Raw genomic sequence first — 56,189 nt, forward strand, 5'->3', positions numbered from 1 at the left:
CGTACGGCGGACAGAGCGATTGCCTCGTTTGATGGCGTTAGGATCGTTATCCGCCGCGGAAAGCCGATCAGGTAACCGTGGGCTTTCAGAATGCGCCAGAAGAACGAATGATAGGTATCGACCTCGATCCTCCGTCGCTCCTCACGTGCGATCGCAGCCTCCTCGTCGATCGCCTCCAGCACGCGCGAAACGGTCGCGCGGGCGAAACTGAGGAAAAGGATGCGCTGGCCGGGCTTCAGCGCCTCACATGCAATTTTCGCGGCCTTGAGAATCGAGACGGTTGTTTTTCCAGAGCCGGGCCCACCGGTCACGAGGTGATGCCCGACGGTCCGAATGACTTTCTTTTGAGCCTCGGTCAGCTCGACCATGACACATCCACCTAGCTGAGAGGGTCGACAGCGTCTTCTTCGTCACCTTCGCCAGCCGGCGGTGGCGGTACATCGCAGAGCGCTTTCAGGGTGATGCAAGCCTCACGCAACCACTGCGGGATCTCGGCCTCGCAGCACTGCGCTAGGAATTCTGCGATCCCCCAGTTTCCTTTCGACCAGCTGAAATAGTCCTTGAGCGCCACTACCACCTGTATCTTTGGGTTCGGGTATTTAGTCTGCAGGTGGGGCGGCCAATCCAGCAAGTCCGCAAACCGTTCGAGCGCAGCCTGGGTCGTATTCTTGAGGATCAGATCCTCGATGCCCTTCTCCTCATGCATGAACAGCCGCTCAACCTGGGCTTCGATAGTCGCCTTGGCCGGACCGGTTTGCTTGTCGCATAGGGCGAAGGTTCGCTTTCCCAAGCTTTTATACAGAGCGCCGAGATCGGCGATTTGGGTTTCAGTCCCTGCGTCGATGACGCACACGCCCAGGGCCTCCAAAGACGCGTATATCGTCGGGTTCAACTCCGACAAGCGGCGCGCGGCGACTGGGAAAGACGTCGCCTCCGTTGCGCCCTCGGCGATCAGGACGCGACGTGAGAGCAGCCCCTCGCAAAACCGAGTCCGAAACTCCTGGCGATAACGCTTATGCTTGACGCTTTCCGGCAGCTCGATCTTTGCCTGGGCCAGTTTGCCATTGCCCGTTCGCGAAAGGGTGACGGTCTCATCGAGGCTGAACTCCTCGAGGATGTACGGCGAGTGCGATGTAAAGAGCGACTGAGCCGAAAGCTTGCGTAATTCGTGGACAATTCGCTTTTGCGCATATGGCGGGATCGCCGTTTCGGCTTCTTCCATGGCAAAAATGACGTTCTGCTTATCCTCGGCGATCTGCGACAGCATCGCGAGTACCAGCATATTGATTGTCCCCGTTCCCTGCCGGAAGAAGGGCGCCGCATGGTCGCCCGTGCCGGTGGCTATGAACGCAGTAACCACCTTTCGGAGATGCTCACGTGTCAGGTTTGACACTTTAAGGTGCGGCTTCACTCCCCACTCGCGCGGCACGTAATTCTTCAGCGACTTGTCGATGCTTTCGAGCACGCCCGAGATGCCAAGGACAGGATCGCTCGCAACGTCGAAACCGGCAAGCGTTCCGATCGTCCCTTCCCACATCTGAGGCCGGATCTCCTTGAGCCGCAGGATAATGTCCAGCAGGCTGCCGTGTTCGAGACTGAGCGCGCGAGATCCGGTCCTCAACGATCGCAAGAAGAGAAAGCCGCAGTGCTGCTTATCCTTCTTAGAAAAGGAGGTCGGGGTCTCGTCCTCCGACAGGCTGCGTGTGAAGTAGGTATTGCCGACGAAGTCGTCTTCGTCAGGGTCATATTCGCCGATGAATGTGACCCGGAGCGCCGCCTTGATCTCAGCAACATCGACACCCGCTAGACTAGCCTCCTGATAGAACTCGCCGGTGCTTGTATTCAGCCACTCGACGGCGGCGCCGAAGCGCGCCTCCTGTTCTGACGACAAGTTGGTGATCGTGACCTCGACCTTGATCTTCGGGGCCGGGACAAGCTCCGCCCCTTCGGGGGCCCTGGGGTTCGCGAGAGGAAGATAGTTGCCCTCATAGAAATCGTGCTCATCAACGGGCGGCCGTCGACTGAGCCGGTCAGGCCCCAATGCGAGATCGATCGCCTCAAGTACCGACGATTTGCCGGTGTTATTGTCGCCGATCAGGACGGCATGATCAGGCAGCACGAGCTTTGCGGAGCGAATGCCTCGAAAATTTTCTATCTCAACGGAAAATATCTTCACGACTCCCCCCAGAGCCACGCGGCCTTATTGAGCCTGCGTTATCTCATAAGTTGAGTCGGCACAAAACACTCGTCTTAAACGGCGGACGTGCTTCGAAGCCGATCGCGCCGCAACAGATCCCCACCATTGGGGTGCTGCCGGTATGAATGGGTGAAAATCACTCCCACTCGATCGTCCCCGGCGGCTTACTGGTCACGTCGTACACCACCCGGTTCACGCCCTTCACCTCGTTAATGATGCGCGTGGCGGTCTCGCCCAAGAACTTCATGTCGAACGGGTAAAAGTCGGCGGTCATGCCGTCGGTGGAGGTGACGGCGCGCAGGCCGACGACGTAGTCGTAGGTGCGGCCGTCGCCCATGACGCCGACGGTCTTGACGGGGAGCAGCACGGCAAAGGCCTGCCAGATCACGTCGTAGAGGCCGTGCTTCCTGATCTGATCGATGTAGACGGCGTCGGCCTTGCGCAGGATGTCGAGCTTGTCTTTGGTGATTTCGCCGGGGCAGCGGATGGCGAGGCCCGGGCCCGGGAACGGGTGTCGGCCAACGAAGATTTCGGGCAGGCCGAGCTCGCGCCCGAGCTTGCGCACCTCGTCCTTGAACAGCTCGCGCAGCGGCTCGACGAGCTTCATGTTCATGCGCTCAGGGAGGCCACCGACATTGTGGTGCGACTTGATCGTCACCGAAGGGCCGCCGGTGAAGGAGACGCTCTCGATCACATCAGGGTAGAGCGTGCCTTGCGCGAGGAAGTCGGCGCCGCCGATCTTCTTGGCTTCCTCTTCGAACACCTCGATGAAGAGGCGGCCGATGGTCTTGCGCTTGGTCTCCGGATCGGTAACGCCTTCGAGCTCGCCCAAAAACTGTTTTGAGGCATCCACGTGCACGAGCGGGATGTTGTAGTGGTGGCGGAACAGGTCGACCACGGTCTTGGCTTCGTCGAGACGCAAAAGGCCATGATCGACGAACACGCAGGTGAGCTGGTCGCCGATCGCCTCGTGAATCAGCACGGCCGCGACCGCTGAATCGACGCCGCCGGAAAGGCCGCAGATCACCTTGCCTTTGCCGACCTGCTGGCGGATTTTTTGGATCTCCTCCTCGCGGAAGGCGCGCATGGTCCAGTCGCCGGAAAGGCCGGCGATCTTGCGCACGAAGTTGCGGATCAGTTTGGCGCCGTCGGGCGTGTGCACCACTTCCGGGTGGAACATCAGGCCGTAATATTTGCGCGTCTCGTCCTGGATGATCGCGAAGGGCGCGTTCGGCGAGGTGCCGGCCACCGAGAAGCCCGGCGGCATCCTGGTGATGCGATCGCCATGGCTCATCCAGACCTGATTCCTGCCGCCTGGTGACCAGACGTCCTCGAACAGCTTGCTCGGCGCCTTCACCTCGACATCGGCGCGGCCGAATTCGCGGTGATGGCCGCCCTCGACCTCGCCGCCGAGTTGGGCTGCCATGGTCATCTGGCCGTAGCAGATGCCCATTACCGGCACGCCGGAATCGAAGATCGCTTGCGGGGCGCGGGGCGAGCCGGCCTCATGCACCGACTCAGGCCCGCCGGAGAGGATCACCGCCTTCGGCTTCATCTCGTTGAAGGCAGCTTCGGCCTTGTTGAACGGAACGATCTCGCAATAGACGCCATCCTCGCGCACGCGGCGCGCGATCAGTTGCGTCACCTGGCTGCCGAAGTCGACGATGAGAATCTTGTCGTGCGCCGAGGCCACCGAGGGCGTCGACGCGGAGCGGTCGTTTTGTGCTGCTGTCATGGCCAGCAGATACGCGACACGGGAGCTGCCCGCAACCGCGCGGGCGCGCGCCCCACATCCTTCTTTGGGCATGGACAAAACCATATAGGTCAGTAATATTGACCTATTATGTCCTCCTCTCAAACAGGGGGCCGAACAGGGAGAACGCCATGTCACAGCACCATCAGCCATCAACGCTCGCCGCGCTCGGCCGGACCTGGGTCGAGGCCTGGAATGCGCGCGACCTCGAACGCGTGCTCACGCTCTATGACGAGGCGGCCGTGATGACGTCGGACCGCATCCCCGTCATGGGGTTCGATGCCAGCGGCACCGTGCGCGGCAAGGACGCGCTCCGCGCCTATTGGGGCAAGGCGCTCGGGCTTTTGCCGAACCTGCATTTTTCGTTGATCGATGTGTTCGTCAGCCCGGACAGCGTGGTTGTGTTCTACGAGAACGAGCGGGGCAAGCGAATCTGCGAATATCTGCGGGTGAACGCCGAAGGGCTGATCGTGCAGGGGTCGGCGAATCATTTGGCGGCATAGGCCGGTTCCGGAAGGCCGCCCCACCCTCGCCGCGGCTTCTCGGCTCGATCATTGCCGCCTCTGGAATACTGGATCGCCCGCCCCAGTGCGCAAGTGCGCACAAGGCGGGCGATGACAGCGTGAACGAGGAAGGTTCGTGACCCCCACACGCAGTGACGGAGAACGCGGTGTACGCTAACAACACTGCCGACACCGATTGGACCTCCGCCATGAAACTCCCGGCATCCCCGTTCACCGTCACCGACTGGAGCCAGGTCGAGCCCACCACGCATCCCGGCGAGACCGGCGAGGCCAAGTGGCGGACGCTCAACATCGGCGAACTCCGGGTGCGGATGGTCGAGTATTCGCCGGGCTACCTCGCCGATCATTGGTGCGATCGCGGTCACGTGCTCTACGTGCTGAAGGGCGAGCTCGACTCGGAGCTGCGCGACGGGCGCAAGTTCAAGCTGACGGCGGGGATGAGCTACCAGGTCTCGGATTTCGGCGACGCCGCGCACCGGTCCTCGACGGCGGTGGGTGCGACGCTCTTCATCGTCGATTGAGAGGCGCGAGGGCGGCCAATTTGCACCGCAAAATAGCAAGCGCGCGCGACATGCCGAGCCACGGGTGGTGCCTTGAACTGGCCCCAAATTCTCGCTATATTGTGATCATCGATACTTGGCCGAACGACTGGGCCGCTTCGCTTCGTTGCTGACGGGCGCGCACGCTTCAGATGAATTCTCCAAACATCGACTCATCAGGGACTATGGGCGCAATGCTGCGTACCGGTCTGCGTGCGTATCCTCTCTAACTAACTAAAGGACAATCCCATGGCTATGGGCACCGTGAAGTGGTTCAACACCCAAAAGGGTTATGGTTTCATTCAGCCGGACGACGGCCAAAAGGACGTATTCGTGCACATCAGCGCCGTCGAGCGCGCTGGCCTCTCCTCCCTCAACGAGGGCCAGAAGGTCTCGTTCGACATCGTCGCCGACCGCCGCAGCGGCAAGTCCTCGGCTGACAATCTCCGCGTCGGCTAACGCCGGCGCAAGGCGCTTCTGACCACCGACGTACCGGTCAGAAGCGGTTAGCGAACACAGGCCCCGCGACCGGATTCGGTTCGCGGGGCTTTGTTTTGGGCGCCGCTGGCGCGGTCAGCCCGATTTCCTCAGCACCGAAACGAAGAACCCGTCCGTCCCGGTCCGCCGCGGCGTCATCAGCCAGCCTTCATCCGATTGCAGTGCGGCCTCGCCAAAAGCCTCCGCCTTGTCCCAGAGCACGCTCGCGGTTTGCTCAGGCGGGACGACCGTGAACTCGGGATGGCGGGCGACGAACGCCCTGACCTGCTCACCGTTCTCTTCCGGCAGCACCGAGCAGGTGATGTAGGCGATGCGGCCACCCGGCTTCACCAGCGGAACCGCGCGCTCCAGCACCTCGGCCTGGTCGCGCAGGCGAATCTCCAGCGCGCCCGGCCGCATGCGCCATTTGGCGTCAGGGTTGCGGCGCCAAGTACCGGTTCCCGTGCAGGGTGCGTCGATCACGACCAGATCGGCGGTGCTGCGGATGTCGGCAAGCGGATCGGCGTCGCCCTTGGGCGTGCGGACATCGGCATTGTGGACACCGGCGCGCGACAGCCGCTCGTGGATCGGGGCGAGCTGGCGCTTGTCACGGTCGGTGGCGATCAGCCGGCCCTTGCCCTGCATCAGGGCGGCGAGCGCCAGCGTCTTGCCGCCGGCGCCGGCGCAGAGGTCGATCACCTGCTCGCCGGGTTTTGCCGCAGTGAATTGGGCTGCAAGCTGCGATCCCTCATCCTGCACCTCAATGGCGCCCTTGATGAAATCCTCCTCGGCCTGGATGCCCGGGTTGCGCGCATCGGCCGAAAGCTCGATGCGGAGGCCGGTTGCGGACCAAGGCGTCGGTTTTGCATGAAGATGAGCAAGTGCACGCAGCACCTTGTCCCGATTGGATTTTAGCGTGTTGACGCGCAGGTCGAGCGGGGCCCGGCTCGCCATCGCCGCGGCCTCGGCGGCACGGTCCTCGCCGAACACTTTTCCAAGGTGGGGATCAAGCCAGTCTGGATAGTCGCCGGCCACGGCGGCGGGCGCATCTTTCAGGGAACGCGAGGCGAGCGCGGCCTGCTCGGCTTCCGTCAGCGGCTCTGGCGCAAACCGGCTGCCGTCGAACATCGCGGCCATGGTGGCCGTATCCATGTTTCGCTCGAGGCGGAGCATGCCGATCAGCCGCGCCCGCGCGGTATCGGCATCCATCAGGTACGCGCTCGAGGCGTAACGGCGCAGCACGTCCCAGACCAGGCCGGCGATGGCGGCGCGGTCGCCGGAACCGGCGAAGCGGTGCGCGGTGCCCCACTCCTTCAGCGCCTTGGCCGCAGGCACGCGGTCCTTCTCGATGGTGTCGATCAGTTCGATGGCTGCGGACAGCCGGGCAGCGGGCGTCATTTCAAATCTTTCAAAAAAGATTGGCGCACAAGCGCCTAGATCAGCAAGAGCAGCTTCAGCGCGAAATAGATCCACATCGCCAACAGCACCAGCACGCCGGCGAGCCAGACCGTGGAGCGCCGGCCGAGATCGTTGGAGGAGACGAAAACGCCGGCATGGGCAAAGCGCGTCACCACGAACACCCAGGACATCAGCACGATGAAGAGATCGGCACGGCGCAGCGGCAGCGCCAGTGCGATCAGGACGTAGAACAGCACCGGCAGCTCGAACTGGTTGCGGTAGCAATTGGCGATTTGTGTGGCGCCCTTGGGCCAGTTCGGCTCGCCCAGCGCAATGTCGCGGATCTTGGTCTCGCCCGAGACCAGCGTCTTGCGGCGCGCGACAACCATGCCGATCAGGAGCGCGAAGGTGAGAGCGACCTGCACGAAGACCGGCAGCAGGACCATTTGAACGGACATCGGAACTTTCCCGGGAGGCGAAATGCCGCCGACCGTCATTAGCTGCGACTTTTGGCGCTGACAATGAACGACTTGAACCGGCGTTCCCGCTCTCGCGATCAAAGGTCGATCGTTAAAGCGATTTCGGCCCCCGCGGGCCGCGAGGCGAGAGACCGCCATGCCGACCGCATCGCCTCGCCGCTCGCCGGCGCCCTCGCCCGCAGGACGGCTATACGATCCGCTATCGCGCGCTTTAAACTTTGTTCGTGCGACGCATGCCCGCACCGTCATCGTTCCGACGCGTGACAACGGGTATGATGAACGCATGTCCGAATTTCGCCTCACGCAGATTTCCGACACCCATCTCGGCCGGCGCTTTCCCGGCCTGATCGCCAACTTCCACCGCCTCAGCGAGCACATCGACGCCAACAGGCCCGATCTCGTCATCAATACCGGCGATGTCTCGTTCGACGGCCCGACCAGCGTGGATGACGTCGCATTCGCGAAAAGCCTGCACGATGCCCTGCCCATCGCCTGCCGCTATCTCCCCGGCAATCACGACATCGGCGACAATCCAACCATGATTGGACCGGCGCCGAAGCCGCCGGTCAGCGAGGCGCACCGCCGACAATTCTGCGACATCATCGGCGAGGACCATTGGGCGTTCGAGGCTGCCGGCTGGTGCTTCATCGGCCTCGATTCACTTGTCATGAATGCAGGGCTCGCCTTCGAGGCCGAACAATTCGACTGGCTGGCCCGCGAGATCGCGCGCACCACGGGAAAGCCGGTCGCGCTGTTCCTGCACAAGCCGCTGTTTCTCAACCTGCCGGACGATCCCGAAACGCCGGAAACCGCGATCCGCTACGTGCCGCAGCCGGCCCGGGCGCGACTGATCGAGATGTTCGAGCGCGTCGATCTCCGGCTCATCGCCAGCGGTCATGTGCACCAGCGGCGCGACTTCACCTATCGCCTCACCCGCCATGTCTGGGCGCCGTCGGCCGGCTTCGTCATCAACGATGCGCGCCAGGACCGGATCGCGATCAAGGAAGTCGGGCTCGTCGAGTATCGTTTCCAGCCCGACAGTTTTGAGGTCCGCCACATCAGGGCCGCGGGCCAGGTCGATGTCGACATCGAAGAGCTCCTTGCCCTAATGGGCGACGAGCACTAATGCCTGCTTGACGGCTCGGGCGACGCTCTTGAGATCCTGCTGGATCGCAGCCAGCAAGGATTGCAGCGCCTCGCTGTTGACCGGCTTGGCCGTGGGATCCTTGGTAGGCTGGACCTTGGCCGGCTGGGCGGCTTGGACCGGACGCTTCGGGAATGGCGGCGGCGGCGGCATCGAGGGACCAACGACATCGCCCTCCTCGTCGACATGCACGAACTTGCCATGGATGACGTCGTTACGCCGGCCCATGACGAACATGGTCGCCCAATAGCCGGCTGCCAGCAGCATTACGCAGAAAATACCAATCTCTAACATCGCAGCACCTAAAATATGCGCGATGATTCAATGCCTTCACCTCGGGGTCAATGAACACGGGTCACACCTGCGGCTTTTGCCTCAAGGTGTGACCATTTGGTGACTCTTTCTTAACCATACCCGCCGGCGTGTGGCCCCGGCGCAGCTAGACTTTGTCAGGTCCGACCCGCACCAGCTGCTTGCCGAAATTGGCGCCCTTCAAGAGGCCCATGAAGGCGCCGGGCGCGCTCTCCAGGCCCTCGGTGACGAACTCCTTGTATTTCACCTTGCCCTCCCGGACCCAGGCCGATATGTCGCGCAAGAAATCGCCATGGCGCGCGGCGAAGTCGGAGACGATAAAGCCGCGGAAGGTCAGACGCTTGGTGAGGATGTTGCGCATCAAGGATGCGGCCCATTTCGGCGGCTTGGCCTCGGTGTCGTTGTAATGCGCGATCAGGCCGCAGACCGGCACGCGCGCGAAGGGGTTGAGCAGCGGGAACACCGCCTCGAACACCGCGCCGCCGACATTCTCGAAATAGACGTCGATGCCACCAGGGCAGGCATCCTTGAGCTTTGCCGCGAGATCGGGGCTGCGGTGATCGATGCAGGCATCGAAGCCGAGTTCCTTGACGACGTAATCACACTTGTCCTTGCCGCCAGCGATGCCGACCGCGCGCGCGCCCTTGATCTGCGCGATCTGGCCGACGGCCGAACCGACCGCACCGGAGGCGCCGGCGACGACGACGGTCTCGCCCGGTTGCGGCTTGCCGATGTCGAGCAGGCCCGTATAGGCCGTCATGCCGGGCATGCCGAGCACGCCGATCGAGGTCGAGATCGGGCCGAGCTTGGGATCGACCTTGATCAATCCTTTGCCGTTCGAGATCGCGTGGGTCTGCCAGCCGGAGCGGATGCGCACGATATCGCCGACCGCGAAATCAGGATTGTTGGACGCCGCGACCTCGCTGACCGCCTCGCCTTCCATCACGCCGCCAATCGGCACCGGTGCGGCGTAGGATGGCCCCTCGCTCATGCGCCCGCGCATATAGGGATCTAGCGACAGCCAAATCGTGCGCAACAGGACCTCGCCTGCCGCCGGCGTCGGCACCGCGAATTCCTCCAGACGAAAATCAGACGGCTTGGGTTCGCCGACGGGACGCGCGGCGAGAACGATGCGTTTGCCTTGGGACATGATGGCTTCCTCCGGAGTTTCTTCGTTGCAAGCGAAGCGGAGGGAGCGAGGCGCGTCAATACAAAAGCAGTGGAGAGGGTAGTCGGGCAGGCATGCGCCGTTCTCGTGTCCCGGACGCGCCGCAGCGCTCTTGCGCTGCTGCGCAGAGCCGGGACCCACGCAGCACGGATGATTGCCCAGTATGGAAGAACGCTGGGCCCCGGCTCTGCAGCGCACCCGCTGAAAGAGCGCTGCGCTGCGTCCGGGGCACGAGAGCGAAAACGACTAACCGCCGCCCGGATAGTTCGGCGCTTCGCGCGTAATGGTGACGTCGTGGACGTGGCTTTCGCGCAGGCCCGCGCCGGTGATGCGGACGAACTGGGCCTTCTGGTGCAGCTCCTTCATGTCGCGCGCACCGACATAGCCCATCGCGGCGCGCAAGCCGCCGGCGAGCTGGTGCATGACGTTACCGACCGGGCCCTTGTAGGGTACCTGGCCCTCGATGCCCTCAGGCACGAGCTTGAGCGCGTCCTTGATGTCCTGCTGGAAGTAGCGATCGGCCGAGCCGCGCGCCATCGCGCCGACCGAGCCCATGCCGCGATAGGCCTTGTAGGAGCGGCCCTGCCACAAAAACACTTCGCCCGGCGTCTCGTCGGTGCCGGCGAGCAGCGAGCCGACCATGGCGATGTCGGCGCCGGCGGCAAGCGCCTTGGCGAGATCGCCGGAGAACTTGATGCCACCGTCGGCGATCACTGGAACGTCGGACTTCTTCGCGGCTTCCACCGCATCCATGATCGCGGTGAGCTGCGGCACGCCGACGCCGGCGACGATGCGCGTGGTGCAGATCGAGCCCGGGCCGATGCCGACCTTGATGCAATCCGCACCCGCGTCGATCAGTGCCTGCGCGCCTTCGGTGGTGGCAATGTTGCCGGCAACGACCTGCACGGAATTGGAGAGACGCTTGATGCGGTTGACGGCGTGCAGCACGTGGCGCGAATGGCCGTGCGCGGTGTCGACGACGACGAGGTCGACGCCGGCATCGATCAGGCGCTCGGTGCGCTCGAAGCCGGTGTCGCCGACAGTGGTGGCAGCAGCAACGCGCAGGCGGCCCTGCGCATCCTTGCAGGCGAGCGGATGGGCGACCGCCTTTTCCATGTCCTTTACGGTGATGAGGCCGACGCAGCGATATTGCTCGTCGACCACCAGCAGCTTCTCGATGCGATGCTGGTGCAGCATCCGCCGCGCCTCGTCCTGGCTGACATTCTCGCGCACCGTGACGAGATTTTCGTGCGTCATCAGCTCGGAGATTTTCTGCTGCCGGTTGGTCGCAAACCGCACGTCGCGGTTGGTGAGAATGCCGACCAGCTTGCCCGGCGTGGACTTGCCGGCGCCGGTGACGACGGGAATGCCGGAGATGCCGTGATCGCTCATCAGCTTGAGTGCGTCGTCGAGCGTCGCCTCGGGGCTGATGGTGAGCGGGTTCACCACCATACCCGACTCGTAGCGCTTGACCTGCCGCACCTGGGCAGCCTGCCCGTCGGGGTCGAAATTGCGATGGATGACGCCGAGGCCGCCGGCCTGCGCCATGGCGATCGCCATACGCGCCTCCGTGACGGTGTCCATGGCGGAGGCCATGATCGGGATGTTGAGCGGAATGGCGCGGGTGACGCGGGAACGGATGTCGACCTCGCCCGGCATGACGTCCGACAGGCCAGGCTTCAACAGCACGTCGTCGAACGTGAAGGCTTCGCGAATGCCTTGAAGTTGCACCGTGGCCATCTGCCAACTCCTTCCTGCGGCCCTGCCGCAAATAGCTATGGATGAGCGCCGCCCTCGGCGTGCCTTGCGGCATCGCCGGAGAATCGGAGCCCATCGGTGGGGTTGACGCGGGTCGATAGCACGGCCGCGTGACGAATCAAAGCAATTCGGACCGCCGGACAGCCATGCACAGGCTTTTTGGGCAGATTCAGCGGGGATAGCCTGTGCGCGCCCCCACCCACCGTCATTCCGGGCTGGCGCCAGAAGGGGCGCCCGGCAATGACGAGGGAGCGAGACTCCCCGGGGTGCAACCGTTGAAGCGGGTCACACCGTTACGCGGCATTTAGGTGCTATGCGTTGTTGCGCAATGGTCCCGGCCTGACGGGGGTGATAAGCCGCAAGTCCACTCTTCCTTCCGATTTTCATTACCATTCCGTCATGGTCGACAAGCAACGCGTCATTCCGCTGATCGTGGCCACTGCTCTCTTCATGGAGAACATGGACTCGACGGTGATCGCCACCTCGCTGCCGGCGATCGCGGCCGACATCGGCACCAGTCCCCTGACGCTGAAGCTCGCGATCACCTCCTATCTGCTGTCGCTGGCCGTGTTCATCCCGGCGAGCGGCTGGACCGCCGACCGCTTCGGCGCGCGCATGGTGTTCGCAATCGCGGTCGGCGTGTTCATGGTCGGTTCGGTCGGCTGCGCGCTCTCGACCTCGGTCACCGATTTCGTGTTCGCGCGCATCCTGCAAGGAATGGGCGGGGCCATGATGACGCCTGTTGGGCGTCTCGTGCTGCTGCGTTCGGTCGACAAGAGCGCGCTGGTCAACGCGATGGCCTGGGTGACGGTCCCTGCCCTGATCGGCCCGGTGATCGGCCCGCCGCTCGGCGGCTTCATCACCACCTACGCCTCCTGGCACTGGATCTTCCTGATCAACATCCCGATCGGGCTGCTCGGCATCTTCATGGCGCTGCGCTTCATCGATCCCATCAAGAGCGAGACTCAGGAACCATTCGACCTCTACGGCATGATGCTGGCGGGCATCGGACTGGCCGGCATCGCGTTTGGTCTCTCCGTCGCCGGGCTCAACCTGCTGCCCTGGAGCACGGTTGCCGCGCTGGTGGTGGGCGGCGCGATCTCGATGGCGCTCTACGTCATCCACGCAAGGCGGACGGGATCGCCGGTGCTGGATTTTTCGCTGCTGAAGCTGCCGACGCTACGCGCGGCCGTGCTCGGCGGCTTCATGTTCCGGCTCGGCATCGGCGCGCTGCCCTTCCTGCTGCCGCTCCTGATGCAGATCGGCTTCGGCCTGTCGCCGTTCCACTCCGGCCTCGTCACCTTTGCCTCCTCGCTCGGCGCCATGGGCATGAAGACGCTGGCGGCGCGCATCATCCGCGCCTTTGGCTTCCGCAATCTGATGACGGTGAACGCGATCATCAGCGCATTCTTCCTCGGCGTCTGCGCGCTGTTCACGGTGACGACGCCGCTGCTCATCATCATGGTGATCCTGGTGGTCGGCGGCTTCTTCCGCTCGCTGGAGTTCACCGCCATTAACACAGTCGCCTATGCCGATGTCGAGACCGCCCAGATGAGCCGGGCCACCACGCTGGTCAGCGTCAACCAGCAGCTCGCGGTCTCCGCCGGCGTCGCCGTCGGCGCGGCCTGCGTCGAGACGACCATGTGGTTCAGTCATGTCAGCGAGCTCGACGCCACCGTGTTCGCGCCGGCCTTTGTCGTGGTCGCGCTGACCTCGGCGGCCTCTAGCTGGTTCTTCTGGCAGATGCCCGCTGACGCCGGTCACGAGATCTCCGGCCGCAAGGCGGCGGAGATCGCAAGCCGCAAAGGTGCCGGCAAGGGCGCAGAGAAGGCAGCGCTCAAGGCAGCGAGCGAGGATACCCAGGACGTGCGGGATCAGCGGCTGGGGTGAGTTCCTTCGGTCATTCGGGGCGATGCGGAGCATCGAGCCTGGAATCTCCGGAATCTATTGTGCCGCGGAGCGCGAGGAGAAATGGATTCCCGGCTCGCCTCTTCGAGGCGCCCCGGAATGACAGCGCTTGTGGTTACGCCTTCGCCTCGCCCCGAAAGCCCGTCGCCAGCACGTAGCGTTCCGAGGAATCCTGGCGGCTCGCGGCCGGCTTGACGTGACGCACGGCGGTGAAATCGCGCTTGAGCTGGGCGAGCAGATCGGCGTCGGCACCGCTCTGGAAAGTCTTTGCCAGGAACGTGCCGCCGGGCTTGAGCACGTCGCAGGCAAAGGCCGCCGCGGTCTCGATGAGACCGACGATGCGGAGCTGGTCGGTCTTGCGATGGCCGGTGGTGTTGGCCGCCATGTCCGACATCACGACGTCGGCGCCGCCGCCCAGCATCGCGGTGAGCTTTTCGGGGGCGTCATTGTCCATGAAGTCGAGCTGCGCGAAATCGACGCCCGGGATCTCAGGCATCTCCAGCAGGTCGATCGCGACGACTTTGCCCTTGCCTTCCGTGGAGCCGACGCGCTTGGCGGCAATCTGGCTCCAGCCGCCGGGCGCTGCACCGAGGTCCACCACAGCCATGCCTGGCTTGAGAAGACGGAACTTGTCGTCGATCTCCAAGAGCTTGAACGCCGCGCGCGAGCGATAGCCCGCCGCCTTGGCTTTCGCGACATAGGGATCGTTGAGCTGCCGCTCCAGCCACAGCTTCGACGAGAGCTTGCGCTTGCCGCCGGTCTTGACCTTGGTCTTGACTTGGACGTGCAAGCGGCCGGTGGTGTCCTTGGCCATCTCACCAGCTCCTGAGGATGCCGTCCTCGCGCATCATCTCGACCAGCATGCCTTCGCGTAAGCCCCGATCGGCGACGCGCAGACGCGGCAGCGGAAAGGCGCGCCTAATAGCATCGAGAATGGCGCAGCCGGCGAGCACGAGATCGGCACGCTCGATGCTGATGCAGCTGTTGCCGGCACGCTCCTCGTAGCTCATGCCGAGCAGCTTGTTGATGGTCGCGGTGATGTCGGAATCGTTCATCCAGATGCTGTCGATGCGACGGCGGTCGTAGCGCGCGAGGTTGAGATGGATGCCGGCGAGCGTGGTTACCGTGCCGGAGGTGCCCAAAAGATGCATGTCGGCGAGATCGCCGCCATGCTGCCCCGCAAACGGCGCGACGTGGCTCGCAACCTCCTGCTCCATCGCGGCATAGATCTCCGACGTCACGTCGCGGCCGCCGAACTGCTCGGCGAGGGTGACGACGCCAAGCGGGATCGACATCCAGGCTTTTATGCGCGGCTCGGGATTTTCCGGATCGCGCTCGATCCGCACCAGTTCGGTCGAGCCGCCGCCGATATCGAACAGGATCGCACCGCGTCCTCTGGGGTCCACCAGCGGCGAACAGCCGAGCACGGCGAGCGCCGCCTCCGTCTCGCGGTCGATCACCTCCAGCTCGATGCCGGTCTCGGCCGCGACACGGCTGCGGAAACCTTGCGCATTCGAGGCTGCGCGGCAGGCCTCGGTCGCGATCAGGCGCAGCCGCCGCGCCTTGCGCAAATTGATCTTGTCGCGGCAGATGCTGAGCGCCGCGATGGCGCGCTCGATCGCCGCCTCGCTGATGCATCCCGTTGCCGAGACGCCCTCGCCGAGCCGGATGATGCGCGAGAAGGAATCGACTACGCGAAAGCCGTCCTGGGTCGGACAGGCGATCAGGAGTCGGCAATTGTTGGTGCCGAGGTCCAGCGCCGCATAGACGCCGGTTCCCGGCGCCTGCGCGCCGACGGCCGGTACAGTGGCCAACGCCACCGCCGCCATCGACCCCTCCAGCTCACCGTGCAGCCCAAGGCCATCGCGGAGCCGCGTGTGGTCATTCATACAAACTGTCTTTCCGCGACCCATCGGGCCGATCTGGAATTGCTTTTCGCCTGAAACATTAGCAGCGCAGCAGGTCTGCGCAACATCGCATCACATGGGACCATGCCCATTCGTGCGTTGTCGTGAACGGGGCCGTGGGGTATTTCAGTGAGGTCCGGTCTCCCGCTGCCGCGAAAATGCGCAAATACCGGCTTTTCAGGTCACTCCATGCAAGAACATACCAAATCGTCCGCGCTCGAAAACGCTATTGCACTGCAAAAATATGGCGTCGGGCAGCCCGTCCGACGTAAGGAGGACGACACGCTGGTGCGCGGCAAAGGCCGCTATACCGACGATTTCAACCTGCCCGGCCAGGCCTATGCCGTTGTCGTCCGCTCCACCCACGCCCATGGCATCATCCGCCGCATCGGCATTGATGCCGCCAAGGCGATGCCGGGCGTACTGGGGGTGTGGACCGGCACCGATCTCGATGCAGCCGGCTACGGCCCCTTCACCTGCGGCCTGCCGCTGAAGAGCCGCGACGGCTCGCCCCTGCTTCAGACTAACCGTCAGCCGCTGGCGACCGACAAGGTCCGCTTCGTCGGCGATCCCGTCGCCTTCGTGGTGGCAGAGACGCTGGCCCAGGCGCGCGATGCGGCCGACGCCGTCGAGCTCGACATCGAGCCGCTGCCGGCAGTGACGGACCCCGAGGAAGCGGCCAAGCCCGGCGCGCCGCAGCTCTACGACCATATCCCGAACAACGTCGCGCTCGACTACCACTATGGCGACATGGAGAAGGTGAACGCGGCGTTTGCCAGCGCCGCCCACGTCACCAAGCTCGACATCGAGAATACCCGCGTCGCCGTGGTCTCGATGGAGCCGCGCGTGGGGCTTGCCTCCTACGACAAGAAGACCGAGCGCTACACGCTTCAGGTGCCGACGCAGGGTGTCGCCGGCAACCGGGCCAATCTCGCCAAGAACCTGAAAGTGCCGAACGAGAAGGTACGCATCCTCACCGCCAATGTCGGCGGCTCCTTCGGCATGAAGAACATCAACTATCCCGAGTACATGTGCATCCTGTACGCGGCGAAGGCGCTGGAGCGGCCGGTGAAATGGCTGGACGAGCGCTCCACCAGCTTTCTCTCCGACAGCCACGGCCGTGCACAAAAAATCCATGCCGAGCTCGCACTCGATGCCGAGGGGCATTTCCTCGCGGCCAAGCTCTCCGGCTACGGCAATCTTGGCGCCTATATAACCGGCGTTGCGCCGGGGCCGCTCTCGCTCAATATCGGCAAGAATTTTTCCAGCGTCTATCGCACGCCGCTGATGGCGGTCGACATCAAGACGGTTTTGACCAACACCACGCTGATGGGCGCCTATCGCGGCGCCGGTCGGCCCGAGGCGAACTATTACATGGAGCGGCTGATCGACCGCGCCGCCGACGAGATGGGCATCAACCGGCTGACCTTGCGCAAGCGCAACTTCATCAAGCCGGACCAGATGCCGTTCGCGGCCTCCTCCGGCGTCACGTATGACAGCGGCGACTTCCAGGCCGTGTTCAACAAGGCGCTCGAAATCTCCGACTACGATAATTTTGCGAAGCGCAAGAAGGAGAGCAAAAAGGCCGGCAAGCTGCGCGGCATCGCGGTCGGCTCCTATCTGGAGGTCACGGCGCCGCCGAGCCCCGAGCTCGGCAAGATCGTGTTCGACCCTGACGGCACCGTGCAGCTCGTCACCGGCACGCTCGATTACGGCCAGGGCCATGCGACGCCGTTTGCGCAAGTTTTGAGCGAGCAGCTCGGGGTGCCCTTCGAGCGCGTCAAGCTCGTCCAGGGCGACAGCGACATCGTGCACACCGGCAACGGCACCGGCGGTTCGCGCTCGATCACCGCGAGCGGCATGGCGATCGTGGGAGCCGCCAAGCTCGTGATCGAAAAGGGCAAGCGCGCCGCCGCGCACATGCTGGAGGCGTCCGAGGCCGACATCGAGTTCGAAGGCGGCCGCTTCACCATCGCTGGCACCGATCGCAGCATCGATATCATGGAGCTGGCGCAGCGCCTGCATGGTGGCAAGGTGCCGGAGGGCGTGCCTGACAGCCTCGACGTCGACCACACCAGCGAGCCGGTGCCGTCGGCCTTCCCGAACGGCTGCCACGTCGCCGAGGTCGAGATCGATCCGGAGACCGGCGTGGTGCAGATCGTGCGCTACAGCGCGGTCAACGATTTCGGCACGGTGATCAATCCGATGCTGGTCGCGGGCCAGCTCCATGGCGGCGTCGTCCAGGGCATCGGTCAGGCGCTGATGGAGCAGATCCGCTACGACGACAGCGGCCAGCCGATCACGGGCTCACTGATGGACTACGCGCTGCCGCGCGCCGAGGACGTGCCGAACATGACGGTCGGCGATCATCCGGTGCCGGCCACGACCAATCCGCTCGGCAGCAAGGGCTGCGGCGAAGCCGGCTGCGCCGGCAGCCTGTCGACGGTGGTGAACGCGGTACTTGACGCGCTTTCAGAGTACGGCATCAACCACATCGACATGCCGCTCACGCCGGAGCGGGTGTGGCGGGCGATCCAAGAGGCGAAGGCCAAGGCGGCGTAAGGGCCTCTCTCGCAGAGCGATCACCTGCCGTTTCCACGCGCAAACTGTCATCGCCCGGCTTGCCGCCTTCGCCAAGGCTTCGGCGGGCCGAGCACTCCTGTGGGCCTCGGCGTAGCCTTGGCGGAGCCGGGACCGGGCGATCCAGTACTCCGAGACGGTTGTGGTTTTCTTGATGGCCGCGGCGTACTGGGTTCCCCGCCTTCGCGGGGAATGACAGCGAATGTGAGGACGCGCCGTGCGCCTTCCCTACGCCGCAGCCTGCTCGCGTGGCTGATAGATCGCGGTGTGCTGGCAATGCGCCAGCGGCGTGGTGCCGTTGGCAACAACCAGCGCGTCGAGCTCGACGAAGCGGTGGCCCTTCTTCTCGTAATTCGCGGTGACTTTTGCCCGCGCGGTGATCTCGTCGCCAGCGCGCGCGGCCGCCAGCAATTGCATACGGCTACCGACGTGAATCCACGGACCCAGAATGGTGTTGTCGACCAGCACGCGGTTGATGACGCGCTGGATCAGGCCGGGATGGCCGAGCCTCTCGCGTGCGAAGATCGGATCGGTCTCCCTGATATCGGCGAGATAGTCGGCCGCATCCTGTTCAGCCCAGCGGCGCGGAAGCGTGCCCAGCCATTTCCCCGTTTCGAACGTCGCCGGACTGACTGGCGTGCGCTCGCCAACAACAGGCACCTCGACATAGTCGCTCAGCGAAATCGTCGGCGCCGCCGCTGGCAGCGTGGCCGTGCCCGTCGCACAAAGCTCGGTGCGACTGAACACCTCGATCGTCAGCAGGCCATTGTGCTCGGTGGCATCGACATCGGCGGTCTCGCCGTCATAGACCGGCTTGATGAAGCGCGCCTCGACCAGTCCACGGGTGAGGAAATCGCGGCCCCAGCGGGCAATCGGCACGTGCATCATGTAGGCGAAGACATCGACGCCCGGCACCAGCCCGCCGGAAAAGCCGAAACGGCGCGCCACCGTGTCGTCGTGCATCTTGTTCTCGGACTGCTTTGCAGTGTTGTAGGCCTGGACGCGATAGGTTTCGAGCCGGTCCGGCATGGCTGGCGTTCCCGTTCTTGTTGTTTCGGAGCTGATCGTAGAGCCCAGGGAACACCGGTCAATCCCCTCGCCTTTGCGGCCCGAATGGGGTACCACGCGGCCAATGACTGACACCCCCACTCGCATCTATATCGATGCCGACGCCTGTCCGGTGAAGGACGAGATCTACCGCGTCGCGCTCCGCCACGGCGTGCCCGTGAGCGTGGTTGCCGGCAATTTCATCCGCGTGCCCCAAGATCCCCTGATCGAGCGCATCGCCGCCGGTCCGGGCATGGACGCGGCCGACGACTGGATCGCGGAGCGCGCCAAGCCCGGCGATGTTGTCGTGACATCAGACATTCCGCTGGCCAGCCGTTGCGTCAAGGCGGGCGCCGACGTGATCGCACCAAACGGCAAGCCGTTCACGGAGGAATCGATCGGCATGACGTTGGCGGTGCGCAACCTCATGACGGATCTGCGTTCGGCCGGCGAAGTCACCGGCGGCCCGCGCTCGTTCGCGCCGCGCGACCGTTCCGCATTCCTCTCGGCGCTGGACCAGACGCTGCGCCGGATTCAGCGCCGCCGCGCTGATGCGGCCGCAACCAGTCAGAGCTGACCATGGCGCCGCCGCTGATCCAACTGAAAGACATCAGGCTGACGTTTGGCGGCACGCCGCTTTTGAGCGGCGTCGAGCTCAATGTCGCGCCAAGCGAGCGCGTCTGCCTGATCGGCCGTAACGGCTCCGGCAAGTCGACGCTGCTCAGGATCGCCGCCGGCCTGGTCGAACCCGATGGCGGCACGCGCTTCGTGCAGCCTGGCGCTACCGTGCGCTATCTGCCGCAGGAGCCGGACTTCGGCGAGCACAAGACCACGCTCGCTTATGTCGAGGCAGGCCTCGCGCCCGGCGACGACCTGCACCAGGCGCGTTATCTCTTGGAACAGCTCGGTCTCACCGGCGAGGAGAACCCGCATAACCTCTCTGGCGGCGAGGCCCGTCGTGCCGCGCTCGCCCGCGTGCTGGCGCCCTCGCCCGACATCTTGCTGCTTGACGAGCCGACCAACCATCTCGATCTCTCCACCATCGAGTGGCTGGAAAAGGAGCTCGACAGCCGGCGCAGTGCGCTGGTGCTGATCAGCCACGACCGCCGCTTCCTCACCAACCTGTCGCGCTCCACCGCCTGGCTCGACCGCGGCAAAATCAAGCAGATCGACCGCGGCTTTGCCTCGTTCGAGGCTTGGCGCGACGAGGTGCTGGCGGAGGAAGAGCGCGACCAGCACAAGCTCGACCGCAAGATCGTCGACGAGGAGCACTGGCTGCGCCACGGCGTCTCCGGCCGGCGCAAGCGCAACGTCAAGCGCCTCGCCAATCTGCATGCGCTGCGCGACCAGCGTCGCAATTATCGCGGCAGCGCCGGCAGCGCCAATCTGGCACCCGCGGAAGCCGAGCAGTCCGGCAAGCTGGTGATCGAGGCCAAGGGCATCACCAAGGCCTATGGCGAGCGCAAGATCGTCGAAAACTTCTCCACCCGCATTCAGCGCGGCGATCGGCTCGGCATCATCGGGCCGAACGGCGCCGGCAAGACCACCCTGGTCAACCTGCTCACCGGCGGCACGCAGCCGGATTCCGGCATTGTGCGGCTCGGGGCCAATCTCGAGATGGCAACGCTCGACCAGCACCGTGAAAGCCTCGATCCGAAGTCGACGCTGGCTGAAGCGCTGACCGGTGGCCGCGGCGATCACATCATGGTCGGCGGCAAGCCGAAGCATGTCGTCGGCTACATGAAGGACTTTCTGTTCGCACAGGAACAGCGCGGCACGCCGCTTGAGGTGCTCTCCGGCGGCGAGCGTGGCCGGCTGATGCTGGCCCGCGCGCTGGCAAAGCCCTCGAACCTCCTGGTGCTGGACGAGCCGACCAACGATCTCGATCTCGACACCCTCGACGTGCTCGAGGAGATGCTCGGCGATTACGAGGGCACGGTAATCCTGATCAGCCACGACCGCGATTTCCTCGATCGCGTCGTCACCTCCGTGATCGCGCCCGAGGGTAACGGCAAATGGATCGAATATGCCGGCGGCTACAGCGACATGCTGGCGCAGCGCGGCGCGGACCTCAAACGTGATACGGCAAAGGTGCAGGCCTCGGCGGAGAAGAAAGAGGAACGGCCAGCTGCTCCCGCTGCCGCACCAAAGCGGCGCCTGAGCTTCAACGAGAAGCACGCGCTGGAAACGCTGCCGAAGAAGATGGAAGCGTTGCAGGCCGATATCGCCAAGCTGCAACGCGTGCTCGACGATCCCAACCTCTACACCAAGGATCGTAAGAAGTTCGACGACACCTCCGCCGCCATCGCCAAGGCGCATGAAGAATTGTCTGCTGCCGAAGAGCGCTGGCTCGAACTTGAAATGCTCCGCGAAGAGATTGAACAGGCATAGCGCGTATTCCGCAAAAGTGGGCACCGGTTTGCGATTGGAACACGCGCCAACGAAAGGACTTCCATGACCACCCCCCTCGCCGCAAAAATCGCCCGCGAATACGGCACGCCCTGCGCTGTCATCGACATGGACAGGGTCGAGCGCAACATCGCGCGCATCCAGAAGGCCTGCGATGATGCCGGGATCGCCAATCGTCCCCACATCAAGACACACAAGAACCCGACGATTGCAAAAATGCAGGTTGCGGCCGGCGCCAAGGGGATCACCTGCCAGAAGCTCGGCGAAGCCGAGATCATGGCCAATGCCGGCATCGACGATATCCTGATCAGCTACAATCTCCTGGGCGAGGAGAAGATGGCGCGGCTCGGAGCGCTCCAGGCGAAGGCCAACATGACCGTGGCCGCCGACAATTCGACGGTCGTCGCAGGGCTCCCCAAGGCAGCCGCCGCATCAGGCCGCCCGCTCTCGGTCGTGGTCGAATGCGACACGGGCCGCAAGCGCGCCGGTGTCGAGACGCCGGCCGAAGCAATCGCTTTGGCGCGGGAGATTGCCGCGTCCAAAGGACTGCAGTTCGCCGGCTTCCTGATGTATCCGACCGAGACCGGCTGGGCGGAGGCGCAAAAATTCTACGACGAGGCGCTAGCTGGCGTGCGCGCGCACGCGCTGGACGCGAAGATCGTCTCCACTGGCGGTACGCCGAACCTGAAGAACCTCGGCAAGCTCAAGGGCGGCACCGAGCACCGCTTCGGCACCTATATCTACAACGACCGTATGCAGGTCGCCGCCGGCGTCGCCAGTTGGGACGACTGCGCACTGCACATCTATTCGACGGTGGTGAGCCGCGCTGCGCCCGAGCGCGGCATTCTCGATGCCGGTTCGAAGACGCTGACCACGGACACCGGCGGCCTCGACGGTCACGGCCTGATCCTGGAGCATCCCGAGGCGAACATCGCGCGCTTTGCCGAGGAGCACGGCTTCCTCGACCTCTCCCGCAGCAACACGCGGCCCAACGTCGGCGATGTCGTCCGCATCGTGCCGAACCATGTCTGCGTCGTCGTCAACATGATGGATGAGGTCGTGATGGTGCGCGGCGAGGAGATCATCGGCACACTGCCGGTCGCGGCGCGGGGGAAGCTGCGCTAGCGGCCGATCAGGGCCTGGAGCTCTCTGTCCAGCCCGTCGCGGAAGAGCTTGATCGGCCGCTCCAGACGGCCGGCGGGCGCGCGATGGATCATCCATGCGCGCACGGCGGGTTTGAAGTCGCGCGCAGCGACGGCCTTGAGCTTGTCACGAAACGCGCTGTGCTTCAGCGCGATCGGAGTGACCAGCCCGACGCCGAGGCCGCGCGACACCAGCGAGAGGCGCAGTTCGCTGTCCAACGCCTCTACCGCGATATTGAACGGCAGATGCGCGGCATCGAACTTTCGTTTCAGCGTATCGCGAAACCCGCAACCGTCCTGGTTGATCACCCAGGATAGCTGCGACAGTCGTTCCAGGTCGACGATGCGCGGAATCTTCATGTCGCGCGCGACGACAAACACAACCGGCTGCGCCCCGAGATCATCGGCAACGAGATCGGCAGGCGGCACGGCTCCGTCAGGCAGACAGATCGCGGCGGCATCGAGTTCGTTGCGACAGACACGTTCGAGCTGGTTTGGCGACCAACCCGAGACAACACGCACGGCAAGTAAGGGAAATTCGGCGCGCACAGCATCGAGCGGTCCGGTCAACCCTGCCTCCGAGAGGAACGGCGTCAGACCGAGCCTGAACTCGCCACGCACCATGCCGTCATCGGCAACACCCGACTTGAGGTCGTCCAGCATCCTGAGCAGGCGCCGGCCCTGCTCATAGGCCTCGTGGCCCGCCGCCGTCGGTTTCAGCGGCTTCGACAGTCGATCCAGGAGCTGTGCCCCCAGCATCTCCTCGAGATTCTGGATACGACGCGTCACGCCGGGCTGCGTGAGATTGAGACGTGCCGAGGCCGCGACGATCGATCCGGTCTCGACCACCGCGACGAACGCGACAAGGTCATGGGTGTTCATGAGCAACTCGCATATTCTTTATAGTCTTATTTGAATTGTAGCATAATGATGCTTCCGCTTAAAGGGTCCCGCACCAGAGCTGCGAGGATCCATGACCATTTCCGAAGCAACCAAGCCGGCGTCTCGAAGCCAACTCGCCGAGCGGCCCCTGATCTGGCTCGGCGCCATCACCGCCGGTGTCGTCGTCACCGATCTGTTCGCGCCGCAGATCCTGCTCGGACTGATTGGCCGGTCACTGTCCATGACTGCGTGGCAGGCCGGCCTGATCAGCACGCTGACATTGCTCGGTTATGCCCTCGGCCTGCTGCTGCTCGTGCCTCTGGTCGATCTCGTCGAGAACCGGCGACTCATCCTGCGGACGCTCGGCTGTGCCATCCTCGCCGCGCTTGCAACGGCACTTGCGCCGACGCCCTCGTTCCTGCTGCTCGCCACCTTCATCCTCGGCGCGTCCTGCGCGGCGATCCAGATGATGGTTCCGCTGGTCGCATCCATGGTGCCGCCGGACCGTCGCGGTCAGGCCATCGGCGAGGTGATGGGCGGATTGATGATCGGTATCCTCTTATCACGGCCCGCGGCGAGCCTGATCGCGGATCTCTGGAATTGGCGCGCCTATTACGTCGTCTCCGCCGCGCTGATGGCGCTGCTTTCCGGCGCGCTTGGCCGCTACCTTCCAACGCTTCAACCGACAGCACACGCGAGCTACGGCGAATTGCTCCTATCCTTTCCAAGGCTGCTGCGGGATGAGCCCGTGCTGCGGGTGCGCGCCTGGACCGCATCGCTTGTCATGGCTTCCTTCACCGCGTTCTGGTCGGCGGTCGCACTGCGGCTGCCCGATGCTCCATTCGGCCTCGACGCCAAGGGAATTGCTGCGTTCGCGCTGATTGGCGTGGCTGGCGCTGCGGCAACACCGATCGCCGGCCGCTGGGGCGACAAAGGCAGGGCGCGGCCGATGTTCCTTGCGGCCCATCTGCTCATCATCGGCTCACTCGCGCTTTGTGCCTGGGCGGGCATGCTGGAATCCCGCATCACCGCACTGCTGCTGTTGAGCCTTGGCACGATCCTGCTCGACGTCGGCATCACCACCGACCAGACGCTCGGCCGCCGCGCCATCAACCTGCTGCGACCGGAAGCACGCGGCCGACTGAACGGCCTGTTTGTCGCGCTGTTCTTCTTCGGTGGCGGCGTCGGCGCCGCGGCGGCTTCCCTGGCCTGGAGCTATGGCGGCTGGACCATGGTTTGCGCCGTCGCAGCAAGCTTCGGCGTGTTGGGCCTCCTCACCAATCTCGTCTCTAGGACCGGCACGTTATGATCGGGAAGATCAGGACGACAATTGGGCGAGCCGTTTCAGCACGCCCCTGCCCGCGGCGGCGCCGGTCGCAAACGAGGCCTGCAACAGATAGCCGCCGGTCGACGCCTCCCAGTCCAGCATCTCGCCGGCGGCAAATGCGCCGGGCAGCTTGCGGATCATGTAATCCGCTGTGAGTTCATCGAATAAGATGCCACCGGCGCTGGAGATGGCACGCGCAATTGGCGCTACGCCAGTTAGCTTGATCGGCACGGCGTTGATGAGCTCCGCCAATCGCTCGGGCGGCATTGCCGACAGCGACTGGCCCGCGCCGATTGCCGCCTCCTGCAGCAACCCGGCGGATATGGGCGAAAGCTGCGCGGCCTTGCGCAGGAAGTTGGAGAGCGATTGTTTGCCGCGCGGGGCAGACAGGCGCTTAACGAGTTCGGCGTCATCAACGTCCGGGCGCAAGGCGACGCGCAGCACCGCCTCGCCGTTCGCCGCAATCGCCTCGCGCAGTTCGGCCGACAACGCGTAGATCGCCCCGCCCTCGATGCCGGCCCGCGTGATGATGGCCTCGCCGCGCAGGACATGCGGACCGAAGGTGAGCGCAATTCCCTTGAGCGGCTGGCCTTCGAAACGCGTGCGAAACACATCGGACCAGGCAACGGCGAAGCCGCAATTGGCAGGCCGCAGCGGCGATATCGCAATGCCCTTGTCCGCCAGAATTGTCGCCCAGCTGCCGTCTGAGCCGAGCCGCGGCCAGCTTGCGCCGCCGAGTGCCAGCACCGTCGCTTTGGCAGCGATTTCAGCCGTTCCATCGGGTGTTTGGAATTGCAGCCGTCCCCCGTTGTCCCAGCCAGTCCATCGATGGCGAAAGGCGAAGCGGACACCGCTCGCATCGAGGCGCCGCAACCAGGCGCGCAGCAAGGGCGAGGCCTTGAATGCCTTCGGAAATATCCGCCCGCTGGTACCGACGAAAGTCGGCTCGCCCAGCGCCTCGCTCCAGGCGCGCAGCGCGTCGGGCGGAAACGCGTCGATGGCACCCTTCAGTTTCGGCGCCGCCGCGCGGTAGCGCGCCATGAATTGCGGCAGCAGCTCGTTGTGGGTGAGATTGAGACCGCCGCGGCCGGCCATGAGGAATTTTCGGCCAGCGGACGGCATGGCGTCGTAGACGGTGACGCGCAGGCCGCCCTGTGCCAGCACCTCCGCCGCCATCAGCCCGGCGGGACCGCCGCCGATGACGGCGACCGCTGTCAGAGTTTTACCCCAGCCCGCGCCGCGGCCTGCGCGACGTATTTCTGCGTCTGCTCGAACGCACCCGTCAGCGCCTTGGCCTTCGACATGTCGCTGATCTCGGCGAAATGCGCGGCGACCGCGTCCGGGGTCCATTCGGATTCCGGCAGGTTGATGCCTTCGCTCTCCAAGATCTTGATCACTGCGAAGGAGCCGGCGCCGGCCCCCATGATGGTGCGGGTCGGCGCGTCCTCGCTGAGCATGTACTCGACCGCGGGCGTGATCGCGTTCGGCTTCATCAGTTGCAGGGCCTGCGGCGGCAGCAGCTCTTCGGTCATGCGGGTTGCCGCCGTCGGCGAGATAATGTTGACGCGGATGTTGTTCTTGCGGCCCTCTTCCGCGAGCACGTTCATCAGGCCGACCATGCCCGATTTCGCCGCGCCGTAGTTGGCCTGTCCGAAATTGCCGTAGAGGCCGGAGGACGACGTCGTCAGCACGATGCGGCCGTAGTTGCGGTCGCGCATGCCGGCCCAGACCGCCTTGCAGCAATAGAAGGTGCCGACGAGATGCACGTCGAGCACCTTCTGGAAATCGGCCGCCTCCATCTTGCCGAACGACTTGTCGCGCAGGATGCCGGCATTGGCGCACAGGAGATCGACGCTGCCCCACTCCCTGGTGGCGCGCTCGACCATGGCTGTGACCTGCTCGAAATTCGAGACATCGGCGCCGTCGGCCATCGCGGAGCCGCCCGCTTTGCGGATCTCCTCGACCACGGATTCGGCCGGCGACAGCGAGCCGCCGGTGCCGTCGCGCGCACCGCCGAAGTCGTTGACGACGACCTTGGCGCCGCGGCTGGCCAATCCCAGTGCATGCGCCCGCCCCAGACCATTGCCCGCGCCGGTGACGATGGCGACGCGTCCGTCGAACCTGATTGCCATGAGTAGGAGTCTCTGTTCTTCCCTTCTCCCCTTGTGGGAGAAGGTGGCGCGAAGCGCCGGATGAGGGTCTCTCTCGGCAAAGATGCGCTCGCGGAGAGAGACCCCTCACCCGCCTCGCGTTCGCGAGGCACCCTCTCCCACAAGGGGAGAGGGGGAAACCCCGCTCTGGGGTGCCTTTTTGAGCAGCGATGGATTGCCGGGTCAAGCCCGGCAACGACTGGCGGGATCAGGCGAAATAGATCAACCCGAGCCAATCCGCGACCAGCGCGGGCTTGTCCTCGCCTTCGATCTCCACGGTCACGTTGGTGCGGGACTGCAATTCGCCTGCCTTGCGTAGCTTGGCCTCCGTCAGCACGAAGCGGCCGCGGACGCGCTTGCCCGAGCGCACCGGCGAAATGAAGCGGAGCTTGTCGAACCCGTAATTCACGCCCATCGTGGTGCCCGCGATCACAGGCATCACCTCATAGGACATGATCGACATCAGCGACATCGTGAGGAAGCCGTGTGCGATGGTGGTGCCGAACGCGGTCTCCTTCTTGGCGCGCTCCGGATCGACATGGATAAACTGGTGATCCTCGATCACGTCGGCATAGGCGTCGATGCGGGGCTGGTGGATCAGGTGCCAAGACGACACGCCGATCTCTTTGCCGACCATGGCCTGATAGGCGTCCAGCGTAATCGGCGGCTTCTTCCAGGCTTCGTTCACTTAGGTCTCACTCCGTGTTTTTGCCAGCTCCGGAAAATCCTCCTCGCGGAATTCGCGGCCACGCAGGGGATCGTTGCGGTCGTCATCGCGCTCCAGCCGCCGTAGGTGCACGCGACGGATTTTTCCAGAAATGGTCTTCGGCAGCTCGGTGACGATTTCGAGACGGCGGATGCGCTTGAACGGCGCAAGGCGCGCGTGCAGGTGCTTGAAGATCGAGAGCGCGGTTTCCGGCGAGCGCTCGGCGCCCGACGTCAGCAACACGAAGGCCTTGGGAACCGCGAGCCGGATCGGATCTGGGCTCGGCACCACGGCGGCCTCGGCGACGAGCTCGTGCTCCAAGAGCACGCTCTCCAGCTCAAACGGGCTGATGCGGTAGTCGGACGATTTGAACACGTCGTCGGAGCGGCCGACGAATGTGAGATAGCCGTCCTCGTCCGCGAACACGACGTCGCCGCTGCGATAGAGCTCGCCTTCCGCACCGGAGAGCTTGCCGTCATCACTCTGATAGCCCTGCATCAATCCGGCGGGACGGTTCACGCCGAGCACCAGCGTCACCTCGCCCTCCTTCGCCGGGTTGCCGTCGGCATCGCTGATCTGCACGCGATAGCCCGGCAGCGGCCGACCCATCGATCCGACCTTGATTGGCTGGCCCGGCGAATTGCCGGCGAGTGCTGTCGTTTCAGTCTGACCGTAGCCGTCGCGGATGGTGAGGCCCCAGGCCGCCTGCACCTGGTCGATCACTTCAGGATTGAGCGGCTCGCCGGCACCGCAGACCTCGCGAAGCGACACCTTGAAGGAGGCAAGGTTCTCCTGGATGAACAGCCGCCATACCGTCGGCGGCGCGCATAACGTTGTGACGCCACAGCGGCCGATGGTGGCGAGCAGGCCTTTTGCGTCGAAGCGCGGCTGGTTGACCACGAACACGGTGGCGCCCGCATTCCACGGCGCGAAAAAGCAGCTCCAGGCGTGCTTGGCCCAGCCGGGCGACGAGATGTTGAGATGGACGTCGCCGGGCTGCAGCCCGATCCAATACATGGTCGAGAGATGGCCGACCGGATAACTGCGCTGACTGTGCCGCACCAGTTTTGGTTTTGCGGTCGTGCCTGAGGTGAAATAGAGCAGCATCGGGTCATCGGCATTGGTCGGTCCGTCAGGCGCAAAACTCTCCGAAGCATGCGCCGCCTCGTCATAGGCCAGCCAGCCGCTGGAGGCCGCGCCGACCACGATGCGGACGATACTCTCGGCACCGAGGCTTGCGAATTTCGCGACCTGATCCTCGGCAGCAATCACCGCCTTCGCCTTGCCGCGATCGAGCCGGTCGCGCAGCTCGTCGGCAGTGAGCAGCGTGGTCGCGGGAATCACGACGACGCCGAGCTTCATCGCCGCCAGCATCGTCTCCCAGAGCGGAACTACATTGCCGAGCAGCAGCAAAAGGTGGTCGCCGCGCTTCAAGCCCTGCGCGCGAAGGAAGTTCGCGACCTGGTTGGAACGCTTTGAGAGCGCCGCGAAGGAGAGCTTGGTCTGCCGATCGTGCGCGGCATCGACGATCCAGAGCGCCGGACGGTCCTTGCTGTCCGCATTCGCCGCCAGCTCGGCGTCGAACCAGTCGAGCGCCCAATTGAAGGGAACCGGATCGGGCCAGCGGAAGCCTTTGACCGCTGTGTCGTAATCCGTGCGGTGATTGAGCAGAAACGCGCGCGCTTCCTGAAATGTCGTCATCAAGTGTTCCCGGCCAGCCCCCTAACGTGCTTGATAATTCCGGAAAAATCCACCCCGCCCTGCCCGGCGGCATCGAAGGACTGATAGATCTCCTGCGCATGCTTGCCGAGCGGCGTCACCGCACCTGCGGCCTTCGCGGCGTCCTGCGCCAGCGTCAGATCCTTCACCATCAGCGCTGAGGCAAAGCCCGGCTTGTAATCGTTGTTGGCCGGCGAGGTCGGCACCGGGCCCGGCACCGGACAATAAGTCGTTAGCGACCAGCACTGCCCCGACGAGGTCGAGGCGACGTCGAACAGCGCCTGATGCGAGAGCCCGAGCTTCTCAGCTAGCGCAAATGCCTCGCTCACCGCGATCATGGAAATGCCGAGGATCATGTTGTTGCAGATCTTCGCGGCCTGGCCGGCGCCGGCGCCGCCGCAATGGACGATCTTCTTGCCCATGTTCTCCAGCACGGGCTTGGCCGCCGCAAACGCACCCTCCTCGCCGCCGCACATGAAGGTCAGCGTGGCACCCTTGGCCCCGCCCGTGCCGCCGGAGACCGGCGCGTCGACGGAGAGCACGCCGTGCTTGGCGGCGAGCGCATGCGCCTGCCTTGCGCTCTCGACGTCGATGGTCGAGCTGTCGATGATCAGCGTGCCCTTGGCCATCGCGGGAACGACCTCGTTCCAGACGGAGAGCACGTGCTTGCCGGCCGGCAACATGGTGACGACCACATCCGCGCCTTTCACCGCGCCCGCTGCGCTGTCGGCAATGCCGGCGCCGTCGGCCTTGGCCTGGTTGCGCGAGGCCTCGACAAGATCAAACGCCACCACCTTGTGGCCGACCTTGACCAGATTGGCGGCCATCGGGCCGCCCATATTGCCGAGACCGATGAATGCGATCGTGGCCATTGTCGTTTCCTCCGCTTCAATATTCTAGTTGAACTTTAGCTCGTCGGCGCCGATCTCGGCGAAATATGGTGCCAGCATCTGCGGCGTCACATCCTCGATCCGCGGCGGCGACCAGGTCGGATTGCGGTCCTTGTCGATCACGGCGGCGCGCACGCCCTCGCGGAAATCGTCGCTGCGAAATACCTCCAGCGCGGCGCGATATTCGCGCACGAGACACTCTTCAAGACTGGACGTCGTGCGTGCGAGCCGCAAGAGCTTCAGCGTCACCACCATGCCGCGTGGCGATTTTTCGCCGAGCGTCTTCAACGTGGCGAGCGCAAACTCTGAGCCGTCGCGCTTGAGCGCCGCAACAATATCTTCCATACGGTCGAAGCCGAACAGCGCGTCGATGATCGGCTCCTTCGCAGATACTGGTCCTGCTGTCTCGCCGGTCGCAAAGCCGTTGATGATCTTGCTGACCTCGGCCGCGGTCGCATCGGAGCGCAGCTTCGTCAGGGCGTTGCGCAGCTCCGGCAACTTCACCGCCGGCACGACCCAATCGGCGAACTTCGCATGGATCGCGTCCGGCCCGTTCATGGTCTGGCCGGTCAGCCCGAAATAGGTGCCGATCTCGCCCGGCGAATGCGACAACAGATAGGTACCGCCGACATCGGGGAAGAAGCCGAGACCGACTTCCGGCATTGCCAGCTTCGTGCGATCCGTCACGACACGATGGCTGGCATGGGCTGACAAACCGACGCCGCCCCCCATCACGATGCCGTCCATGAAGGCGACATACGGCTTCGGGAACTTCTTGATCCGGGCATTGAGGATGTACTCCTCGCGCCACAGGATCTTGCCGAGGTCACCGTTGACCTTCGAGCTTTCCCAGAGTGTGCGGATGTCGCCGCCAGCGCAGAGCCCGCGCTCGCCGGCGCCTTCCAGCAGGATCACAGCGACGGCCGCATCGGCCTCGAAGCGGTCGAGCGCCTTGTCGATGTCGCGAAACATCTCCAGCGTCACGGCATTGAGCGCCTTCGGGCGGTTGAGGCGGATCACGCCGACTGCGCCCTCGACACGGGCGATCAGGTCGCCCTCTTCCACGCCACTCATCGTGCGCCCTCGATCAGCTTGCGCGCCACGATGAGCCGCATGATTTCATTGGTGCCTTCGAGGATCTGGTGCACGCGCAGATCGCGCACGATCTTCTCGATGCCGTATTCGCTTAAGTAGCCATAGCCGCCGTGAAGCTGGAGCGCATGGTTGGCGACCTCGAAGCCGACGTCGGTGCCGAAGCGTTTTGCCATTGCGCAGAGCATGGTGGCATCAGGATCCTTGCGATCCAGCGCCGCGGCTGCGCGCCACAAAAAGGTGCGGGCGGCCTCGAGCTCGATCGCCATGTCGGCGAGGCGGAATTGCAAGGCCTGGAATTCGTCGAGGCGTTTTCCAAAGGCCTTGCGCTCCTTCATGTAGCTGCGCGCCTTTTCGAGCGCTACTTGCGCACCACCGAGCGAGCACGCGGTGATGTTGAGGCGGCCACCATCGAGGCCGGCCATCGCGATCTTGAAGCCGGCGCCCTCCTCGCTGAGGCGGTTGGCGACCGGCACGCGGGCATTCTCGAACATCACGGCGCGGGTCGGCTGCGCGTTCCAGCCCATCTTGCGCTCATTGGCGCCAAACGAGACGCCCGGCGTCTTGCCGTCGATGACGAGGGTCGAGATGCCGCCGGGACCATCGCCACCGGTCCTGACCATCGCGACCAGGAGGTCGGTGCCGCCGGCGCCGGAGATGAACTGCTTCTGGCCGTTGAGCACGTAGTGGTCGCCGTCGCGCACGGCACGGGTGCGCAGCGCCGCTGCGTCCGAGCCGGCGCCCGGCTCGGTCAGGCAATAGCTCGCGATCAGCTCCATGGTGCAGAGTTTTGGCAGCCATGTGTGGCGCTGGGTGTCGCTGCCATAGGCATCGATCATCCAGGACGCCATGTTGTGGATCGAGATGAAGGCCGACGTGGTCGGGCAGCCCGTCGCCAGCGCCTCGAAGATCAGCGCTGCATCGAACCGCGTCATGGCGGAGCCGCCGACATCGTCACGGATGTAGATGCCGCCCATGCCGAGCGTGGCGGCCTCGCGCATCACGTCGACGGGGAAATGCTTCTCCTCGTCCCAGCGCAGCGCCTGCGGCGCGATCTTCTCCGCCGCAAACGCCAACGCCATGTCGCGAATTGCGATCTGATCCTCGTTCAGAGCGAACTGCATGCCTAGCTGCTCATTTTTCTCGTCATTGCGAGGAGCGGAGCGACGAAGCAATCCATTCCTTCTTTCGGGGCGATATGGATTGCTTCGCTGCGCTCGCAATGACGACTGGGCTACAGCCCTACTTCATCAGCGGGATCGAGAACTCCGCACCTTCCTTGACGCCGGACGGCCAGCGCGAGGTTACCGTCTTGGTCTTGGTGTAGAAGCGGACCGAATCCGGGCCGTGCTGGTTGAGATCGCCGAAGCCCGACTTCTTCCAGCCGCCGAAGGTGTAATAGGCGATCGGCACCGGGATCGGCACGTTGATGCCGACCATGCCGACATTGACCTTGGCCGCGAAGTCGCGCGCGGCGTCGCCGTCGCGGGTGAAGATGGCAACGCCGTTGCCGTAGTCGTGGTCCGAGGGCAACGCCAGCGCTTCCTTGTAGTCGTGCGCGCGCACGACCGAGAGCACCGGGCCGAAGATCTCTTCCTTGTAGATCCGCATATCCTTGGTGACGTTGTCGAACAGCGAACCGCCGAGATAGAAGCCGTTCTCGTAGCCCTGCATCTTGAAGCCGCGGCCGTCGACGGCGAGCGTCGCACCTTCCTTGATGCCGATGTCGATGTAGCTCTTGACCTTCTCGACCGCCTCGCGCGTGACCAGCGGACCGTAATCGGCCGAGGGATCGATCGAGGTGCCGATCTTGAGGCTCTCGACGCGCGGGATCAGCTTCTCCATCAGGCGGTCGGCAGTGGACTTGCCGACCGGGACCGCGACGGAGACGGCCATGCAGCGCTCGCCGGCCGAGCCGTAGCCGGCGCCGATCAGCGCGTCGACGGCCTGGTCCATGTCGGCATCGGGCATCACGATGGCGTGGTTCTTGGCGCCGCCGAAGCATTGGCAACGTTTCCCGGTCTGCGCGGCGCGCTCGTAGATGTACTGCGCGATCGGCGTCGAACCGACGAAGCCGATGGCCTTAATGCCGGGGTCGTCGAGGATGGCGTCGACCGCTTCCTTGTCGCCGTTGACGACGTTGAGGATACCGGCCGGCAGGCCCGCCTCGATCATGAGCTCGGCAAGCTTCATCGGCACGCCGGGATCGCGCTCCGACGGCTTGAGGATGAAGGCGTTGCCGCAGGCGATCGCGGGGGCGAACTTCCACATCGGAATCATCGCCGGGAAGTTGAACGGGGTGATGCCGGCGACGACACCGAGTGGCTGGCGCATCGAATAAATGTCGATGCCGGGGCCGGCGCCTTCGGTGTATTCGCCCTTCATCAAATGCGGGATGCCGCAAGCGAACTCGACGACCTCGAGGCCGCGCTGGATGTCGCCCTTGGCGTCGGGCACGGTCTTGCCGTGCTCGCGCGCGAGCAGCTCGGCGAGCTTGTCGTAGTCGCGCTGGATCAGCTCCAGGAATTTCATCATGACGCGGCCGCGGCGCTGGGGGTTTGTCGCGGCCCACTCCGGCTGTGCGGCGCGCGCGTTCTCGACGGCGGCGCGAACCTCGGCCTTGGACGCCAACGCGACCTTGGCCTGGACGTCACCGGTCATCGGCTCGAAAACGTCGGCGGTGCGGCCCGAGGTGCCCTTGACCTCCTTGCCGCCGATGAAATGTCCGATTGAACGCATGGAATGATCTCCTTGGAAGTCGAGCCTGATCGCTTTGACAAATCCTATTGACCTGCATTTTATAGGATTCAAGTCTGAGATATTGCACCATAGATGTGCGAAAATGCTGGATCAAGGCGCTATCGATTGGGACGACTTTCGCTTCGTGCTGGCCATCGTGCGGGGCGGCTCGGTGTCGGCTGCGGCAAAACAGCTCGGGGTCGATCATGCCACGGTGATTCGCCGCGTCGACCGGCTGGAGAGGCATCTCTCGGCAAAACTGTTTGACCGGCGCAAGACCGGCTATCTCCTCACCGAGGCCGGCCAGCGCGTCGCCGACAGTGCGGAAGCGATGGAATCGACCATCGTCGCCAATCAGGAGCAGGTCGGCGGCTCGGTCGCACGGCTGACCGGCACCGTGCGGATCGGCGCGCCCGATGGTTTTGGCACTGCCTTTCTGGCACCGCGGCTGGCGCCCTTTGCGGACCGTTACCCCGATCTGGACCTGCAACTTGTGGCCACCGCTCGGCTGTTCAGCCTCTCCAAACGCGAGGCCGACATCGCCATCAGCCTGACCATGCCGAAGGAAGGCCGCATCGTCGGCCGCAAGCTCCTCGACTACCGCCTCGGGCTCTATGCCGCGCCCGGCTATCTCGAACGTTTCCCAGAGATCACGTCGCGCCAGGACCTGCCGCAGCACCGTTTCGTCGGGTACATCGAAGAGTTGCTGTTCACGCCGGAACTCGACTATCTGCCGCAGGTGTCGCCGAAGATCTCCGCACGTTTCCGCAGCGCCAATCTGATCGCGCAGCTCAATGCAACGCTCTCAGGCTTCGGAATCGCGGTGCTGCCGCACTTCATGGCAAGCGACTACCCGCAGCTCGAAGCCGTACTGCCCGAAGAAATCTCGATCACGCGGACGTTCTGGATGTTGATGCACGCCGACAGCAAGGACCTCGCGCGGATCAGGGCCGTCGCAGATTACATCAGCGAGATCGTGGAGCGCGAGCGAGCGCTGTTTGCTGGGCGATAACGTCGATTAGTAGGGCCCGAAGCACAACTGCCAGTTCCTCATGGTGAGGAGGCGCGAAGCGCCGTCTCGAACCATGCAGGCCCGTATCTCACCCGCGGCCATGCTTCGAGACGACCGCTTGGCGGTCTCCTCAGGATGAGGTCCCGAGGGGGCGTAGCTGGCACTAGTTCTGCTTCTCGCGCGCCTTCTTCGCGGCCGCGGCCTTCGGCTCACGCCGCGCGCCCTCGAGCGCGCTGTCCCGGCCCGCCTTCAGCACCTCGTCGGACAATTCGCTAGAGCCGGCGATGCGCGCCAGCAGCATGGTGCCGGCCATTGTGGCGAGCGTCGCAATCGCCTGTTTTCGTGCGGCCTTGCGCGGCATGTTCGGGATATAATCGGTCATCATCTCGATCATCTCGTCGAGCTTGCCGGCAAAGGCCTTCCGCGTCTTCGGGCTCTCGCGGGCGATCTCGGCGCCGAGTGAGGGGATCGAGCAGCCATGGCCTGGATTGTCGCGATGCAGCGCGCAGAGATAGCTATCCGCGATCAGTGCCAAACGCTTCTCCGGCGCAGCCTCGCTCGTGAGCTTGCGCCAATGCTCGATCGAGCGATCCATGGCGTAGGCGAAGGCCTCGATCACCAGCGCCTCGCGGGAGTCGAAATGCGCGTAGAAGCCGCCGTGGGTCAGGCCTGCCTCCTTCATGAGATCGGCGACGCCGATGCCGTGGGCACCTTTTTCGCGCAGCCGCACCGAGGCCTTCTTCACGATGCGGTCGTGGGTTTCCTGCTTGTGTTCCCGGGAATAACGCATGCGGATCTCATTGAATGTCGGAAATCATCTCATAACACGCAAACGTCGCGAACGGCGCATTAAATCGCAGTTAGTTGTTGCCGATCATGGAAAAGGTTGCGGTTGCATGCACCGCCAGCGCGCCCTTGCCGTCACGAACGAAACCTTCAGCGTAGCTGGTCTGGCGCCCCAGCTTGATCACCTTGCCTTCGGCCGAGATCAGGCCTGAACGGACCGAGAGCGGACGCAAGAAGGTCAGCTTCAGATCGAGGGTCACGGAGCCCTGCCCGGCCTCCAACCGGGTCGAGATCGCGCTCCCCATGGCTGTATCCAGCAGCGCCGCGGCGGTTGCGCCGTGCAAGAGGCCGACAGTATTTTCGAGATCTTCACGCGGCTCCAATTCCATGACGATCCGGCCCGGCTCGACCACCGCTATGGTGAAGCCGATGAGTTTTGCGAAGGGCGGCGGCGGCAGGCGGCCGTCGCGAATGCCCAGCATGGCGTCCATGCCCGACAGACCCATCGTCACCTTCGCAACCTGTGCAGGCATCTGCCAATCCACCACGCGCTCGCGCCGCTGGTCGGGCGAAAACAGGTCAAGATGATCGGATTGGGTCATGACCAACTCTTGTATGATTTACATCATACTATGTGGCGGACTTCGCGCTGGCAACTCCGCCCACCACCCGCTTGACAAGCCGGGCGTTTCGGCCCGGAAGTGACCTCGACCCGGTGCGCCCTGCGCCTGTCCACCAAATCTTCGAGATGCCACATGGAAATGCTCAACCACCATTGCGGCGTGACGCGTGATGCGCGCGGCGTCGTTCATGTCGCGATCTGCAACGCCGGCCCGCTCAACATCCTCGGCTCGCCCGTGACCGACGCCGTGCGCGAAGGCTTGCAGCGGCTTGCCACCGACCACGCGATCCGCGTCGTGGTGCTGCGCGGCCAGAGCGAAAAGAGCATGATCGGCGGCGCCGACATCAAGGAGATGGCGAAACTCGATCAAAGATCGGCCGAAGCCTTCATCAGCCGCCTGCGCGATCTCTGCGAAGCGGTGCGCGCCTTCCCGGCTCCCGTGATCGCGCGCATGCCCGGCTGGTGCCTCGGCGGCGGCCTCGAGGTTGCCGCCGCCTGCGACTTCCGCATCGCCGCCCATGATGCGCATTTCGGCATGCCGGAGGTGCGCGTCGGTATCCCCTCGGTGATCCATGCCGCGCTGCTGCCGCGCCTGGTCGGCTGGGCCCGCGCGCGCTGGCTGGTGATGACGGCGGAGAACATCGACGCTCCGACGGCGCTCGCGTGGGGATTGGTCGACAAGGTCGCGCCGCAAGGCGGGTTGGATGCCGAGGTCGAGCGCGTCGTGCAGGCGTTGCTCGAATGCGGCCCCGAGGCGCTGCGATCGCAGAAGGCGCTGCTGCGGCAATGGGAGGAATTGCCGCTGACGGAGTCGGTCAATCTCAGTGTCGAGGTGTTCGGCGAGTCGTTCCTGACCGACGAGCCGAGGCGGCTGATGCAGGCGTTCGTGAACTGGAAGCGATAGGGCTGTCGCCGCACTCGTCTCTGATTAGTAAGTCGCCGCCACGCTGAACATGTCATGCCTCGGCTTGAGGGGCATCCAGGACGCCGAGGCCTCTCCGTATCCCACGACGGCCTCTGGAATACTCGATCACCCGCCTTCGCGGGTGATGACAATGTGCCTCGAAGAAGCACCTCCTCGAATCGAACGACTAAATCTCATCCGAACGACGACATTTTCTCATCCCTGGCGCGGTTGCTTTTTTTGCGCCGCATCATATGATGAGCATAATTTTACTTATCCCCACAGGGAGTTTGTCATGGCCGAAGCTGCCGATCCCGTCGTCATCGTCTCCGCCGCCCGCACCCCGCTCGGCCGCTTCATGGGCGAATTGTCGCCGCTCCCCGCGCACAAGCTCGGATCGCACGTAATCGGCGCGGCGTTGGAGCGCGCAAAACTCGCGCCGGAGAAAGTCGACGAGGTGTTCATGGGCTGCGTGCTGCCAGCCGGTCAGGGCCAGGCTCCGGCGCGCCAGGCCGCGCGTGCAGCAGGTCTCCCCGACGCCACGGGTGCGACCACTATCAACAAGGTCTGCGGCTCCGGCATGAAGGCGACCATGCTGGCGCACGACATCATCCGCGCCGGCTCGGCCGAGATCGTGGTCTCCGGCGGCATGGAGAGCATGAGCAACGCGCCGTATCTTTTGGCCAAGGCGCGCGGCGGCTACCGCGCCGGCCATGACCGCATCATCGACCACATGATGATGGACGGGCTGGAGGACGCCTACGAGACCGGCCGCTCCATGGGCGATTTCGGCGAGGCGACCGCGGAAGCCTATCAGTTCACGCGCAAGGACCAGGACGCCTATGCGATGGAGACACTAAGTCGCGCGCGCAAGGCGGTCGAAGGCGGCGCGTTCAAGGCCGAGATCGCGCCGGTCACGCTCACCGAGAAAGCGGGTCCCCGCGTCATCGCCAACGACGAGCATCCGCTGAAGGTCGATCCCGCCAAAATCCCCGGCTTGAAGCCGGCGTTCCGCGCCAACGGCACCATCACGCCGGCGGCCTCCTCCGCGAACGCCGACGGCGCTGCCGCGCTCGTGCTGACCAAGCGCTCGCTCGCCGATCGGAGCGGCCTGCCGGTTCTGGCCGAGATCAAGGGCCATGCCACCCACAGCCAGGAGCCGCAATGGTTCACCACGGCGCCGATCCCGGCGATCCGCAAGTTGCTCGACAAGGTCGGTTGGAGCGCAAGCGATGTCGATCTGTTCGAGATCAATGAGGCCTTCGCCGTGGTGGCGATGGCAGCGCAGCGCGATCTCGGCATTCCACGCGACAAGCTCAACATCAATGGCGGCGCCTGCGCGCTTGGCCATCCCATCGGCGCGACCGGCGCGCGGCTGATCGTGACGCTGCTTCATGCGCTGGAGGCGCAGAACCTCAAGCGTGGCGTCGCGGCGCTCTGCATCGGCGGCGGCGAGGCCACGGCGATTGCGGTAGAGCGGCTGGCGCACTGACGCAAGAAAGTCTGAAAACGAGGGAACTCTGTCATTTGCGACAGAAGCCGTCCGTGCCATCCTCGAACTGACGCCGGTCTCTTGCGACCGCCCGTCAACGTTGAGGCCCAATGATCTCGAACTGGCTCGCGGCAGCACTTTCCCGCCGCAACATTCACTACGGCTGGGTGATGGTCGGCGTGACCTTCCTCGCCGCGCTGATCAGCGCCGGCACGGTCGGTGCACCCGGCGTTTTCATCGTTCCCCTGCAAAAGGAGTTCGGCTGGAGCACGGCCGAGATCTCCTCCGCGCTGTCGATCCGTTTCATCCTGTTCGGGCTGATGGCACCATTCGCCGCTGCCCTGCTCAACCGCTACGGCCTGCGCAACGTCACGCTCGCCGCGCAGCTGATCGTCGTTTCGGCGCTCGTGCTCTCGCTCGGCATGACCGAGGTCTGGCAGCTCGTCGCCCTCTGGGGCGTGGTGATCGGCATCGGCACCGGCATGACCGCCTTGGTGTTAGGCGCCACCATCGCCACGCGCTGGTTCGCAGCAAGACGCGGCCTCGTCGTCGGCATCATGACGGCGAGCGTCGCCACGGGTCAGCTCGTATTCCTGCCGCTGCTCGCAAGCCTCACCGAACGGTTCGGCTGGCGTCTCGCACTCGGCTTCGTCTGCATCATGCTCGGCGTCTCGGCGCTGGCAGTCCTGCTCGCGATGCGTGACCGGCCGAGCGATGTCGGCCTGCGCCCGTTCGGCGACGAAGAGACCGCGCCGCTGCCCGCTCCGCCGGCCAGTCACGGCTCGATCACCGGCGTTGCGCTCGGCACGCTGCGCGACGCCTCGAAGTCGACTGCGTTCTGGATCCTGTTTGCGACCTTCTTCGTCTGCGGCGCCTCAACCAATGGCCTCGTCCAGGTGCACCTGATCCCGATGTGCCTCGATTTCGGCATCCCGCAGGTGCAGGCGGCAAGCCTGCTTGCGGCAATGGGCATCTTCGATTTCTTCGGCACCATCATGTCGGGCTGGCTGTCGGACCGCTACGACAATCGCTGGCTCTTGTTCTGGTATTACGGCCTGCGCGGGCTGTCGCTGATCTTCCTGCCCTTTAGCGATTTCTCGTTCTACGGCTTGTCGATTTTCGCGATGTTCTACGGGCTCGACTGGATCGCCACGGTTCCGCCGACCGTACGGCTCACCGCGCAGAAGTTCGGGCCCGAGCGCGCCAACCTCGTGTTCGGCTGGATCTTTGCCGGCCATCAACTCGGCGCCGGCACCGCTGCCTTCGGCGCCGGTTTCTCGCGGACGGTGTACCAGAGCTATTTGCCTGCGTTCTTCATCGCCGGCGCGCTCTGCGTGTTCGCTGCCCTGATGGTGTTGGCGCTGTCGCGGCAGCCCAAGCCGAGGCCGCAAGCGGCGATGGCCTAGTACCTGATCGGGTGGTGACGCCGAACACCGCGGCATTGCCGAGGCGACACGCCGCGCGGTAACAGGCGATCTCGCGGCTTCGCTGCGCTGGCAGTGACGCCAAGCCTCCCGCGGACTTTGAGCCATATTCCCATTAGACTCCCGGGCACAAACGTGGACAATACCCCAGCACGTCACGTGCACAGTGCACACCAAAGATGCACCAGAGGAAACACATGCCGGCTGCCTTCCCGTCGTCCCCACCCGTGATTCCAGCCACTCCTTTGACCACCGAGATGCGCGATGCGTTGCGCGTGATCGTCGGCGAGAAGGGCCTGATCGAGGACGAGCACGGCATGCAGCCGTTCGTGACGGATTGGCGGGGATTGCTGGTCGGCGGTGCCGGTGCCATCGTTCGTCCCGGCAGCACCGAGGAAGTCTCCAGGGTGGTCCGGCTTTGCCACGAGCACGGCGTCGCGATCGTGCCGCAAGGCGGCAACTCCGGCCTAATGGGCGGGGCCACGCCCTGGCCGATGCACACCGGCATCGTGTTGTCGCTCGGCCGCATGAACCGCATTCTGGAGGTCGATCCCGTCGGCTATTCGATGACTGTCGAGGCCGGCTGCGTGCTGCAGACGCTTCAGGAGACAGCAAGCGCACACGACAGGTTCCTGCCGCTCAGCCTCGGTGCCCAGGGCTCGTGCATGATCGGCGGCAATCTGTCGACCAATGCCGGCGGCGTGCAGGTGCTGCGCTATGGCAACGCCCGCAATCTCGTGCTGGGGCTCGAAGTCGTGCTGGCCAATGGCGAGGTCTGGGACGGACTGCGTGCGCTCAAGAAGGACAACACGGGTTACGACCTCAAGCATCTGTTCATGGGCGCCGAAGGCACGCTGGGGATCATCACCAAGGCCGTGCTCAAGCTATGGCCCGCCCCGAAGGACGTCTGCACCGCGTGGCTGGCGATCCGCGATCCGCGCGCGGCCCTGGAAATCCTATCCGAAGCGCACGCGGCGTCCGAGGACAATGTCGGCTCCTGCGAGTTGATGAGCCGCGCCGCCATAGACATGGTGCTGCGCCATATCCCCGGCACTCAGGATCCGCTCAAGGCAGATACGTCATGGTACCTCCTGATCGAATGGTCATCCGCGCGCCCACGCCGGGACGGGACCGAGGGCATGTCCGAGAAGATGGAGCAGTTTCTCGCCGATCAGCTCGAGGTCGGTCGCGTGCGCGATGCAGTGATCGCGCACACGATCAGCCAATCGCGCAACATGTGGCGCATCCGCGAGGGTGTCGCCGAGGCCTCCCGGGCCGAGGGACCGGGACTGAGTTACGACGTGTCCGTTGCGATCTCCAGAATTCCCGAGTTCATCGATCTGGGGCTCAAGGCCGTGCTCGGCATTCTCCCGACCATCCGCCCCTATCCGCTCGGACACATCGGCGATGGCAATCTACATTTTTCATTTATGGGTCCGCTCGGCATGGATCAGCAGACGCTGACCCAATACAAGGGCGCCATCACGCGGGCCGTGAACGATCTCATCACCTCCATGGGCGGTTCGATCTCGGCGGAGCACGGCATCGGCGTCGACAAGCTCGACGAGCTCAGTCACTATCGCTCGAAGACCGAGCTCGACATCATGCGCACTATCAAGCGCGCGCTCGATCCGCAGAACATCATGAATCCCGGCAAGGTGTTGCGGCTGTGATCGACGCTGCGCCCGGCGCCAATCATTGGTCCAGCATGGGCGGGTCGCAAAGGTGGCGCGCCCCGTCCACGATCTTGTGAGTGTAGTGTGCGCGTCCTCAAGCCATCGAACCGCCGCGCGGGTTGACGATCGTGTACCCTCGCAATGAACGCGCATGGATCCGCGTCGCGTGCCCGCCCGAGTTGGCGTCATAGGCCATCCAGACGTCGCCCCCGAGGTGCTGCTCCAGAACGAAAACGTGTCCTCGTCGTGCAGCAACCATTCCTGGTGCGGGCGATGTCCGCGGAAAGCGCAGCCAATTGGCCGCAAGATTCAATTCCGGCACGATACGGCCGAACACGCGCAGAGCCGCGCCGCAGCCGCAGAAGGACGAAGGGCAACCGGCCGGACGGCCACCGATAATGTGCGCGCCGGATACACCGGAGACGGTCGCCGTGGCGGCACCCTCTGCATCAGTCACTGTCAGTTGCGTCGAGCGGTAGGCTTGTAGAGAAGACCTGGAAATGAGTGAAGACCTGGAAATGAGTGAAGATCTGGAAGTCAGTGAGGACCTGGAAGTCCGCTCGTTTCGCGTTCTCGAATACGAGAAGTCGCAGGGCATGGTGACATTGCATTCAGCGGCTTGATGAATGCGATAAGGCCGGGCTTCCGAAGCGACAGAACCTAGAACAAGGAAGACGCACGCAGAAAATACTCGCTTGAACATTGCAGGACTCCAAATGAGAGACCCTGCCCCGGACAACGAGAAACCAATAACAGTTTGGCTGAAATGGGCCAAAAGAGCGGCTAAAAACGGCCGCATTGCGCGACACAACCTGCAATCGTCGTCGCCTAAACGTAGCGACTGAGATAATTAACTCGCAGCGCACGAATGCCCGCTCAGCAGGTCAAGCTTACGGCATGCAACCAAGTGCAGTCCGGAACTGGAGCGTTGCGGAGGCACTTGATTGGCCAACATCCGGTGCGCACCCTGCCGCTCACTGCATCATAGCTGCCCTGCACACCCTTGACGCGGCAGAGAGCCGGTGGGCCAGCACGGACCCCGCCGAGCCGCCGCGCCCCATAATGAAGTCATACACGATTGGCGCGTCCTCTCGTTCTTGCCCGGAAGCGTAGCGCGTCTTGTTTTGAGGTCACGCCATGGCTGCCGCGACAAGGTTGTCGCGCACTCGCGATGATGGCTGAACATCACGGCCTGATCGAAAAGTTCTCCGGCGGCCCTGGCTTGCGCAGCGGCTCGGCGAGGCGCGCGAACTCGCACAGCAGCGACCGCGTCTTTCTGGGATCGATGATCTCCTCGACCCAGAATTTTTCGGCAGAGCGGAACGGCGAACGCAGTTTGTTGAGGCGCGCCTCGATCTCCTTCAGCTTCCCGGCCTGGTCCTCGGCCGCGTCGATATCGGCGCGGTAGGCGGCTTCGATGCCGCCCTCGAGCGGGAGCGAACCCCAATAGGCGGACGGCCAGGCGTAGCGGATCGAGAAACGATCGGCGGGCTGATGCACGACGCCGGCCACGCCGAAGGCGTTGCGCAGGATCATTGTGCACCAGGGCACGGTGGTCTGGTTGACTGCGGCCATGGCGCGGACGCCGTGGCGGATGGTGGCCGCCTTCTCGGCGTCGAGGCCGATCATGAAGCCCGGGCAGTCCATGAGATAGACGATCGGCAGGTGGAAGGTCTCGGCGAAGTCGACCCAGCGCGCCACCTTCTGGCAGGCATCCGCCGTCCAGGAGCCGCCATAGTGAAAACTGTCGCTGGCGAGCAGCAGCACCGCCCTGCCCTCGAGCCGGGCAAGACCGACGATAACAGGCTTACCGAAATTCTTTGCGACCTCGAAGAACGAGCCCTTGTCGACCACGGCGTCGATGATCGGGCGCATCTTATAGACCTGCTTGCGGTTGCGCGGCACCGCGCTCAGCAGCGCTTCCTCGGCGCGTTCCGGATCGTCGGTGCACGGCAAGGTCGGCGGCAGTTCGTACACCGAGGACGGCAGATAGGACAGGAAACGCCGCGCGCAGGCAAACGCCTCCTCCTCGGTCTCGACCGCATGATCGACCGCACCGGCGCGGGTCTGGATGTCGGCGCCGCCAAGTTCTTCCTTCGAGAGGTCCTGCCCCAGCGCCTTCACCACCGGTGGGCCCGCAACGAACATCGCGGACTTTCGGGTCATGATGGAATAGTGGCTGGCGGCAAGACGCGCAGCACCGAGCCCCGCGACCGACCCGAGGCCGAGCGCGACGACCGGTACGCGCGACAAATTCTCCGTCGTGAAGCGATACCACCGCGTGCCACCGATGCCGCCCGGCAGATTGGCCGCGCCCTTGGTCTCGATGGTCTTGACCGAGCCGCCGCCGCCGGAGCCTTCGATGATGCGGATGATGGGCAGCCGGAAGTCGTGCGCCATTTCCTCCGCCATCAGCGGCTTGGCCGAGATCGACGCGTCCGCCGAGCCGCCGCGCACCGTGAAATCGTCGCCGACCACGACCACGGTGCGGCCGTCGACGCGTGCGCGACCGAACACGCAGTTCGCCGGCGTCAGCTTCTGCAACTCGCCGCTGGAATCGTACTCACCGATGCCGGAGACCGCACCGATTTCGTGAAAGCTGCCTTTGTCGATCAGTCCGCCGATTCGCTCCCGAACAGTCAGCCGGCCCTGGTCATGCTGTCGCTTGACCTTGTCAACGCCGCCCATCTCCCGCGCGAAGGCTTCGCGCCGGGCTAGCTCGTCGAGTTCCGGCTTCCAGTTCATTCACTCCCTCCGAGTTGATCGGCTTGTTGTTGTTATGCACGGCCATGGCGACCGGTCTACGCGAGATACGGTTGTTAAAGGCGTCGCCCTCCGCGCCCTCCATCAGGCTGCCGAGCGAGCGGCCGAGCGCGAGCATCAACGGGGCGACTTCGTCATGAAGCCGCTGCTCGTCATACATTGCGGCCAAAAGACCGATCGTGACGACCACGAAGGTCTGATACTGCGGCGACCAGATCGGCACAGCGAGTCCGTTGATGTGCGGGCTCCAGAGGCCGCAGGCCACGACATAGCCGCGCTCGCGCAGCGATTGCCGGTTGGCCTCGATGCGGGGTTTGAGAATCTTCGCAGCCTCGGGCGCTTCCCGCTCCATGTCCGCAATGAAGGCGTCGCCCATCTCGGGCGCCAGCGCCGCGGTGTAGGCCGCGCCCGCGGCGGTCGAAGCCATCGAGATGCGGCTGCCGGTGCCCTCGTGCAGGCCGAGTGCGGTCGCTGAGCGCGCGAACTGAAGATAAACAAGATGGAAACGATCGGGAACGACGAAGCCGACCGTGCCCGGAACCTGCTCGGCGACTTCCTGAAGCCGCTGGCGGATCATGCTGCGCAGCTGCGCGCCCTTCATCATCGAAGCGCTCATCGCCACCGCGCTCGGGCCGATGCGATATTTCTGGTCGCGCGGCAGATACACAAGCTGGCCCATGCGGGTCAGCGTGTGCGTGAGCCGCGACACCGTCGAGCGCGGCAGACCGCAGCGATTTGAAATCTCGAGATTGCCGAGCCTGCTATCGTGGCCCTCGAAGCATCGCAGCACGTCGAACGCGCGCGATACCACCTGGATGACATCACCCTCACCGGCATCGCCGGCGAGCGCACCTTGCCTACTCAACCGCTCCGAACGTCGTCCCATGATCCCTACCGTTTGTTCCGCTCTGCGGAATTAAATTCCACTTGCAGACGACGCTACCTCAGGCATTTTGCGACGACAACAAAAAGGCGATGGCATGCCAGAAATTAAAATCGTTACCGAAGTCGCGGGCCGTATCTGCGCGACTCCCGTGCAAGTTGGAGGAACCGTCGCGGATGGCGATGACGTTGTGGTCGTCGAAGCCATGAAAATGGAAATACCGGTGCCATCGCCCGCGAGCGGCACGATCACATCACTGTTGGTGAAGCTCGACGACGTCGTTGCCGAGGGACAAGCGATCGCGATCGTCGCAAGCTGAGTGCATGGGGCCGTCATTTCCGCGACAATCTGTCAGTCGCATTGCGGCATTCGCGAGACGGCGTTGCCATCGCCCGATCCCGGTGACATGATCCGATTCAAGCAAAAAGTTCTTCGCGGCAAACGCGAGGATGATGGAGGGAAACATGCTTCGTGGGCTGCTCGTGCTCGCGCCTGCCTTGGTGGCGGGCATTTCTTTTGCGTCTACACGCTACGCGTTCGCCGAGGACATCAAGCTGCCGGCGACATTGACGTTCACCGCCTATGACACCGGCACCGCCGGCTTCAACATCGCAGTCGGCGTCGGCAAGATGATGAAGGACAAATACGGCACCGACGTGCGCGTGCTCCCCGCCGGCAACGACGTCGCCCGCCTCGCGCCGCTCCGCGCCAAGCGTGCGGCCTCCGCGGCGATGGGATCTGGCACCTATTTCGCGCAGGAAGGCGTATTCGAGTTCGGATCGAAGGAATGGGGACCGCAGCCGCTCCAGATCCTGCTCTCAACCGTCGACTGCAATTGCGGCTCGCTCGGCGTCGCCGCCGACACCGGCGTGAAGGAGCTGAAAGATCTCAGGGGCAAGCGTGTCGGCTTCGTCGTCGGCTCGCCGGCGCTGAATCAGAACTCGCTCGCAGTGCTCGCCTTCGCAGGGCTGACGCAGAAGGATGTCAAGGTGGTCGAGTTCGCCAGCTACGGCGCGATGTGGAAAGGCCTGATCAACAACGACGTCGATGCTGCTTTCGGCACCACCATCACCGGTCCTGCCAAGGAAGCCGAGACTTCACCGCGCGGGCTGATCTGGCCGCCGCTCCCCGCCAAGGACAAGGAGGGCTGGGCGCGGATGCAGAAGGTCGGCTCGTTCTTCTTCCCGCAGCTTGCGACCTGCGGCGCCGGCATCTCGCCGGACAAGCCGGTCGAGCTCGGCAACTATCCCTACCCGATCTTCGTCGCCTATGCCTCGCAACCGGCCGATCAGGTCTATGCGATCACGAAGGCGATGATCGTGAACTACGACGTCTACAAGGATTCCGCGCCCGGCGCCGGCGGGCTTGCCGCCGACCGGCAAACCAAGAACTGGGTGGTGCCGGTGCATCCCGGCGCGGTGAAGGCGCTGAAGGAAGCCGGACAGTGGACCGACGCGCAGGAAACGCACAACAACAAGCTGATCAAGCGGCAAGAGGTGCTTGGCGCAGCGTGGGCGGAGTACGGCAAATCCAATCCGCCATCGGATGACAAGGCGTTCCTCGACGGCTGGATGAAGGCCCGCGCCGCTGCGCTCGCCAAGGCCGACATGCCGAACGGGTTCGAGGATTAGAACAGGATCATGTCTTCTACTTCAGTCTCCACCGGCCCGCAGGACGAGGCCAAGCGGATCGTGTTCGACGATCCGCACGGCGCTGCCGGCAACATGCAGGAGGCGGAGGTCACGCGCGTGCGCACGTTGCGCGGCGCCTGGCGCTGGACGTTAGTAGTCGCGACGGCGGCAACCATCCTGCTCTGCATCAACCAGCAATTCTCGCTGCGCTTCTTCGTCGGCTATACCCAGCTCAACACCGAATACTTTTATCTTCTGATAGGGTTGATGCTGCCGTTCACCTTCCTGATCTTCCCTGGGACTGAACGCGCGCCGCTCGACCGGATTCCCTGGTACGACCTCGTCCTGTTCGTCGCGACCTTCGCGGCGGCGCTGATGCTAATGTCGAATGTGCGCAAGGCGGCGGAGGCCGGCTGGGAGTTCGGTGGGGCGCCCAACGGCGTGATCGCGGCGGGCCTCGTGATGTGGGTGATGCTGATGGAGGCGCTGCGCCGCACCGGCGGCTGGAGCCTGCTGCTGAGCGTCCTGCCCTTCACCGTCTATCCGCTGTTCGCCGAGGCCGCCTGGCTCGGCCCGTTCCGCGGCACCCAATCGACGCTCGAGCAAGCAACCGCCTACCACGTGCTCTCCGGCGAGAGCCTGCTCGGCATTCCCATTCAGGCTTTCGCCGACACCGTGATCGGCTTCCTCGTGTTCGGCACCGCGCTGATGATGACGGGAGCAGGAAAATTCTTCATCAACCTCGCCTTCGCACTGTGCGGCACCTTCCGCGGCGGCGCGGCGAAAGTCTGCATCTTTGCCAGCGGCCTGCTCGGCATGATGTCGGGCTCGATCATCTCCAACGTGCTCACCGCCGGCACCATGACCATTCCTGTCATGAAGAAGAGCGGTTTTCGCGCGTCCTATGCCGGTGCGATCGAGGCCTGCGCCTCGACCGGCGCGGTGCTGGCGCCGCCGGTAATGGGCGCGACCGCTTTCGTGATCGCGCAGTTCCTCAATGTCAGCTACGCCGATGTCGCGGTCGCCGCGATCATTCCGGCGACGCTCTACTACATCGGCCTGTTCATGCAGGTCGACGCCTACGCGGCGCGCCACGGCCTGAAGGGGATTCCGCGCGCCGAGCTGCCCCGCATTATGGATACGATCAAGGACGGCTGGTACTACGTCTTCGTCATCGCACTTTTGGTCGTGATGCTGCTCTACTTCAAGCGCGAGAGCCACGCGCCGTTTTACGCTACCCCGCTACTGCTGGTGCTCAACCAGTTCTTCTCCAAGGACACGCGCTGGACGTTTGCGACCATCAGCAAGTTCCTCGAGATCAACGGCCGCACCTTCGTCGAGCTGGTCGGCATTCTCGCCGGCTGCGGCCTGCTGATCGGCGCGTTCTCGATGACCGGCGTGGTGTCGAGCCTTGCCAACGACCTCCTGCACATTGCCGGCGACAATGCCTTCCTGCTGCTCGGCATGTGCGCGCTGACCAGCCTGATCCTCGGCCTCGGCCTGACGACGACGGCCTGCTACATCTTCCTCGCCATCCTGGTCGCGCCCGCGCTGGAGAAGCTCGGGCTCAATCGCATGGCCGTACACATGTTCATCTTCTATTGGGGCATGCTGTCGTCGATCACGCCGCCGGTCGCCATCGCCTCGTTCGCGGCCGCCGGCATTGCCGGCTCGCCGGCGATGAAGACCGGGTGGGAATCCATGTGGGTCGGCAGCATCATCTATTTTCTGCCGTTCTTCTTCGTGCTCAATCCGGTGCTGGTGCTGCAAGGGCCGAGCCCGTACCTCGCCGGCCTCGGCCTGATGGGGCTTGCCGCGTTCGGCACGCTGTTCATCTGCGGCGGCATCCAGGGCTACCAGCCTTTCGTCGGCGACCTCCGCGGTGCCGGCGCGCTGGAATGGCCGATTCGCATGCTGCTCGTGATCGGCGGGTTCGTGGTCGCGACTCCCGGCGGCGGGATCATGCCGCTGTCGCAGATGCAGGTGACGCTGCTTGGTCTTGCGATCCTCGTGCCCACGACTTTGCTCGCGCTTCTCCTGGTTCGCCGGCACACCATCGTGCCGGACGGGTTGCGCGCGCCCTGATTGCGTTGCACAAGTGAGGCGATGAAGCCGCACTCGTCCGCCGCCTCCGCCTGGACCCGCTCGAAACCGCCCTTGCTGCGGTTTCTGGACAATTGCCTCAACGAATTCTCTGCCGAGACCTCGGGCAGCGTTGCCGACTACATCCCCGAGCTGAGCAAGGCCGACCCTGCCCATTTCGGCATCAGCCTTGCGACCCTGGACGGGCATGTCTACGAAGTCGGCGACAGCCGAATGCCCTTCACCATCCAGTCGATGTCAAAACCGTTCGTGTTCGCGCTGGCGCTGGACCTTTTGGGAGCAGGCAAGGTCGAAAGCGCGATCGGTGTCGAACCTTCCGGCGATCCCTTCAACTCGATCCGGCTCAATTCGGAGAACCATCCCTTCAACCCGATGGTCAATGCCGGCGCAATCGCCTGCACGGGGCTTATCCACGACAGCAGGGGCGCGGCCGCTTTCGAGCAGATCCGCCTTGCGCTCAGCCGTTTCGCCGGACGCGATCTCGCCGTCGATGAGGCCGTCTATGCTTCGGAAAGCCAGACCGGCGACCGCAACCGGGCCATCGGCTATCTCCTCAAGACCAACGCCGTGATCTCCGACGACGTCGCGGCCGTGCTCGACGTCTATTTCCGGCAATGCGCCGTGCTGGTCACGGCGCGCGACATCGCGGTGATGGCGGCCACGCTCGCCAATCGCGGCATCAATCCGGTCACCGGCGAGCAGGTGCTGACGTCCTACGCGATCTCGCGCACGCTCTCCGTGATGACCTCCTCGGGCATGTACGATTATGCCGGCGAATGGATCTACCGGATCGGCATTCCCGCCAAAAGCGGTGTCGGCGGCGGCATCCTCGCCGCACTCCCTGCCCGGCTCGGCCTCGGCAGCTATTCGCCCAAGCTCGACAAGCACGGCAACAGCGTGCGCGGCATCAAGGTTTGCGAGGCGCTGTCCTCGCATTACGATATGCACATGCTCAACCGCAGCGACGACGCGCGCAACGCCGTCATCGCCGATTACGATATCGGCAGGAGCCCGTCGCGACGCGTGCGCCGGCCCCAGGAGCGCGAGATTCTTTCCGCGCATGAGCAGGAGGTGCGGGTCATCGAGCTGGTCGGAACGCTGTCGCTGTCGGCCGTCGACTACGTCTCGCGCCGGCTTGCAGGCCGTCCGCGGCCGCAATTCGTGATCTTCGATCTGCACCGCGTCACCTCCACCACGCGCGCCGGAGCGCGGCTAATCGCCGAAGCGTTCGAAGAGCTCGCCGCACTCAACGTCACGGTGGTGCTGTCGGGCGTCAGGCGCGCCTCCAAGGAATGGGACAGCTTGCGGGAATGGACGGCGGAGCTGAAGAACGTCCGCGACTTCTACCTGCTCGACACCGCGATCGAATGGGCCGAAGACCAGATCGTCTACCGCTATGGCGGCTCGATCGACTTCCACGAGACCACCGAGCTTACCGAGCAACCGCTGCTCGCGGGGCTGAGCGAGGACGAGCTGAGCGATCTCGCCGCAATCTGCACCGTCAGGAGTTATCCGTCCGGCGCCAAAATCGTCAAAACCGGCGATCCCGCCGATGCCGTGTTCTTCCTGCGCAGCGGCGCGGTGCACGTCACGCTGCCCGATGGTGTCAGGCTGGCAACGCTCACCGCAGGCATGGCCTTTGGCGAGATGGCGCTGCTGGAACCAACGCGGTCCGCCGACGTATTCGCCGACATGGCGGCGACCGCGTTCGAAGTGGCCTTGAAGGATTTCGAGCGCTTCCGCGAGCAGCACCCGCGCGCCAGCGAGCGCATCATGCGCAATCTGGCGCAGCTATTGGCCGACCGTCTGATCGTGGCGAACGCGAAGGTGGATATTTTGACATCGACGTAGCGCTGGGCGAGGTTCTTCGCCTCTCCGCGACCGGGAGAGGTGATCCGAACCGGCTCAGCGGCTCGCGGCCTCGCTTAGGCGCCGGTTGATCCTGGCTGCGCTCGCCTTGAGCACGTCGGATGGCTGCTGGCCAGTGGCCGCACACAGGCACGCCCAGTAGTAGACGACATCGCCGAGTTCATCGACGAGACCCGCCTGATCCAGCCAGCCGTCGCGGAGCAGCTTCTTGATGTGATCGGCGACCTCGCCGGCTTCGCCGGCAAGGCCAAGGCCGAGATAGGACAGCCGCTCGTTGGACGGATGCTCTTCGACTTTCCCAATGCGCGCGGCCCAGGCCGCATATTCATCGATCGTCATCGGCATCCCTCGCCGCTCCTAAGAATCAGCCCACCACTTCCGTGACCGGCTGAAGATCGATCTCGAAGGTCTCCAAAAACTTTGACGTCATGATGTAGAAGCCGACCGAGAGCTGGAGCTCGATCAGCGCGGCCGGCGTCAGCTTCGACGCGATCGCCTTGAAGGTCGCGTCCGCGGGTTTGTTCAACTTCACGATCTCGTCCGTGAACGCGAGCGCGGCGCGCTGCACCTCGTTGAAGCAACTCGCGGCTTGCCAATTCTCAAGCGCCTCGTTCTGCTCGTCGGTGACCCCGACATTCTTGCCGATGCGCTTGTGCGCGACGATCTCGTACGGCGCCTCGCACAGAATACCGGTGCGTGTGATTGCAAGCTCGCGCACCACCGGATCGAGCTCACCCTTGTGGCGGATGGCGCCTCCCAAGCGGCAATACTGCTCGAAATAGCTCGGCGAGTGCGCCATCATGAGGAAAATGTTGGCGTTGCGGTTCTTGTCGAGGATTTCGCGGGTGCGGTCGGAGGCCTTCGACGGGTCGCTGTAATTGATGCGGGCCATGATTTTCCTGAAGTCTTCTCGGAGATTTTGATGCTTTTTGTCGTTGCCGGCGAGAGCTCCCCGAAACTCTATTCTTGCGCTGACGCAGGAGCAACATCATCGAGTCAAATTGCCGCCGCATTGCTGATCGACCTTGACACAGTCGATATTCGCCGCGTGGGGACAGATCGCGGCGGATACTCGTAAGTGGGGTGTTCCGAGTAAAACAATTGGCCGTCGGGTGCGCTAGCCGCACATCGATGAGTCACGCCCAAGTCTAGGGAGAAAAAGGCATGAAGGAAGCCATCAAGGGGGCGGCCTCGGGAGCGCTCGCGCATATGCTGGCGGTGACGGCCATGCTCGTCATCGCCAGCATCTTGTTCTACGGGCGTTAGAGCATGATCCGGAAAAGTGTGTAGCGGTTTTCCCTCGCGACAAACGCGGAAGGCGTTCGCGCGGAGATCATGCTCAAACAATAACCTAAAGCGCGATGACGATTTATCCTAATCTCATCGCGCTTTAGTCGGAGGTTTAGAGTTTTCGTCATTCCGGGGTGGCGCCTCGCACAGCGCCAGGCCCAGAATCCCGTTCCAGGCCCGGTCCTTTGGACCGCCCCCGAATGACGAATCCCGCTACTCTCTCATGCCTCTTTGGTGAAGAACGGCACGAGCTTTCCGGCAAAGAGCCTGAAGCTCGCGGTGACGGAATCGCCGATGGCCAGCCCGGCCTCGCCGTGCGCCATCAGGCGAAAACCCTCATCGCAATCGACCAGCAGGATGTTGTAGGGCACCTGCGCGCGCGTCTCGGGCGTTGCGGCGCGGCAGACCAGCGAGGTCGCGTAGACCCTGCCCTTGCCGCTGGCGCGCTCTTCGTGCGGATCGGACACGCCGCAGGCGGCGCAGAAGGCGCGGTGGAAATACTGCACATGGCCGCAGGCGGCGCAGGTTTGATAGGTGATAGCCTGTTCGCCCTTGGTCCAGTCGCCCAGACGCTCGCTCATCGCACCCGCTCCAGGAACATGCTCACATGGGACGACAGCACGCCGCCGTCGCCGTGCAAGAGCGCGATTGAGGCATCGCGCACCTGCCGATTCGCCGCCCGTCCCGTCATCTGCAGATGCGTCTCGACCAGATGCGCCATGGCGCCCCCGACGCCGCAATGGCCGTAGCTGAGCAGGCCGCCATGGGTGTTCAGCGGCATCGCGCCGTCGCGGTTGAAATGGCCCGATCGTACACGGGCTGCAGCCTCGCCGCGGCCGGCGAGGCCGAGGTCCTCCAGCAGCATCGCGAGCGTGATCGTAAAGCTGTCGTAGATGGCGGCGTAGCGCACGTCCGAGATCGCAAGGCCCGTCGCCTCCTTGGCGCGCGCGATCGATATTTCTGCGCCGAGTTCGCTGAGGCCGGGTGCGGCCGTGACATGCTGATGGGTGTGGGCCTGCGCGCAGCCACGGATGCGCACGCCCGCCTCCCCGGTCCGCTCGCCGCTGACGATGAATGCAGCGCCGCCGTCGGACACCGGACAGCAGTCGAGCAGCTTCAGCGGCATCGCCACCGGTTTCGAGGCCATGACGTCGGCGACCGTGATGGGATCATGGAATTGCGCGCCCGGATGGGTGCACGCATGCTTACGCATCAGCACCGCGAACTCGGCGAGATCCTCTTCGGTCACGCTGTATTCGTGCATGTAGCGGGTGGCGACCAGCCCATAATAGGCGGGAATTGTCGGGCCAAGCGGCACCTCGTAATCGGGATGGCCGACCTGCGCCAGCGCCTGGATCGCGGCGTCGCGGCTCTGGCCCGTAAGGCGGTTCTCGCCAGCGACCACGAGCACGTGGCGCGCGAGGCCTGCTTCGACGAGGTGATGTGCGAGCATCGTCATCGCGAGACCCGTGGCGCCGCCAACCTGGACGGCGTGGGCGTAAGCGGGGCGGATGCCAAAATGCTCGGCGAAGACGGTCGCCAGCATAATGTGCGGCGAAACGGTGGAGTAACCGCAGAGGATGCCATCGATCTCGGCGCGCTTCAGCCCGGCATCGTCGAGCGCAGCTTGCGCAGCCTTGCTCATCAGGTCGAGCGAGGATGAACCTTCGTGCTTGCCGTAAGGTGTGAGGCCGACGCCGGTGATGAAGCTCATGGGTCCTCTTCGTTATTTCCGGGCGTCCGAAGGGCCGAACCCGGAAGCTCGAGGATCCCGGGATCTCGCTTCGCGAGCCCCGGAATGATGGATGAGAGAGCCGTCGTCATCGTCGTTTCCCTACTCCGGCGCCGATCGCGTGACGCCGTCGCGGATCATGGCTGCGATCTCGTCGGCAGAATAGCCGATCTCGCGCAAAATCTCCGCGCCATGCTCGTTGAGCCGCGGCGCGAGCCGAACCGGCACCGCCTCCGTGTCCGACCAGGTGGCCGTCACCTTCATGCTGCGGATCGGCCCCTCGGTCGGATGGTTCACGACCGGGAAGAAATTCGTCGCTTCCAGGTGTGGATCGTGCAGGATCGATGCGAGGTCGTGCATCGGCATCACCGGCACGTCGGCCTTGGTCAGCAGGTCGATCCATTCGGCCGTGGTGCGCGTCTCAAAAATGCGCGCGAGCTCGGCATAGACGACGTCGATATTGGCAGCGCGGCCGGCGAAGGTTGCGAATTTGGGATCGGCGCGCAGATCGTCGCGCCCCGTCGCCTCAAAGAAGTTCTCCCACTGCTTGTCGTTGTAGACGATGACGCTGAGATAGCCGTCGGAAGTCTTGTAAGGCCTACGGTCGCGCGAGAGGTGGCGGGCGTAGCCGCCCTTGTCGAGCGGCGGCTCATAGGTGAGCCCGCCCATGTGATCGCCCATCACGAACCCGGCCATGGTTTCGAACATCGGGATGTCGACGCGCTGGCCGCGGCCGGTGCGGTCGCGATGCACGAGGCTGGCGCAGATCGCGCCCACCGCGGTGAGGCCGACGATGCGATCGACCAGCGCGTTGGGCACGTAGCGCGGGACGCCGTCGCCGGTCTGCGCCATCAGCGCCGGCAGCCCGGTCGCTCCTTGAATCAGATCGTCATAGGCGGGTTTTGCGGCATAGGGCCCGTCCTGGCCGAAGCCGAAAACGCCGGCATAGACGAGACGTGGATTGATCTCGGAAACGACATCGTAGCCGAGTTGAAGCCGCGCCATCGCCTGCGGCCGGACATTGTAGACGAGAACGTCGGCGCCCCGAAGCAACCGCAGCACGGCATCGCGCCCCGCAGGCTTCTTCAGATCGAGGCAGATCGAGCGCTTGCTGCGGTTGGTGTTGAGGAACACCGGGCCCATGCCGGCGTGCCGCATCGGGCCGATCAGCCGGGTGACGTCCCCGTCGAGCGATTCCACCTTGACGACGTCGGCGCCGTAGTCGCCGAGCATCTGGGTTGCATAAGGCCCCATCAGCACGGTGGTCATGTCGATGACCTTGATGCCCTTCAGCGGCCCCATCGCTTGCTCCCGATTGCCCAGGGCTCAAACGCCCTGCGATGTCGGTTCAGCTAACGGCAGCGCCGTCGCTCGCGCAAGGGCAACCGGCGTATGGCGGCATGCATCGCGCGGCGATATCGACCGCTATTTCTTCTGGCGGGATTCGCGGATCTTGATGAGACGGTCGAGTTCGTCGTTCTGCTGATTGATGCGGTCGGCGATCCGCGACTCGTTCTGCTCACCCGAGGCGGCAGCGGCCTGCTCGATGAGCTGGCGGATATTGTCCTCGAGGATAGCGATGCGATGGTTCAGTGCGTCCATCGACAGCGAGTCTTCGTAGTCATTGCTCATGATGCATTTCCCGCAAAGTCAATCAGGAGCCGTAGGGTGGGCAAAGCGTAGCATGCCCACCGTCATCTAGCGCAAGAAAACAGGTGGACGCATGGCGCCTTTGCCCACCTTCAGGACTGAGCT

The 56,189-nt window shown here is 64.3% G+C and carries 52 protein-coding genes (2 of these 52 only partly in view); 20 read left to right on the plus strand and 32 right to left on the minus strand.

The features are described 5' to 3' along the window. The 3 genes from IVA98_RS18685 to guaA all read right to left on the minus strand — a co-directional run. A protein-coding gene (locus IVA98_RS18685; protein WP_247355303.1) for a UvrD-helicase domain-containing protein crosses the window boundary here: on the minus strand, positions 1 to 368 show its beginning. The gene continues 409 nt to the left of window position 1, outside the view; only the first 368 of its 777 coding nucleotides appear in the window; the start codon lies at positions 366 to 368; its stop codon lies beyond the left edge, outside the window. Positions 369 to 379: 11 nt separating this feature from the next. Next, positions 380 to 2,176: an ATP-dependent nuclease gene (locus tag IVA98_RS18690; RefSeq protein ID WP_247332658.1), complete on the minus strand. Its 1,797-nt coding sequence runs from the start codon at positions 2,174 to 2,176 to the stop codon at positions 380 to 382. A gap of 157 nt (positions 2,177 to 2,333) precedes the next feature. Beyond that, the gene (gene guaA, locus IVA98_RS18695) at positions 2,334 to 3,932 is read right to left on the minus strand and encodes a glutamine-hydrolyzing GMP synthase (RefSeq protein ID WP_247304393.1); all 1,599 of its coding nucleotides are present in this window, start codon (positions 3,930 to 3,932) and stop codon (positions 2,334 to 2,336) included. A gap of 149 nt (positions 3,933 to 4,081) precedes the next feature. Here guaA and IVA98_RS18700 point away from each other — a divergent pair, with 149 nt between their 5' ends. From IVA98_RS18700 to IVA98_RS18710, 3 genes are all read left to right on the plus strand, one after another. Continuing rightward, positions 4,082 to 4,453 (plus strand): nuclear transport factor 2 family protein, encoded by a 372-nt coding sequence (locus IVA98_RS18700; protein WP_247304395.1) that lies wholly within the window; start codon positions 4,082 to 4,084, stop codon positions 4,451 to 4,453. Between the two features lie 209 nt (positions 4,454 to 4,662). Next, positions 4,663 to 4,995 carry a DHCW motif cupin fold protein gene (locus IVA98_RS18705; RefSeq protein WP_247304397.1) on the plus strand — a complete coding sequence of 111 codons (333 nt, stop codon included), beginning with the start codon at positions 4,663 to 4,665 and terminating at the stop codon, positions 4,993 to 4,995. Between the two features lie 267 nt (positions 4,996 to 5,262). Beyond that, positions 5,263 to 5,472, plus strand: a complete 210-nt coding sequence (locus IVA98_RS18710; protein WP_008141931.1) for a cold-shock protein — start codon at positions 5,263 to 5,265, stop codon at positions 5,470 to 5,472. A gap of 114 nt (positions 5,473 to 5,586) precedes the next feature. Here IVA98_RS18710 and IVA98_RS18715 read toward each other — a convergent pair whose 3' ends face one another. Continuing rightward, positions 5,587 to 6,888: an RsmB/NOP family class I SAM-dependent RNA methyltransferase gene (locus IVA98_RS18715; protein ID WP_247304399.1), complete on the minus strand. Its 1,302-nt coding sequence runs from the start codon at positions 6,886 to 6,888 to the stop codon at positions 5,587 to 5,589. Positions 6,889 to 6,923: 35 nt separating this feature from the next. After that, positions 6,924 to 7,346, minus strand: a complete 423-nt coding sequence (locus tag IVA98_RS18720) for an MAPEG family protein (RefSeq protein ID WP_128262063.1) — start codon at positions 7,344 to 7,346, stop codon at positions 6,924 to 6,926. 304 nt (positions 7,347 to 7,650) lie between these two features. Between IVA98_RS18720 and IVA98_RS18725 the strand changes: the two genes are divergently transcribed. Next, positions 7,651 to 8,493, plus strand: a complete 843-nt coding sequence (locus IVA98_RS18725; protein ID WP_247355304.1) for a metallophosphoesterase family protein — start codon at positions 7,651 to 7,653, stop codon at positions 8,491 to 8,493. Here the strand turns inward: IVA98_RS18725 and IVA98_RS18730 are convergent. The 3 genes from IVA98_RS18730 to guaB all read right to left on the minus strand — a co-directional run bounded on the left by IVA98_RS18730 (position 8,473) and on the right by guaB (position 11,731). Next, entirely contained in the window at positions 8,473 to 8,805 is a 333-nt protein-coding gene (locus tag IVA98_RS18730) for a hypothetical protein (RefSeq protein WP_247304402.1), read from the minus strand. The genes IVA98_RS18725 and IVA98_RS18730 overlap by 21 nt on opposite strands. 145 nt (positions 8,806 to 8,950) lie before the next feature. Then, positions 8,951 to 9,973, minus strand: a complete 1,023-nt coding sequence (gene curA, locus IVA98_RS18735; RefSeq protein WP_247332662.1) for an NADPH-dependent curcumin/dihydrocurcumin reductase — start codon at positions 9,971 to 9,973, stop codon at positions 8,951 to 8,953. A 264-nt stretch (positions 9,974 to 10,237) separates the two neighbouring features. Further along, complete coding sequence (gene guaB / locus IVA98_RS18740) at positions 10,238 to 11,731, minus strand: IMP dehydrogenase (RefSeq protein WP_247304405.1); 1,494 nt, start codon at positions 11,729 to 11,731, stop codon at positions 10,238 to 10,240. A 417-nt stretch (positions 11,732 to 12,148) separates the two neighbouring features. Between guaB and IVA98_RS18745 the strand changes: the two genes are divergently transcribed. Continuing rightward, the gene (locus IVA98_RS18745; protein ID WP_247304406.1) at positions 12,149 to 13,639 is read left to right on the plus strand and encodes an MFS transporter; all 1,491 of its coding nucleotides are present in this window, start codon (positions 12,149 to 12,151) and stop codon (positions 13,637 to 13,639) included. A gap of 133 nt (positions 13,640 to 13,772) precedes the next feature. Here IVA98_RS18745 and IVA98_RS18750 read toward each other — a convergent pair whose 3' ends face one another. Beyond that, complete coding sequence (locus IVA98_RS18750) at positions 13,773 to 14,471, minus strand: RlmE family RNA methyltransferase (protein ID WP_247304407.1); 699 nt, start codon at positions 14,469 to 14,471, stop codon at positions 13,773 to 13,775. A gap of 1 nt (position 14,472) precedes the next feature. Continuing rightward, positions 14,473 to 15,546, minus strand: coding sequence for a Ppx/GppA phosphatase family protein (locus IVA98_RS18755; protein ID WP_247355305.1), 1,074 nt, complete (start codon positions 15,544 to 15,546; stop codon positions 14,473 to 14,475). A gap of 207 nt (positions 15,547 to 15,753) precedes the next feature. Here IVA98_RS18755 and IVA98_RS18760 point away from each other — a divergent pair, with 207 nt between their 5' ends. After that, positions 15,754 to 18,126 (plus strand): xanthine dehydrogenase family protein molybdopterin-binding subunit, encoded by a 2,373-nt coding sequence (locus IVA98_RS18760; RefSeq protein WP_247355306.1) that lies wholly within the window; start codon positions 15,754 to 15,756, stop codon positions 18,124 to 18,126. Between the two features lie 246 nt (positions 18,127 to 18,372). Here IVA98_RS18760 and IVA98_RS18765 read toward each other — a convergent pair whose 3' ends face one another. Then, positions 18,373 to 19,173, minus strand: a complete 801-nt coding sequence (locus tag IVA98_RS18765; RefSeq protein ID WP_247304410.1) for a hotdog family protein — start codon at positions 19,171 to 19,173, stop codon at positions 18,373 to 18,375. Between the two features lie 103 nt (positions 19,174 to 19,276). On the opposite strand from IVA98_RS18765, the gene IVA98_RS18770 reads away from it, so the two are divergent. The 3 genes from IVA98_RS18770 to IVA98_RS18780 all read left to right on the plus strand — a co-directional run bounded on the left by IVA98_RS18770 (position 19,277) and on the right by IVA98_RS18780 (position 22,725). Beyond that, entirely contained in the window at positions 19,277 to 19,768 is a 492-nt protein-coding gene (locus tag IVA98_RS18770; protein ID WP_247304411.1) for a YaiI/YqxD family protein, read from the plus strand. A 2-nt stretch (positions 19,769 to 19,770) separates the two neighbouring features. Beyond that, entirely contained in the window at positions 19,771 to 21,582 is a 1,812-nt protein-coding gene (locus IVA98_RS18775; protein ID WP_247355307.1) for an ABC-F family ATP-binding cassette domain-containing protein, read from the plus strand. Positions 21,583 to 21,645: 63 nt separating this feature from the next. After that, positions 21,646 to 22,725, plus strand: a complete 1,080-nt coding sequence (locus IVA98_RS18780; RefSeq protein ID WP_247304414.1) for a D-TA family PLP-dependent enzyme — start codon at positions 21,646 to 21,648, stop codon at positions 22,723 to 22,725. On the opposite strand, the gene IVA98_RS18785 is transcribed toward IVA98_RS18780, so the two are convergent. Then, entirely contained in the window at positions 22,722 to 23,624 is a 903-nt protein-coding gene (locus IVA98_RS18785; RefSeq protein ID WP_247304417.1) for a LysR family transcriptional regulator, read from the minus strand. The two genes, IVA98_RS18780 and IVA98_RS18785, sit on opposite strands and share 4 nt — an antisense overlap. Before the next feature lie 91 nt (positions 23,625 to 23,715). Between IVA98_RS18785 and IVA98_RS18790 the strand changes: the two genes are divergently transcribed. Then, positions 23,716 to 24,933, plus strand: a complete 1,218-nt coding sequence (locus IVA98_RS18790; RefSeq protein WP_247304419.1) for an MFS transporter — start codon at positions 23,716 to 23,718, stop codon at positions 24,931 to 24,933. 9 nt (positions 24,934 to 24,942) lie between these two features. On the opposite strand, the gene IVA98_RS18795 is transcribed toward IVA98_RS18790, so the two are convergent. The 8 genes from IVA98_RS18795 to IVA98_RS18830 all read right to left on the minus strand — a co-directional run bounded on the left by IVA98_RS18795 (position 24,943) and on the right by IVA98_RS18830 (position 34,247). After that, a complete protein-coding gene (locus IVA98_RS18795) occupies positions 24,943 to 26,169 on the minus strand; it encodes a BaiN/RdsA family NAD(P)/FAD-dependent oxidoreductase (RefSeq protein WP_256468174.1) in 1,227 nt (408 codons plus the stop codon). Next, entirely contained in the window at positions 26,166 to 27,083 is a 918-nt protein-coding gene (locus tag IVA98_RS18800; protein WP_247304423.1) for an SDR family NAD(P)-dependent oxidoreductase, read from the minus strand. The genes IVA98_RS18795 and IVA98_RS18800 overlap by 4 nt, the downstream gene beginning before the upstream one ends. A gap of 226 nt (positions 27,084 to 27,309) precedes the next feature. Beyond that, a complete protein-coding gene (locus tag IVA98_RS18805) occupies positions 27,310 to 27,789 on the minus strand; it encodes a MaoC family dehydratase (RefSeq protein WP_247355309.1) in 480 nt (159 codons plus the stop codon). Continuing rightward, complete coding sequence (locus IVA98_RS18810) at positions 27,790 to 29,508, minus strand: AMP-binding protein (RefSeq protein WP_247304428.1); 1,719 nt, start codon at positions 29,506 to 29,508, stop codon at positions 27,790 to 27,792. After that, positions 29,508 to 30,398, minus strand: a complete 891-nt coding sequence (gene mmsB, locus IVA98_RS18815; protein ID WP_247304431.1) for a 3-hydroxyisobutyrate dehydrogenase — start codon at positions 30,396 to 30,398, stop codon at positions 29,508 to 29,510. The genes IVA98_RS18810 and mmsB overlap by 1 nt, the downstream gene beginning before the upstream one ends. A 24-nt stretch (positions 30,399 to 30,422) precedes the next feature. Next, positions 30,423 to 31,490, minus strand: a complete 1,068-nt coding sequence (locus IVA98_RS18820; protein WP_247304433.1) for an enoyl-CoA hydratase/isomerase family protein — start codon at positions 31,488 to 31,490, stop codon at positions 30,423 to 30,425. Then, positions 31,487 to 32,632 carry an isobutyryl-CoA dehydrogenase gene (locus IVA98_RS18825; protein WP_247332664.1) on the minus strand — a complete coding sequence of 382 codons (1,146 nt, stop codon included), beginning with the start codon at positions 32,630 to 32,632 and terminating at the stop codon, positions 31,487 to 31,489. Before IVA98_RS18825 ends, IVA98_RS18820 begins: the two co-directional genes overlap by 4 nt. A gap of 118 nt (positions 32,633 to 32,750) precedes the next feature. After that, a complete protein-coding gene (locus IVA98_RS18830; protein WP_247332665.1) occupies positions 32,751 to 34,247 on the minus strand; it encodes a CoA-acylating methylmalonate-semialdehyde dehydrogenase in 1,497 nt (498 codons plus the stop codon). 103 nt (positions 34,248 to 34,350) lie between these two features. Between IVA98_RS18830 and IVA98_RS18835 the strand changes: the two genes are divergently transcribed. Further along, positions 34,351 to 35,259: a LysR family transcriptional regulator gene (locus tag IVA98_RS18835; protein WP_247304439.1), complete on the plus strand. Its 909-nt coding sequence runs from the start codon at positions 34,351 to 34,353 to the stop codon at positions 35,257 to 35,259. Between the two features lie 163 nt (positions 35,260 to 35,422). On the opposite strand, the gene IVA98_RS18840 is transcribed toward IVA98_RS18835, so the two are convergent. Both IVA98_RS18840 and IVA98_RS18845 read right to left on the minus strand, forming a co-directional pair. Then, the gene (locus IVA98_RS18840) at positions 35,423 to 36,049 is read right to left on the minus strand and encodes a TetR/AcrR family transcriptional regulator (RefSeq protein WP_247304440.1); all 627 of its coding nucleotides are present in this window, start codon (positions 36,047 to 36,049) and stop codon (positions 35,423 to 35,425) included. A 70-nt stretch (positions 36,050 to 36,119) separates the two neighbouring features. Beyond that, on the minus strand, positions 36,120 to 36,647 hold the full coding sequence (locus IVA98_RS18845) for a PaaI family thioesterase (protein WP_247332666.1): 528 nt from the start codon (positions 36,645 to 36,647) through the stop codon (positions 36,120 to 36,122). A gap of 153 nt (positions 36,648 to 36,800) precedes the next feature. Here IVA98_RS18845 and IVA98_RS18850 point away from each other — a divergent pair, with 153 nt between their 5' ends. From IVA98_RS18850 to IVA98_RS18865, 4 genes are all read left to right on the plus strand, one after another. Beyond that, positions 36,801 to 37,571, plus strand: a complete 771-nt coding sequence (locus IVA98_RS18850) for an enoyl-CoA hydratase (protein WP_247304444.1) — start codon at positions 36,801 to 36,803, stop codon at positions 37,569 to 37,571. Between the two features lie 295 nt (positions 37,572 to 37,866). Further along, positions 37,867 to 39,063 (plus strand): acetyl-CoA C-acyltransferase, encoded by a 1,197-nt coding sequence (locus IVA98_RS18855; protein ID WP_247332668.1) that lies wholly within the window; start codon positions 37,867 to 37,869, stop codon positions 39,061 to 39,063. Between the two features lie 110 nt (positions 39,064 to 39,173). Next, a complete protein-coding gene (locus IVA98_RS18860) occupies positions 39,174 to 40,469 on the plus strand; it encodes an MFS transporter (protein WP_247304447.1) in 1,296 nt (431 codons plus the stop codon). 215 nt (positions 40,470 to 40,684) lie between these two features. After that, positions 40,685 to 42,160, plus strand: coding sequence for an FAD-binding oxidoreductase (locus tag IVA98_RS18865; RefSeq protein ID WP_247355310.1), 1,476 nt, complete (start codon positions 40,685 to 40,687; stop codon positions 42,158 to 42,160). 97 nt (positions 42,161 to 42,257) lie between these two features. On the opposite strand, the gene IVA98_RS18870 is transcribed toward IVA98_RS18865, so the two are convergent. Then, on the minus strand, positions 42,258 to 42,620 hold the full coding sequence (locus IVA98_RS18870; RefSeq protein ID WP_247355311.1) for a hypothetical protein: 363 nt from the start codon (positions 42,618 to 42,620) through the stop codon (positions 42,258 to 42,260). Positions 42,621 to 42,663: 43 nt separating this feature from the next. Here IVA98_RS18870 and IVA98_RS36985 point away from each other — a divergent pair, with 43 nt between their 5' ends. Further along, positions 42,664 to 42,786 carry a hypothetical protein gene (locus IVA98_RS36985; RefSeq protein WP_256468173.1) on the plus strand — a complete coding sequence of 41 codons (123 nt, stop codon included), beginning with the start codon at positions 42,664 to 42,666 and terminating at the stop codon, positions 42,784 to 42,786. A 562-nt stretch (positions 42,787 to 43,348) separates the two neighbouring features. Here the strand turns inward: IVA98_RS36985 and IVA98_RS18875 are convergent. Together IVA98_RS18875 and IVA98_RS18880 are read right to left on the minus strand one after the other, a co-directional pair. Beyond that, positions 43,349 to 44,908 carry an acyl-CoA carboxylase subunit beta gene (locus tag IVA98_RS18875; RefSeq protein WP_247304454.1) on the minus strand — a complete coding sequence of 520 codons (1,560 nt, stop codon included), beginning with the start codon at positions 44,906 to 44,908 and terminating at the stop codon, positions 43,349 to 43,351. Further along, on the minus strand, positions 44,838 to 45,812 hold the full coding sequence (locus tag IVA98_RS18880) for an IclR family transcriptional regulator (protein WP_247304456.1): 975 nt from the start codon (positions 45,810 to 45,812) through the stop codon (positions 44,838 to 44,840). Before IVA98_RS18880 ends, IVA98_RS18875 begins: the two co-directional genes overlap by 71 nt. Before the next feature lie 94 nt (positions 45,813 to 45,906). Here IVA98_RS18880 and IVA98_RS18885 point away from each other — a divergent pair, with 94 nt between their 5' ends. From IVA98_RS18885 to glsA, 4 genes are all read left to right on the plus strand, one after another. Then, positions 45,907 to 46,128 (plus strand): biotin/lipoyl-containing protein, encoded by a 222-nt coding sequence (locus IVA98_RS18885; protein ID WP_011086715.1) that lies wholly within the window; start codon positions 45,907 to 45,909, stop codon positions 46,126 to 46,128. Positions 46,129 to 46,273: 145 nt separating this feature from the next. Beyond that, positions 46,274 to 47,440 carry a TAXI family TRAP transporter solute-binding subunit gene (locus IVA98_RS18890; protein WP_247304457.1) on the plus strand — a complete coding sequence of 389 codons (1,167 nt, stop codon included), beginning with the start codon at positions 46,274 to 46,276 and terminating at the stop codon, positions 47,438 to 47,440. Between the two features lie 9 nt (positions 47,441 to 47,449). Continuing rightward, the gene (locus tag IVA98_RS18895; protein WP_247332674.1) at positions 47,450 to 49,525 is read left to right on the plus strand and encodes a TRAP transporter permease; all 2,076 of its coding nucleotides are present in this window, start codon (positions 47,450 to 47,452) and stop codon (positions 49,523 to 49,525) included. Between the two features lie 21 nt (positions 49,526 to 49,546). Continuing rightward, positions 49,547 to 51,394 carry a glutaminase A gene (gene glsA, locus IVA98_RS18900; protein WP_247355312.1) on the plus strand — a complete coding sequence of 616 codons (1,848 nt, stop codon included), beginning with the start codon at positions 49,547 to 49,549 and terminating at the stop codon, positions 51,392 to 51,394. 54 nt (positions 51,395 to 51,448) lie between these two features. Here glsA and IVA98_RS18905 read toward each other — a convergent pair whose 3' ends face one another. The 7 genes from IVA98_RS18905 to IVA98_RS18935 form a co-directional block, all read right to left on the minus strand. Further along, positions 51,449 to 51,751 (minus strand): nucleoside triphosphate pyrophosphohydrolase family protein, encoded by a 303-nt coding sequence (locus tag IVA98_RS18905; RefSeq protein WP_247276979.1) that lies wholly within the window; start codon positions 51,749 to 51,751, stop codon positions 51,449 to 51,451. 25 nt (positions 51,752 to 51,776) lie between these two features. Continuing rightward, on the minus strand, positions 51,777 to 52,304 hold the full coding sequence (locus tag IVA98_RS18910) for a carboxymuconolactone decarboxylase family protein (protein WP_247304464.1): 528 nt from the start codon (positions 52,302 to 52,304) through the stop codon (positions 51,777 to 51,779). Between the two features lie 619 nt (positions 52,305 to 52,923). Continuing rightward, the gene (locus IVA98_RS18915; protein WP_247304466.1) at positions 52,924 to 53,283 is read right to left on the minus strand and encodes a Zn-ribbon domain-containing OB-fold protein; all 360 of its coding nucleotides are present in this window, start codon (positions 53,281 to 53,283) and stop codon (positions 52,924 to 52,926) included. Then, the gene (locus tag IVA98_RS18920; RefSeq protein ID WP_247332679.1) at positions 53,280 to 54,416 is read right to left on the minus strand and encodes a thiolase family protein; all 1,137 of its coding nucleotides are present in this window, start codon (positions 54,414 to 54,416) and stop codon (positions 53,280 to 53,282) included. The genes IVA98_RS18915 and IVA98_RS18920 overlap by 4 nt, the downstream gene beginning before the upstream one ends. Positions 54,417 to 54,536: 120 nt before the next feature. Continuing rightward, complete coding sequence (locus tag IVA98_RS18925) at positions 54,537 to 55,736, minus strand: CaiB/BaiF CoA transferase family protein (protein ID WP_247304468.1); 1,200 nt, start codon at positions 55,734 to 55,736, stop codon at positions 54,537 to 54,539. Between the two features lie 123 nt (positions 55,737 to 55,859). Beyond that, positions 55,860 to 56,066 (minus strand): hypothetical protein, encoded by a 207-nt coding sequence (locus tag IVA98_RS18930; RefSeq protein ID WP_247276922.1) that lies wholly within the window; start codon positions 56,064 to 56,066, stop codon positions 55,860 to 55,862. A gap of 122 nt (positions 56,067 to 56,188) precedes the next feature. Continuing rightward, position 56,189, minus strand: a 1-nt sliver of a protein-coding gene (locus tag IVA98_RS18935; protein ID WP_247304470.1) for an acetyl-CoA acetyltransferase. Its footprint extends 1,169 nt past the window's final position; only 1 of the gene's 1,170 nt is visible here; its start codon lies off the right edge, out of view; the stop codon is cut by the window's right edge — 1 of its three bases falls inside, at position 56,189.

The sequence above is a fragment of the Bradyrhizobium sp. 160 genome (assembly GCF_023073735.1).
Classification (GTDB): domain Bacteria; phylum Pseudomonadota; class Alphaproteobacteria; order Rhizobiales; family Xanthobacteraceae; genus Bradyrhizobium.

What these genes read in the sequence shown, in the direction of transcription:
- guaA (WP_247304393.1), bottom strand. Translation starts at nt 3,932, where the DNA reads ATGACAGCAGCACAAAACGACCGCTCCGCGTCGACGCCCTCGGTGGCC.
- IVA98_RS18700 (WP_247304395.1), top strand. Translation starts at nt 4,082, where the DNA reads ATGTCACAGCACCATCAGCCATCAACGCTCGCCGCGCTCGGCCGGACC.
- IVA98_RS18705 (WP_247304397.1), top strand. Translation starts at nt 4,663, where the DNA reads ATGAAACTCCCGGCATCCCCGTTCACCGTCACCGACTGGAGCCAGGTC.
- IVA98_RS18710 (WP_008141931.1), top strand. Translation starts at nt 5,263, where the DNA reads ATGGCTATGGGCACCGTGAAGTGGTTCAACACCCAAAAGGGTTATGGT.
- IVA98_RS18715 (WP_247304399.1), bottom strand. Translation starts at nt 6,888, where the DNA reads ATGACGCCCGCTGCCCGGCTGTCCGCAGCCATCGAACTGATCGACACC.
- IVA98_RS18720 (WP_128262063.1), bottom strand. Translation starts at nt 7,346, where the DNA reads ATGTCCGTTCAAATGGTCCTGCTGCCGGTCTTCGTGCAGGTCGCTCTC.
- IVA98_RS18725 (WP_247355304.1), top strand. Translation starts at nt 7,651, where the DNA reads ATGTCCGAATTTCGCCTCACGCAGATTTCCGACACCCATCTCGGCCGG.
- IVA98_RS18730 (WP_247304402.1), bottom strand. Translation starts at nt 8,805, where the DNA reads ATGTTAGAGATTGGTATTTTCTGCGTAATGCTGCTGGCAGCCGGCTAT.
- curA (WP_247332662.1), bottom strand. Translation starts at nt 9,973, where the DNA reads ATGTCCCAAGGCAAACGCATCGTTCTCGCCGCGCGTCCCGTCGGCGAA.
- guaB (WP_247304405.1), bottom strand. Translation starts at nt 11,731, where the DNA reads ATGGCCACGGTGCAACTTCAAGGCATTCGCGAAGCCTTCACGTTCGAC.
- IVA98_RS18745 (WP_247304406.1), top strand. Translation starts at nt 12,149, where the DNA reads ATGGTCGACAAGCAACGCGTCATTCCGCTGATCGTGGCCACTGCTCTC.
- IVA98_RS18750 (WP_247304407.1), bottom strand. Translation starts at nt 14,471, where the DNA reads ATGGCCAAGGACACCACCGGCCGCTTGCACGTCCAAGTCAAGACCAAG.
- IVA98_RS18755 (WP_247355305.1), bottom strand. Translation starts at nt 15,546, where the DNA reads ATGAATGACCACACGCGGCTCCGCGATGGCCTTGGGCTGCACGGTGAG.
- IVA98_RS18760 (WP_247355306.1), top strand. Translation starts at nt 15,754, where the DNA reads ATGCAAGAACATACCAAATCGTCCGCGCTCGAAAACGCTATTGCACTG.
- IVA98_RS18765 (WP_247304410.1), bottom strand. Translation starts at nt 19,173, where the DNA reads ATGCCGGACCGGCTCGAAACCTATCGCGTCCAGGCCTACAACACTGCA.
- IVA98_RS18770 (WP_247304411.1), top strand. Translation starts at nt 19,277, where the DNA reads ATGACTGACACCCCCACTCGCATCTATATCGATGCCGACGCCTGTCCG.
- IVA98_RS18775 (WP_247355307.1), top strand. Translation starts at nt 19,771, where the DNA reads ATGGCGCCGCCGCTGATCCAACTGAAAGACATCAGGCTGACGTTTGGC.
- IVA98_RS18780 (WP_247304414.1), top strand. Translation starts at nt 21,646, where the DNA reads ATGACCACCCCCCTCGCCGCAAAAATCGCCCGCGAATACGGCACGCCC.
- IVA98_RS18785 (WP_247304417.1), bottom strand. Translation starts at nt 23,624, where the DNA reads ATGAACACCCATGACCTTGTCGCGTTCGTCGCGGTGGTCGAGACCGGA.
- IVA98_RS18790 (WP_247304419.1), top strand. Translation starts at nt 23,716, where the DNA reads ATGACCATTTCCGAAGCAACCAAGCCGGCGTCTCGAAGCCAACTCGCC.
- IVA98_RS18800 (WP_247304423.1), bottom strand. Translation starts at nt 27,083, where the DNA reads ATGGCAATCAGGTTCGACGGACGCGTCGCCATCGTCACCGGCGCGGGC.
- IVA98_RS18810 (WP_247304428.1), bottom strand. Translation starts at nt 29,508, where the DNA reads ATGACGACATTTCAGGAAGCGCGCGCGTTTCTGCTCAATCACCGCACG.
- mmsB (WP_247304431.1), bottom strand. Translation starts at nt 30,398, where the DNA reads ATGGCCACGATCGCATTCATCGGTCTCGGCAATATGGGCGGCCCGATG.
- IVA98_RS18820 (WP_247304433.1), bottom strand. Translation starts at nt 31,490, where the DNA reads ATGAGTGGCGTGGAAGAGGGCGACCTGATCGCCCGTGTCGAGGGCGCA.
- IVA98_RS18825 (WP_247332664.1), bottom strand. Translation starts at nt 32,632, where the DNA reads ATGCAGTTCGCTCTGAACGAGGATCAGATCGCAATTCGCGACATGGCG.
- IVA98_RS18830 (WP_247332665.1), bottom strand. Translation starts at nt 34,247, where the DNA reads ATGCGTTCAATCGGACATTTCATCGGCGGCAAGGAGGTCAAGGGCACC.
- IVA98_RS18835 (WP_247304439.1), top strand. Translation starts at nt 34,351, where the DNA reads ATGCTGGATCAAGGCGCTATCGATTGGGACGACTTTCGCTTCGTGCTG.
- IVA98_RS18840 (WP_247304440.1), bottom strand. Translation starts at nt 36,049, where the DNA reads ATGCGTTATTCCCGGGAACACAAGCAGGAAACCCACGACCGCATCGTG.
- IVA98_RS18845 (WP_247332666.1), bottom strand. Translation starts at nt 36,647, where the DNA reads ATGACCCAATCCGATCATCTTGACCTGTTTTCGCCCGACCAGCGGCGC.
- IVA98_RS18850 (WP_247304444.1), top strand. Translation starts at nt 36,801, where the DNA reads ATGGAAATGCTCAACCACCATTGCGGCGTGACGCGTGATGCGCGCGGC.
- IVA98_RS18855 (WP_247332668.1), top strand. Translation starts at nt 37,867, where the DNA reads ATGGCCGAAGCTGCCGATCCCGTCGTCATCGTCTCCGCCGCCCGCACC.
- IVA98_RS18860 (WP_247304447.1), top strand. Translation starts at nt 39,174, where the DNA reads ATGATCTCGAACTGGCTCGCGGCAGCACTTTCCCGCCGCAACATTCAC.
- IVA98_RS18865 (WP_247355310.1), top strand. Translation starts at nt 40,685, where the DNA reads ATGCCGGCTGCCTTCCCGTCGTCCCCACCCGTGATTCCAGCCACTCCT.
- IVA98_RS36985 (WP_256468173.1), top strand. Translation starts at nt 42,664, where the DNA reads ATGAGTGAAGACCTGGAAATGAGTGAAGATCTGGAAGTCAGTGAGGAC.
- IVA98_RS18875 (WP_247304454.1), bottom strand. Translation starts at nt 44,908, where the DNA reads ATGAACTGGAAGCCGGAACTCGACGAGCTAGCCCGGCGCGAAGCCTTC.
- IVA98_RS18880 (WP_247304456.1), bottom strand. Translation starts at nt 45,812, where the DNA reads ATGGGACGACGTTCGGAGCGGTTGAGTAGGCAAGGTGCGCTCGCCGGC.
- IVA98_RS18885 (WP_011086715.1), top strand. Translation starts at nt 45,907, where the DNA reads ATGCCAGAAATTAAAATCGTTACCGAAGTCGCGGGCCGTATCTGCGCG.
- IVA98_RS18890 (WP_247304457.1), top strand. Translation starts at nt 46,274, where the DNA reads ATGCTTCGTGGGCTGCTCGTGCTCGCGCCTGCCTTGGTGGCGGGCATT.
- IVA98_RS18895 (WP_247332674.1), top strand. Translation starts at nt 47,450, where the DNA reads ATGTCTTCTACTTCAGTCTCCACCGGCCCGCAGGACGAGGCCAAGCGG.
- glsA (WP_247355312.1), top strand. Translation starts at nt 49,547, where the DNA reads ATGAAGCCGCACTCGTCCGCCGCCTCCGCCTGGACCCGCTCGAAACCG.
- IVA98_RS18905 (WP_247276979.1), bottom strand. Translation starts at nt 51,751, where the DNA reads ATGACGATCGATGAATATGCGGCCTGGGCCGCGCGCATTGGGAAAGTC.
- IVA98_RS18910 (WP_247304464.1), bottom strand. Translation starts at nt 52,304, where the DNA reads ATGGCCCGCATCAATTACAGCGACCCGTCGAAGGCCTCCGACCGCACC.
- IVA98_RS18915 (WP_247304466.1), bottom strand. Translation starts at nt 53,283, where the DNA reads ATGAGCGAGCGTCTGGGCGACTGGACCAAGGGCGAACAGGCTATCACC.
- IVA98_RS18920 (WP_247332679.1), bottom strand. Translation starts at nt 54,416, where the DNA reads ATGAGCTTCATCACCGGCGTCGGCCTCACACCTTACGGCAAGCACGAA.
- IVA98_RS18925 (WP_247304468.1), bottom strand. Translation starts at nt 55,736, where the DNA reads ATGGGGCCGCTGAAGGGCATCAAGGTCATCGACATGACCACCGTGCTG.
- IVA98_RS18930 (WP_247276922.1), bottom strand. Translation starts at nt 56,066, where the DNA reads ATGAGCAATGACTACGAAGACTCGCTGTCGATGGACGCACTGAACCAT.